This is a genomic window from Nonomuraea sp. 3-1Str (assembly GCF_031570565.1).
Taxonomy (GTDB): domain Bacteria; phylum Actinomycetota; class Actinomycetes; order Streptosporangiales; family Streptosporangiaceae; genus Nonomuraea.
This window is the reverse complement of the sequence record NZ_JALHBK010000008.1, coordinates 110,057-166,822: the sequence shown is the minus strand read 5'-3', so window position 1 is coordinate 166,822 and position 56,766 is coordinate 110,057. Positions and strand designations below refer to the sequence as shown.

The window sequence follows — 56,766 nt, the reverse complement described above, 5'->3', positions numbered from 1 at the left end:
CATGAGCGGATGAGGATCATCATCGCGGGCGGTCACGGGAAGATCGCGCTCCGGCTCGGGCGGCTGCTCGGGAGCGCCGCCACCGGCCTGGTGCGCAACCCCGCGCACGTGGCCGACGTCGAGGCCACCGGGGCGCGGGCCGTGGTCTGTGATCTGGAGAGCGCCGGAGTCGAGGAGTTGGCGGCGATCCTCGACGGCGCCGACGCGGCGGTCTTCGCCGCCGGGGCCGGGCCGGGCAGCGGCGTGGCCCGCAAGGACACCGTCGACCGGGCCGCGTCCGTGCTGCTCGCCGACGCGGCGGAGCGGGCGGGGGTGCGCCGGTTCCTGCAGGTCTCCTCGATGGGCGCGGGCAGGCCGCCCGCGCCGGGAAGCGACGAGGTCTGGACGGCGTACATCACGGCCAAGACCGCGGCCGAGGAGGACCTGCGCCGCCGCGGGCTCGACTGGACGATCGTCCGGCCGGGCGGGCTCACCGACGAGCCGGGCACGGGCCGGGTACGGCTCGCGCCGGAGGTGCCGCGCGGCACGGTGCCCCGCGACGACGTGGCCGCCGTGCTCGCCGAGCTGCTGCGCGAGCGGGCCGCGATCGGCCGGGTCCTGGAGCTGGTCTCCGGCGACACGCCGATCCCGGAGGCGATCGCCTCGGTGCGCTGAGCCGCTTCCCGCGCCGAGCCGCGGGTCCGGGGCCGTCAGGGTTTTGCCGTTCGGCGGCGCGGGGTTGGCTTTGGCTTGCGGCGTCCCCGGTTAAGGGTTCCCTCAGTGCGCGAGAAGGGACCCGTAATGTCGGATATGTCGCTCTTTGGGGGAGACCCGTTCAAGCGGTTCGAGGAGCTCACCGGACGGATGTTCGGCGACGCGTGGCCCCCTGCCCGGCCCAGTGTGCAGCGCGTCGACATCGGCAGGCTGCTCAGCGAGCCGGCCCGGCAGGTCCTCGCCGACGCCATGGAGACCGCCGGGCGGCGCGGCGCCGAGGATCTCGGCGTGCTCGACCTGCTCGACGCCCTGACCCGGGCCGACCGGACCAGCGCCCTGCTCCAGGCGGCCGGCGTCAACGTGGAGCGCCTGCGCGAACGCGCCGAGGCCGCCGCCACGCCCGGCGAGCCCGCCGGCGAGCCGCCCGCGACGCTGTCACCGGGCCTCAAGCGCACCCTCCTCGACGCCCAGCGCATCGCCCGCGCCCTCGCCTCCTCCTACATCGGCCCCGAGCACCTCCTGCTCGCCCTCGCCGCCAACCCCGGCTCCAGCGCCGCCCGGCTGCTCCAGGAGGAGGGCGTCTCCGTCCAGGAGCTCCAGCGCGCCATGGCGTACGGCGACGAGCCACGCCGGCCCGACCGGGCCCCCGCGAGCGACACGCCGTCGCTCGACCAGTTCGGCAGGGACCTGACCGAGGAGGCCCGCCAGGGCCGCATCGACCCGGTCGTCGGCCGCGAGGACGAGATCGAGCAGGCCCTGGAGGTGCTGTCGCGCCGTACCAAGAACAATCCGGCGCTCATCGGCGAGCCCGGCGTCGGCAAGACCGCCATCGTCGAGGGCATCGCGCAGCGCATCGTGAACGGCGACGTGCCCGACCCGCTGAAGGACCGCCGCGTCGTCGCGCTCGACCTGACCGGCATGGTGGCCGGGACGAAGTTCCGGGGCGAGTTCGAGGAGCGCGTCAAGAAGGTCGTGGACGAGGTGCGCGCCCAGGCCGACCGGACGATCGTGTTCATCGACGAGATGCACACGCTCGTCGGCGCCGGCTCGGCCGAGGGCGGCATGGACGCCGCCAACATCCTCAAGCCCGCCCTCGCGCGCGGCGAGCTGCACGTCATCGCCGCCACCACGATCGACGAGTACCGCAAGAACGTCGAGAAGGACGCCGCCCTCGAACGCCGCTTCCAGCCGATCCTCGTCCCCGAGCCGACCGTCGAGGAGACGATCGAGATCCTGCGCGGCCTGCGCGACGCCTACGAGGCCCACCACCAGGCGCGCATCACCGACGAGGCGCTGCACGCCGCCGCCATCCTGTCCGACCGGTACATCCCCGACCGGTTCCTGCCGGACAAGGCCATCGACCTCATGGACCAGGCCGCCGCCCGGGTACGGCTGCGTGCCCGTACTCCCGGCACCGACGTGCGGGACCTGGAGGAGCGCCTCGACGCGCTGCGCCGCGACAAGGACCAGGCCGTGGCCGCCGAGGACTTCGACCGGGCCAAGGAGCTGTCGTCGGAGATGGGCAAGCTGCGCCCCGAGCTGGAGCGCGCCCGGCAGGTACGCGACGAGGCGCCGCAGGTCATGGCCGAGGACGTCGCCGAGATCGTCTCCCGCCGGACCGGAATCCCGGTGCGCCAGCTCACCGAGCAGGAGCGCGAACGGCTGATGCGGCTGGAGGAGCACCTGCACCTGCGGGTCGTCGGCCAGGACGAGGCGGTCGTCGCGATCGCCGAGGCGGTCCGCCGCTCCCGCGCCGGGCTGTCCGACCCGCACCGGCCGATCGGCAGCTTCCTGTTCCTCGGGCCGACCGGCGTCGGCAAGACCGAGCTGGCCCGCGCGCTGGCGGCGGCCCTGTTCGGCGGCGAGGATCACATGGTCCGGCTGGACATGAGCGAGTACCAAGAGCGCCACACGGTCTCCCGGCTCGTCGGCGCCCCTCCCGGCTACGTCGGCTACGAGGAGGCCGGGCAGCTCACCGAGGCCGTCCGCCGCCGCCCGCACGGGGTGCTCCTGCTCGACGAGATCGAGAAGGCCCACCCCGACGTGACCAACATCCTGCTGCAGATGCTCGACGACGGCCGCCTGACCGACGGGCAGGGCCGCACCGTCGACTTCACCAACACGATCGTCATCATGACCAGCAACATCGGCGCCCAGCTCATCCTCGACTCGGGCGACGACCCCGCCCTGATCGGCTCCGCTCTGGAGGAGCGCCTCATGGACCTGCTGCGGCACTCCATGCGGCCCGAGCTGCTCAACCGCATCGACGAGACGATCATCTTCAAGCGGCTGGACCGCGAGGAGCTCCGGCAGATCGTCGAGCTGCTGCTGGAGCGCACCCGGCAGCGGCTGCGCGGCCAGGACATCGACCTCCAGGTCTCCACGGCGGCCGTGGACTGGCTGGCCGAGCGCGGTCACCAGCCCGAGTTCGGCGCCCGGCCGCTGCGCCGCACCATCCAGCGCGAGCTGGACAACCGGCTGTCGGCGATGCTGCTGACGGGCGAGGTCGCCGAGGGCGGCCGGGTGATGGTGGACGTGGAGAACGACCGGTTGTCCCTGCGCGCCCACAACCCGGAGCCGGTCGGCGCCTGACCGCGCCCTCCCGGGCGGAGCGGGTGGAGCGGGTGGAGCGGGTGGTCAGCGCCTGCGGGCCAGCGTGACGCCGTCGCGCACCGGCAGCATCACCGACTCCACCCGCTCGTCCCGGGCGATCAGCTCGTTCACCTGCCGGATCGCCACCTGGCTCGCCTCCTGGAACGCCGGGTCGAACACGCGGCCGCCCTGGAAGACGTTGTCGAGCACGATCAGCCCGCCCGGGCGCAGCCGGGAGACGATCTCCTCGTAGTAGGCCGGGTAGCTCGGCTTGTCGGCGTCGATGAACGCGAAGTCGTAGACCGGCTCGGCGGGCAGCGCGCGCAGCGTGTCGAGCGCCGGGCCGATCCGCAGCTCGACGCGGTCCGCCACGCCCGCGCGCTCCCAGTACTCGCGGGCGATGGACGTCCACTCCTCGCTCACGTCGCAGGCGAGCAGGTGGCCGTCCTTGGGCAGGGCGCGGGCGACGCAGAGGGAGGAGTAGCCGGTGAACACCCCGACCTCGATCGCCCGGCGGGCCCCCGTCATGCGGACGAGCAGGGACAGGAACGCGCCCTCGTCATGCGAGATCTGCATGCCGGCGGCGCCGCCGGTGGCCTCGCGGGTCCGCGCCACCAGCTCCCGGAGCAGCTCGTCCGGCTGGGTGCAGTGCGTGAGCAGGTAGTCGCCGGCGACGGGGGAAAGGATCTCCAGCTCGTCGCCCGCGACCGGCTCCGTCCACTCGGTGCGCAGCTCCTCCTGCGTGGCGAAGCACAGCAGGTGCCGCGTGACGACGTCCTGGACCCCGGCCAGCGCCTCCGCGTCCGCCGCGGTCGCGATCATCTCCAGGGCGCCCCCGGCCGGCGCCAGCACGCACTCCCCGTGGGAGAGGGCGATGGTCGCCCGGCCGTCGGTGGACAGGGTCGTGGTGGCCTTGCGCCCGAGGTGGGAGACGAGCTGCTTGATGTAGCGCTCCGGGCGGTCGGTGGGGACGTACGCCGTCGAGATGGGCATCAGGCTCCTTCGGTCAGAGGCGGCTCCCTGGCAACCTACCCCCGGGGGTCGGGGCTGAGCACCACCCCGGGCTCGGGCCCGGTGCCGGTCTCGCCCTCGGTGCCGGTTCCACCCTCGGTGCCGGTCTCGCCCTCGCTGCCGGGCCCGGCCGTGCCGCCCCCGGGCAGGTCCGCGATCTGGGTGTCGTCGATGACCCCGTCGTCGTCCGCGGGCTCCTGGTCGTCGTCCGGCGCCTGCTCGCGGACCGGCGCGCAGGAGGAGCCGCAGCCGCCGAAGCGGGCCGTGTCCACCGGCGTGAACGGCGTCGCCGGCGTCCCCTTCAGGGCCGCCATCATGGTGTCCTTCCAGATCGGGCCGGGCACGGAGGCGCCCTGGACCGAGCCGAAGTACTGGCCGCCGATGGTGATCCCGGTCAGCTTGTACCGCTGCGAGCCGCGCGGGTCGCCGATGCTCACCGCGCCCGCGAGGTCCGGCGTGAACCCGGCGAACCACGCGCTGGCGTACCCGTCGGTGGTGCCCGTCTTGCCGGCCGCGGGCCGGCCGATGCCGCCGACGCCGCGCATCGTGCCCTGGGTGAACACGCCGGACAGCACGTTCGCCGCCGCGTCGGCCACGCCCGCGTCCAGCGCCTGCCGGCACTGCGGCGCGTACGAGGTGGACCGGCCGGTGGCGACGTCGGTGACCTTGGTGATGGCCAGCGGCGCGCAGTACTTGCCCCGGGCGGCGATGCCCGCGTAGGCGGACGCCACCGTCACCGGGTCCATCTCGTTGATTCCGAGCGTGAACGTCTCGACCTCGTGCAGGTCCTTGCCGTCGGCCCGCCGGATGCCCAGCGACTTGGCCGTCTGCACGGTCTCGCACAGCCCGACCCGCTGCTCCAGCGCCATGAAGAACGTGTTCACCGACCCCCACGTGCCGGTGGCCAGCGTCTTGAACCCGCCCGAGCCCTCGTCGTTGGTGACCGTCCACGACGGGATGCCCATCGAGTTGCCCTTGCAGTTCTTGAAGGAGGACGCGGACGGCGCGGAGTAGCCGGCGCCGACGCTGATGCCGTCGCCGATCTTCATGCCCTGCTTGAGCGCCGTGAGGAGCGTGAACGTCTTGAACGTCGAGCCCGCCTGGAAGCCGACCAGCCCGCCGTGCCGCACGTCGGCCACCGGGTTGTACGAGATCTCGTCCTTCTTGGTGTCGCTGCCGAACGGCCTGCTGGCCGCCATGGCCCTGATCATGCCGGTGCCGGGCTGGACCAGCGCCTCCGAGGCCAGCGCCCGGTCGGAGGCGTGCACGTACTTCTTGACGGCCTTGTCCGCGGCGACCTGCGCCTTGGGGTCGAGGCTCGTGGTGATCCGCAGGCCGCCCCGGCGGAACGCCTCCTCGCGGGCGCGCTGCGTCTTGCCGAACGCCTTGTTCGTCAGCAGCTCGTACCGGACGTACTCGCAGAAGTACGGATACGAGCTGGCCTGGCAGCCGTTGGGCTGGCGGATGCCCTTGTAACCGAGCTTGGCCGTCTTGGCCTCCGCCGCCTGCTCGGGCGTGATCACGCCGAGCTCCGCCATCCGGCCGAGCACCGTGTTGCGCCGCTCCAGCAGCAGCTTGCGCGCCTTCGCACCGGTGGCCGGGTCGGTGAGGTTAGGGTTCTGGACGGCGCCGGCCAGGGTCGCCGCCTGCGACAGGTTCAGCCGGGCCGCGGACACGCCGAAGAAGCGCCGGGCCGCCGCCTCCACACCGTTCGCGCCCGCCCCGAAGTAGGCGATGTTGAGGTACTTGGCCAGGATCTCGTCCTTGGTGTACTTCTCCTCCACGCCCATGGCGTAGCGCAGCTCGTTGAGCTTGCGGGCGTAGCTGGCCTCCAGCGCCTTCTCCTTGCCCTCCTCGGTGTCGGCCGAGTTGAGCAGCACCTGCTTGACGTACTGCTGGGTGATGCTGGAGCCGCCCTGGCTCACGCCGCCGGAGCTGAGGTTCTTGGCCAGGGCACGCACGGTGCCCTCGATGTCGATCGCGCCGTGCTGGTAGAAGCGGTCGTCCTCGATGGCGACGATCGCCTTGCGCATGATCTCGGAGATCTGGTCCAGCCGCACCACCTTGCGGTCCTGGGCGAAGAACTGGGCGATCCGGCCGCCCTTGGCGTCGTACACCGTGGACGCCTGCGGCAGCGGCGGCTCCTCCAGCTCCATCGGCCGCAGGCCGAGCTCCTCGGCCGCCGAGACCACCACCGCGCCGGAGCCGCCCACGGCGGGCAGCGCGATGGCCGCGACCAGGACGCCTGCGGCCACCGCCGCACCGGTCAGGCGGACGAGGCCTGTCAGCCGGGCATGGCTCCGCGTGGTGTTCTCTTGGGGCATGGCGGTCATCCGACCACAACCGGCTCCGCCTGTCCAAGACTGCGCCACCGGCCGCGTCATACGGAACCTGATATCACCGCAGCTCGTGGGCCGCGATCTTCGGTGGTTGCGGCTGTTCTGGTAGGTATGGCGGATGCGCATCAAGCCGTGGGCCGCCGTGGCGGCGGCCGTCCCCCTCGCCGCGGGCTGCGTGTCGGCCCCGCCCGCCGCCGCCTCCGCCCTCCCCTCCGCGTCCGCCGCTGCGGCGGTCTCCCGCACGTCGGTGGTGCCGCCCGTGGTGCCGGCCGGGACCACGGCCGCCTGGGTGGTGTTCGACCGGAAGGCCGGTGGCACGGGGCGGATCGTGGCCACCAGGAACGCCCACCGGGCGTTCCGCTCGGCCTCGGTGGTGAAGATCCTGCTCGCCATCGACTACCTGGAGTCCCGCAGGACCGTCGCGCCGGCCGACGCCCGCCTGCTGAAGATCATGTTGCGCTCCAGCGACGACGACGCCGCCTCGACGCTGTGGGACCGGGCCGGCAAGGGCGCCGTCATCACGCGGCAGGCGCGCCGGCTCGGGCTGTCCGACACGGCTCCGCCGCCCGCCTCCAAGCCCGGCTTCTGGGGGTACACCTCGCTCAGCGCGTACGACGTGGTCCGCGTCTACCGTTACCTGCTCGACCGGGCCGCGCCGCGGGTCCGCGACACGATCCTCGGCCATCTGCGGGCCGCCACGCCGTGCGGCAGCGACGGCTTCGACCAGTACTTCGGCATCCCGCGCGCCGTGCCCCGGCCGTGGGCGGTCAAGCAGGGCTGGTCGGGCTTCGGGTCGGTGCCGCCCGTACGCTGCGCCGCCTCGTCAGCACCCCCGGCGACCCACGCCCCGTCGGCCTCGGCCGTGACCCTGGGCGGGCCGGACTCGGCCGTGGCGCAGGGGGCGCCGGCCTCGGTCCCGGCCGCGGCGCAGGGGGCCTCGGCCGTGGCGCGGGACGCTTCGACCTCAGCCGGGCCGCTGCGCGCCCGCGGCTCCGGGGTGCCGGACCTGGGACGGCCGGTCCTGCACACGACCGGCCTGGCGGGCAAGGACGACAGGTACGTGCTGGCGGTCCTGACGGCGCACCCGGCGGGCGGCACGTGGAGCTCCTCGGTGCGCCGCGTCACGCGCCTGACCGCGGACCTGTACCGCGGCCTGAGCTGAGGCCCTCCCCGCGGGCGGCCGTCACGGGGAGCGCGCGGGGTCAGCGGACGCCGGCTGCGTACGCGGCGTAGACCTTCTTCGGCACGACCATCCGCCACGCCTCGACGACCAGCTCCCGCATCTCGTCGAGGTCGATGGCCGCCATCCGGACGAGCACCCAGTGATACCGCAGGTCGCGCTCGTCCGGCATCAGGAACGTGTCCGGCTCGGCGGCCACCAGCGCCTCTCGCTCCTCCTTGGGGAACGCGAAGCCCATCACGGTCTCGTCACGCGAGAACGCGACGTAGACGATCGACCCCACCCGGAACTTCACCCGATCCCTGATGAGGTGCTCCGACGACCGGGGCAGGGTGGACGCGAGCCGCCGTACGTCCTCGACCGTCACCATGCCACCCACCCTAGCGACCCCCACCGACAATCCACCCGACAATCCACCCGACAATCCACCCGACGATCCGCCCGTCGATCCACCCGCCCCGACGCCGGCGGCCGCCGCGACGGCCGGACAGGACCGGAGGGGGCGGCCGGGGCGTCGCCTTCCTCTGATATCTCGTATGACGAGACGAATCTTCTCTCATCATGAGACAGCAGCTACGGTTGTCGCGTCGGGCCGGTCATGGGGCCGGACGGGGACGAAGGAGTTCTGATGGACGCCGTATACACGCACGGCCACCACGAGTCCGTGCTGCGCTCGCACCGGTGGCGCACCGCCGAGAACTCGGCGGCGTACCTGCTGCCGTGGCTGAAGCCGCACATGACGGTGCTCGACGTGGGCAGCGGGCCGGGAACCATCACCGCCGACCTGGCGTCCAGGGTGGGGCACGTGACCGCGTCCGAGGTGACCCCCGAGGCGCTGGAGATCACCAAGGCGGAGCTGGCCGCCCGCGGCGTCGCCAACGCCGGCTTCGCCGTGACCGACGTGCACGCGCTGGACTTCCCGGACGACACGTTCTGCGTCGTCCACGCCCACCAGGTGCTCCAGCACGTGGGCGACCCGGTGCGGGCGCTGCGCGAGATGCGGCGCGTGGCCAAGCCCACCGGGTTCGTGGCGGCGCGCGACAGTGACTACGCGGCCTTCACCTGGTACCCCCGGGTGCCGGCGCTCGACGACTGGATGGCCCTCTACCAGCGGGTCGCGCGGGGCAACGGCGGCGAGCCGGACGCCGGGCGGCGGCTGCTGTCGTGGGCGCGGGCGGCCGGGTTCGAGGACGTGACGGCCACCTCGTCCACCTGGTGCTTCGCCACGCCGGAGGACCGCGCGTGGTGGGGCGGCATGTGGGCGGAGCGCGTCCTCAGCTCCGCCTTGGCCGACCAGGCCCTGGCCACCGGCGCCGCCACCCGCGACGACCTGCGCCGCATGTCCGACGGGTGGCGCGAGTGGGCGGCGGCCGAGGACGGCTGGCTGTCCGTCCTGCACGGCGAGATCCTCTGCCGCGCCTGACCCCCCGCCACCCCCGGCTCGCCGCAGCTCCACCCGGTTCGAGCGCCGGGCGGGGTGGCGATTCGGGTGAGCTTCCAGATTTCGGAACGATGGTCTAATATCCGGAATATGTCCGACGTGGTGACCGGCCTTGCCGACGCGGCGAGCGACGCCGAGCCCCGGCTCGTCGGAGCCGATCGTGTGCTGGCGGTGCTGGCCGAGCTGGCCCGGCATCCCGACGGGATCGCCCTGGAGGAGATGGCGCGCGCCGTGGCCAGCCCCAAGCCGACCGTCCACCGTGCCCTGGCCTCGCTGCGCCGCGCCGGGTTCGCGTCCAGGAACAGCCACGGCCGCTACGTGCTCGGCGACGAGTTCCTGCGGATGGCCTTCGAGCACCACGAGGCCCGGCCGGACCACGTCAGGATCACCCCGGTCCTCCAGGCGCTGTGCGAGCGCTACGGCGAGACGGCGCACTACGCCGTGCTGGACGGCGCCTCGGTCGTCTACCGTTCCAAGCTCGACCCGCCCGCCGGCGCGGTGCGGCTGACCTCGGTCGTGGGGGGCCGCAACCCGGCGCACTGCACCGCCGTCGGCAAGATGCTGCTCGCCGACGCCCTGCGCGACGAGGACGCGGTACGCGGCTGGGTCGCCGGCCGGCGGCTGGAACGGCCCACCGAGCGCTCGATCGGCACGGTCGGAGAGCTGCACGCCGAGCTGGTCCGCATCCGCGAGCAGGGCTACGCCGTGGACGACCAGGAGAACGAGCCCGGCGTCAACTGCGTCGCGGTCCCGGCCTACCTGACCTCGCCCACGGTGCCCAGCGGCGCCGTCAGCGTCAGCGGCCTGGCCTACCGCACGCCGCTGCGGCGGCTCGTCGACGACCTGCCCGCCATCCAGGCCATCGTCTCCGGCAGGCGGGCCACATGACGCCCACCCCGGCGCACCGCACGACGCCCATCCCGGCGCCCATCCCGGCGCCCGTCCCGGTCCACCGCGCGCCGCCCGGCCAGGCGCGCCGCGTGACGCCGTCGTCCCGATCCTGAACCCACGGAGAGATCACCTTGTACCTCATGCGCATCGGCGCGCCCGGCGCCGAGAAGCCCGTCGTCCGCGTGGACGACGCCCGCTACGTCGACGTCTCCGACCTCACGCCCGACTTCGACGAGAAGTTCTTCGGCGCGGGCGGCGCCGCTCTGCTGGCCGGGCCGGTGGCCGAGCGGATCGCCGCGGGTCACACCCGTGAGTTCGCCGGCGAGCGCGTGGGCCCGCCCATCGCCCGCCCGCACCAGATCCTCTGCATCGGCCTCAACTACAGCGACCACGCCGCCGAGACCGGCCAGGCCGTGCCGGACGAGCCGATCCTGTTCACCAAGTCGCCCAACACGCTCGTCGGCCCGTACGACGACGTGCGCATCCCGCGCGGGTCCACCAAACCCGACTGGGAGGTCGAGCTGGGCATCGTGATCGGCAGGCGCACCTCGTACCTGGACTCGGTGGAGGAGGCCGCGGCCGCCATCGCCGGGTACTGCGTCGTCAACGACGTCAGCGAGCGGGCCTTCCAGATGGAGCGCGGCGGCCAGTGGTCCAAGGGCAAGTCCGCCGAGACCTTCAACCCGGCCGGCCCCTGGCTCGTCACCCCGGACGAGATCGCCGACGTCAAGAACCTCGGCATGTGGCTGGACGTCAACGGGGTCCGGCGGCAGACCGGCACCACCAAGACGATGATCTTCGATCCGTACGTCATCGTCCATCACCTGAGCCAGTTCATGGTGCTGGAGCCCGGCGACCTCATCAACACCGGCACCCCGCCGGGCGTCGGCATGGGCTTCAGGCCGCAGGTCTGGCTGCGGCCGGGCGACGTGATGGAGCTGGGCGTCGAGGGACTCGGCAGCCAGCGCCAGAACGTCGTGGGCCCGAGATAGGACCCCGGTCGACACGGCGACGAGAACCACCCCTGGAAATGAGCACGACTGTGACCGACCCTGAACCGCGGCGGCTGCGCGCCCCCGACCCCGCCGTCCTGGCGGCCGTGGAGAACGCCGTGCCGGCGATCACCCGGTCACGGGCGAGCGACCGGCTGGGCATGGCCCACGACGCCTCCCACTACCTGCTCACCCCGCAGGCCGTCCTGGTGCCCGAGAACGCGGGGCAGGTGGCCGCGCTGATGCGCACGGGCCTGCCCCTGACGTTCCGCTCCGGCGGCACCAGCCTCAGCGGGCAGGGGGTCAGCGAGCACCTGCTGGTCGACACCCGGCGGCACTTCCGCGACATCGAGGTGCTCGACGGCGGCGCCCGCGTGCGGGTGCAGCCGGGCGCCGTGCTGCGCCAGGTCAACGCCCGGCTCGCCCCGTACGGCCGCAAGCTGGGCCCCGACCCGGCCAGCGAGTCGGCGTGCACGATCGGCGGCGTCGTCGCCAACAACTCCAGCGGCATGACCTGCGGCACGCACGCCAACACGTACCAGACCCTGGAGTCGATGGTGCTGGTGCTGCCCAGCGGCACCGTCGTCGACACCGCCGCCCCCGACGCCGACGCCCGGCTGCGGGCGCTCGAACCCGAGCTGGCCGAGGGCCTGGAACGGCTGCGCGACCGCGTCCGCGGCGACGCCGGCTCGGTGCGCCGCATCACCGGGCAGTTCTCGTTGAAGAACACCATGGGGTACGGGCTCAACAGCTTCCTCGACCACACCTCGCCCGCGCAGATCCTCGCCCACCTGGTCATCGGCAGCGAGGGCACGCTCGCCTTCGTCGCCGAAGCGGTCCTGCGCACCGTCCCGGCGCACCGCCAGGCCGCCACCGGCCTGCTCATCCTGCCCACGCTGCGCGCCGCGACGGCGGCGCTGCCGCGGCTCGTCGCCGCCGGCCCCGCCGCCGTCGAGCTGCTGGACGCCGAGTCCCTGCGGGTGGCGCAGACCGACCCGCGGGCCGACGACGTCCTGCGCGCGCTGACCGTGGACCGGCACGCGGCGCTGCTCGTGGAGTGGCAGGAGTCGGACGTCGACGTGCTGGCCGAGCACGAGCGCGCGGCCGGGCAGGCGTTCGCCGAGCTGGAGCTCGCCGCCCCGGCGCGGCTGAGCAGGGACACCGGCGGCCGCGCCGCGCTGTGGCACATCCGCAAGGGGCTGTACGCCTCCGTCGCCGGGGCCCGCCCCAGCGGCACGACGGCCCTGCTGGAGGACGTCGCCGTCCCCGTGCCGGCCCTGGCCGACCTCTGCGACGACCTGACCGAGCTGTTCGCCAAGCACCACTACGAGCGCAGCGTCATCTTCGGCCACGCCAAAGACGGCAACCTGCACTTCATGCTCAACGAGCGCTTCGGCGCGGACCTGGAGCGCTACGCCGACTTCACCGAGGACATGGTCGCCGCCGTCCTCGACCGCGGCGGCACGCTCAAGGCCGAGCACGGCACCGGCCGCGTCATGGCGCCGTTCGTCCGCCGCCAGTACGGCGACGAGCTGTACGACGTGATGCGCGAGGTCAAACGGCTCTGCGACCCCGGCGGCACGCTCAACCCCGGCGTCGTCCTCACCGACGACCCGCGGGCCCACCTGCGTGACCTCAAGACCGTCGTCACCGTCGAGCCCGAGGTCGACCGGTGTGTCGAGTGCGGCTACTGCGAGCCCGTCTGCCCCAGCCGCGACCTCACCACCACCCCGCGCCAGCGCATCGTGCTGCGCCGCGAGCTCGCCGCCGCCCACGCCCGCGGGGACCACGCCCTCGCGCGGGAGCTGGAGGAGGAGTACGGCTACGACGCCGTCGACACCTGTGCCGTGGACGGCATGTGCGCAACGGCCTGCCCCGTCCTCATCAACACCGGAGACCTCACCAAGCGGCTGCGCGGCGAGCGGCACGGCCGCGCCGCGCAGGCGGGCTGGAAGGCCGCCGCCGATCACTGGGGCGCCGTGACGCGCACCCTCGACCTGGCGATGGACGTGGCCGGGGCCGCGCCGGCCGGGCTCGTCGAGGGCACCGCACGGGCCGCCCGCGCGGTCGCCGGGGCCGACGCCGTCCCCCAGTGGAGCCGCGACCTGCCCAAGGGCGGAACCCGGCGCAGGGCCGCACCCGCCGCCGGCGCCGACGCGGTCTACGTGCCGTCCTGCCTGAACACCCTGTTCGCCCCGGCGGACGGCGGGCCGGGCGTGATGGCCGCGCTGCTCAGGCTCGCCGAGCGGGCGGGCGTGCGGCTGCACGTGCCCACGGACATAGCGAGCCTGTGCTGCGGCACCCCGTGGTCGTCCAAGGGCTTCACCCGAGGCCACGACGTGATGGCCCGCCGCGTCCGCGACTCGCTCGCGGCGGCCACCGGCGGGGGAGGCATCCCGGTCGTCAGCGACGCCGCCTCCTGCACCGAGGGCTTCGAACGGCTCGCCGCCACGGCCTCGCCCGCCGCCCAGGTGCTCGACGCGGTGACGTTCGTGGCGGACCATGTGCTGCCGGGCCTGCCCGAAGGCCGCCGCCTGGCCTCGCTCGCCCTGCACCCCACCTGCTCCTCGACCCGGCTCGGCCTCGACGCGGCCATCCGCCGTGTCGCCGAGGCGGTCGCCGAGCAGGTCGTCGTCCCCGACGGCTGGCAGTGCTGCGCCTTCGCCGGCGACCGCGGCCTGCTCCACCCGGAGCTGACCGCCTCCGCCACCCGGGCCGAGGCCGCCTCGGTCACGAGCGGCGACTTCACCGCCCACGCCTCCGTCAACCGCACCTGCGAGCTGGGCCTGACCCGCGCCACCGGGAAGCCCTACCACCACCTCATCGAGCTTCTCGACCAGGTCACGGCATGACGCAGCCGCATGGTCACATTCCGAGGGTGCGGGCGCGCTGCCACCGGGGGTCGCGGTAGAGGACCACGTCGGTGCCGGCCAGCAGCTCGTCGGGGGCCGACAGCATGGTGATCTCGCCGTCGGCCTGGAGGGCCAGCAGCAGGTCGCGCACCCTCGGCCCCACCGGGAGGCGGCCCGCCTGGACGCCCAGCCCGGCGCGGACCGCGTCGGCCACCTCTGACAGGTGGAACGGCCCGTCGAAGCCCGCCACGACGTCCCGGACGACGCTCATCGTGATGAGCTGCTCGGCTTCGGTGTGGGCGAGCTGCCAGATGACCTGCTCGCGCCGCCGGCCGGTAGCGGCGCACGACGTGCAGCCCCGGGTCAGGCCCGGCGCGAACCCCGGCGCCACCTGCTCCTCCGCGGACCCCAGGCAGACGGTGCACTGCCCGGTCTCGGCGGCGTGCACCTCGGCGCTCATGCGGGTGGGCAGCTGCTCGCCGCAGTCGCAGACGTGGGCCTCACCCAGGATGGCGGCGGCGGGGGGAGTGATCGTGTGCTTCGTCATCGCCGCCGACTCTACCCGCGGCCCGCCCGGTCCGCGCCCGCCGTACGGCGCCTAGCCGCGGACGGAGGCCAGGCCGTGCAGGCGGCGGAGGGCCTTGCGGGCGGCGGCGGAGACGCGCTCGTCCGGGTGGTGGTCGATGAAGACCCGGAGCACCTGGGCCGTCCACGGATGGTCGCCCAGCGCGAACAGCGCGAGGGTCGCGGCCTGCTCCTCCGCGTCCATCCCCATCGCGATCGAGGCGATCACCTCGTCCGTCTCGCCGCCGAACTCCAGCAGCGTCGCCGCCATGTCCACCAGCGCCCACGCGATCTCCTCCGGCGGCGAGGGACGCTCGTCGCGGCCGAGCCGCGCGGCGATCACCGCGCCGAGCCGCGGCGTCTCCATCAGCCGGTCCAGCACCCGCCTTCCCTCGTCGCCGAAGTCCGTGGCCAGCAGCTCCACCCCGACGGCCCGGCTCAGCGGGCTGGCCGTGGCGAGCGCGGCGCCGACCTCCTCGGCCGCCTCGCCCCGGTCCTTGCCGGCCAGCCAGCCGGTGAGCTCCTCCAGCCGCTCCGGCTCCGGGTACGAGCGCAGGCCCAGCAGCAGCGCGGCGGCGTCCCGCGCCGCGAACGCTCCCATGACGGGAATGTCCTGCCCGGACGCCTCGCTGATCAGGCCCCTCGCCGCCCAGGACCCCAGGGGACTCAGCACGTACGGCTCCGCGTCGGCCGGGTCGCTCTCCGCCCTGCGTCCCCGCCTGCCGGTCACGGCGGGCTGCCCATCCTGTCCGGGCCGCCGGACCAGCCCCAGCGCGCCCAGGACGCCGGGCGGGCCGGCCAGCCGCTCGCGCCGCATGAACATGCGGACCAGCACCAGGAACACCTGCTCCTCGCGGGTGACGACGTCACGGCACACCTCGGCCCACGTCTGGAGCACCCGCCGGTCGTCCCCCTCCCGCAGCACCTCGGCCACCCGGGCCCCGGCAGCCTCGTCGAGCAGCGTCCCGGTCTCCGGGTCCCCGGCGGGAAGCGGCTCGTCGCCGGTACCGGTCCCGTCCGCCGGCTCCGCCGCGCGCAGCAGCGCAGCCGCCAGGGGAGTCGTCCGTACGGCCGCGGCCAGCTCGGTCTCGGAGGGCAGCCGGACCGGCGGCTGGAGGGGCAGCGTGTCGTCGTCGTTGGTGGCCACGGCACTCATCCTGACGGACCCGTGGCCCGCTGTGGCCACCGCCCCGCATCCGAACCGCCGGACGGGTGACGCCGTACCCGCCGGAAAGCGGCAGAGCGCCCACGCCGGCGCCGTCGTCGTGCTGTCGGACCGGCTCGCGAGGACCGGCTCGCGAGGACCGGCTCGCGAGGACCGGCTCGTGAGGACCGGCTCGTGAGGACCGGCTCGCGAGGACCGGCGTCCGCTGCCTCGGCACGGTCAGGGCCTCACGGGGACAGGCGGGCGCGCGCCTCCTCCACCTGGCGCAGCACGGCCCGGGCGCCGCTCTCCTCGGCGAGCGCGGCCGCCTCGCCGGCCAGCGCCGCGGCGTCCCCGAGCCGGCCCTCGTCCACGGCGACATGGACCAGGCCGACGAGGTTCGCGGCGACGCCGGCCAGGAACCCCGCCTCCCGGCGCAGCCGCGTCGACTCCTCCAGCCGCTCCCGCGCCTCGCCCAGGCGGCCCGCGACATGCGCGGCGATGCCCAGGTGACGCGCCGCGTAGGACGCGGTCAGCCCGTCGCCGGCGGCCACGGCCAGCTCGTACGAGCGCTCCAGCAGCGGAACCGCCGCGTCGTGGTCGCCCCGGACGACCTGGTGGTACGTACCGAGCCAGAACACCGCCTCGGCCTCGCCCCGCGCGTCGCCGAGCGAGCGGCGCAGCTCGGCGGCCCGCCGGAACAGCGGCAGCTCCTCAGGGTCCTCCTCACGGTCCCGCAGGTACCGGCCGTGCGCGGTCCGGCCGCGCGCCAGCGCGAGGTCCGCCTCGACCGCGTCGAGCTCCTGGTCCGCCTCGGCGAGGGCGCCGGCGTCGTCCCGGAAGACGGCGTCCTCGTAGAGCTCCCTCGCCCGCTCGATCCGGCTCTCCGCACCCATGACGCCGCCTTCCCTGCCATCGACCCTGTCATCGAACCTGTCGGACCCGGATTCGCACCGGGGTCATGGTAGATCCTCGCGCGGGCGGGTAGGCGGCGACCGTGAGCAGGGACGGATCAGAAGAGGCGACACTCGCGGCGCTGGCCGCGAACGTCGGGATAGCGGTGTCCAAGTTCGTGGCGTTCTTCTTCACGGGCTCGTCGGCGATGCTGGCGGAGGGCATCCACTCCACCGCGGACTCCGGCAACCAGTTGCTGCTGATGCTGGGCCGCAGGCAGTCGGCGCACAAACCCAGCCGGGCGCACCCGTTCGGCTACGGGGCCGTTCGTTACTTCTACGGCTTCCTGGTGTCCGTGGTGCTGTTCTTCGGCGGCGGCCTGTTCGCCCTGTACGAGGGGTACGAGAAGATCATCCACCCGCATCCGCTGGAGAGCTGGCCCTGGGCCATCGGCGTCCTGCTGGTGGCGATCGTCATGGAGGGACTGTCCCTGCGCACGGCCGTACGGCACTCCAACGAGGTGCGCGCCGGGCGGTCGTGGGCCCGGTTCGTCAAGGAGGCCAAGGCCCCCGAGCTGCCCGTGGTGCTGCTGGAGGACACCGCCGCGCTGGCCGGGCTGGCGTTCGCGCTCGCCGGCGTGACGCTGTCGCTCGTCACCGGCAACACCGCGTTCGACGGCATGGGGTCGGTGGCGATCGGCCTGCTCCTGGTCATCGTGTCGTTCACGCTGGCGCGGGAGACCAAGAGCATGATCATCGGCGAGGCCGCCTCGCCCGCGGTGCTGGGCGCGATCGAGGACGTCCTGCACAGCGACCCCTCGATCCGCTCGTTCACCGAGCTGCGGACGCTGCACCTCGGGCCCGACGACGTGCTCGTCGCCGCCCGCGTGATCATGCCCGCCGAGCAGGGCGTGAATGAGGCGTCGCGGGCCCTGGCCGACACCGAGCGGCGCATCCGCGACCGGGTCCCGCTCGCCACCACGATCTACCTGCAGCCGGCGGCCCCCTCCTGACCGCCGGCGCCCCGGCCGGGGGGTTGCGCCGGGCGTCCGCGCGCTGATCTGATCGAAGGGTGAGCGCTTACGACGCCGTCTACCGGCGCAGCATCGACGACCCCGAGGGCTTCTGGGCGGAGGCCGCCGCGGGCGTCGACTGGGACGTGCCGCCCGCGACCGTCTTCCGTGACGGCCGGTGGTTCCCCGACGGGCGGCTCAACACCTGCTTCAACGCCGTGGACCGGCACGTCCTGGCCGGCCACGGCGACCGCACGGCCCTGATCCACGACAGCCCCGTCACCGGCGCCGTGCGCGCCTACACCTACGCCGAGCTGCTCGACGAGGTGGCGCGGACCGCCGGGATGCTGCGCGACCTCGGCGTCGGCGCCGGCGACACCGTGGTCGTCTACATGCCGATGGTGCCCGAGGCCGTGATCGCGATGCTGGCCTGCGCGCGGCTCGGCGCCGTCCACTCCGTGGTGTTCGGCGGGTTCGCCGCCGCTGAGCTGGCCGTCCGCATCGACCACGCCCGCCCGGTCGTGGTGCTGTCGGCCTCGTGCGGCATCGAGCCGTCCCGCGTGGTCGCGTACAAGCCGCTGCTCGACGCCGCGCTGGAGCGGGCGGAGCACCGGCCGGCCCACTGCGTGATCCTGCGGCGTCCGCAGGAGCCCGCCACCCTGACCGAGGGCCGCGACCTCGACTGGGCCGCCACCGTGCGCGACTCCGAGCCCGCCGGCTGCGTGAGCGTCGCCGCGACCGACCCGCTGTACGTCCTCTACACCTCCGGCACCACCGGCGCCCCCAAGGGCGTCGTGCGCGACAACGGCGGCCATGCCGTCGCGCTGCACTGGAGCATGGGCAACGTGTTCGGCGCCGCGCCCGGCGAGGTGTTCTGGGCCGCCTCCGACGTCGGCTGGGTCGTGGGGCACTCCTACATCGTGTACGCGCCGCTGCTGGCGGGCTGCACGACTGTGCTGTACGAGGGCAAGCCGGTCGGCACGCCCGACCCGGGCGCGTTCTGGCGGGTGGTGGCCACGCACGCGGTGCGAACCCTGTTCACCGCGCCGACCGCGATCCGGGCCATCAAGAAGGAAGACCCCACCGGGGATTTCGCCAAAAAATGGGATTTGTCGAGTCTGCGGTATCTCTTCCTGGCCGGAGAGCGGCTCGACCCGAACACCTACCACTGGGCCTCCGGCCTGCTGGGCGTCCCCGTCATCGACCACTGGTGGCAGACCGAGACCGGCTGGCCCATCGCGGCCAACTGCGCGGGCCTCGGCCTGCTGCCCGTCAAGCCGGGCTCGCCGACCAAGCCCGTCCCCGGCTACGACGTGCGCATCCTCGACCCCGCCGGCGAGGAGTGCCCGCCCGGCGTGGAGGGCGCGGTCACCCTCCGCCTGCCGCTGCCGCCCGGCACGCTGCCGACCCTCTACCACGACGACGCCCGCTTCGCCGAGTCCTACCTGTCCCGCTACCCCGGCCACTACCTGACCGGCGACGGCGGCTACGTCGACGAGGACGGCTACCTGTTCGTCATGGGCCGCATCGACGACGTCATCAACGTCGCCGGCCACCGCCTGTCGACCGGGCAGATGGAGGAGGTCATCGCCTCCCACCCGGACGTGGCCGAGTGCGCGGTGATCGGCGTGGCCGACGACCTCAAGGGGGAGCTGCCGGTCGGGTTCGTGGTGCTCAAGGCGGGCGCGGACCGCGACCCGGCCGACGTCGAGCGAGAGGTCGCCGCCCTGGTGCGCGAGCGCATCGGCCCGGTCGCCGCCTTCCGCAGGACCGTGGTGGTCGGCCGCCTGCCCAAGACCCGCTCCGGCAAGATCCTGCGGGGCACCATGCGCGACATCGCGGCCGGGCGCCCCTACCGCGCGCCCTCCACGATCGAGGACCCGGCCGCGCTGGACGAGATCTCCGGCGCCCTCTGACCGGGCCCCCGGAAGGAACCGTCAGGGCTCCGACGGCAGCTCGACCGTGATGGTCAGGCCGCCCTCGTCGCGCGGCCGGGCCACCACCGTGCCCCGGTGCGCCTCCGAGATCACCCGCACGATCGACAGCCCCAGGCCGCTGCCCCGGTCCGAGCGCAGCCGGTCGCCGTGCAGCCGCCGGAACGGCTCGAAGATCGTCTCGATCTCGTACGACGGCACCTGCAGGCCCGTGTTGGCCACCACCAGCTCGACCCGCTCGGCCCGCTGCCGCGTCGTCACCCACACCTCGCCCTTGGGGTGGTTGTGCCGGATGGCGTTCTCCACGAGGTTCTGCACCAGCCGCTCCACCAGCACCGCCTCGCCCGTGGTCGGCGCGCTGTCGAGCAGCCGGTGGATCGTCACCTCGCGATCGGCCGCCTCGTCGGCCGCCAGGTCCAGCACGTGCTCGGCCACGTCCGTCAGGTCGAACGGCCGCCGGTCCAGCACCGCCTGCTCGCCCTCGGCCAGCGCCAGCAGCCCGTCGATGAGCCGCTCGTGGCGGGCGTTGACGAGCAGCAGCGACTCGCCGAGCCGCTTGACGTCGTCGGTGGCGTCGGGACGGCGCACCGCCACGTCCACCAGCGTCCGGTTGATGGTCAGCGGGGTGCGCAGCTCGTGGGAGGCGTTGGCGACGAAGCGCCGCTGGCCGTCGAAGGAGCGGGCCAGCCGGCCGAGCATGGTGTCGTAGGTGTCGGTCAGCTCCTTCAGCTCGTCGTGCGGGCCCTCGTACGCGATGCGCTCCGTCAGGTCGTGGTTCTGCGCGACCCGGCGCGCGTTCTCGGTGACCGCGGTCAACGGCCGCAGCACCCAGCCGGCGGCCCGCCAGCCACCGGCGAACGCGGCGCCCGCGGCGGCGAGCGCGGCCAGCGCGCCGATCGTGCGCACGTTGGCCAGGGTGTCGCGCTCGTAGACGGAGCGGACCTGCATGACCCGGTCACGGGCCACCTCGTAGTAGTCGTCGAACCGGTAGAACCCCCGGCCGCCCTGCACGTTGATGTACCTGGGCGTGATCAGGCCGTTGCGGTACTCCAGGCTCTGCCGCACGGTCAGGTAGAGGCCCGTCACCACGAGCGCGGACAGCAGGGCCGTGACCCCGGCGCAGGCCAGGGCGAAACGCAGGCGCATGCTCATGGGATGCGGTACCCCGCTCCCGGCACGGTCTCGATGACCTGGGGCTCGCCCAGCTTCTTGCGCAGCTTCATCATCGTCGTGCGGACGGTGTTGGTGAACGGGTCGATGTTCTCGTCCCACACCTTCTCCAGCAGCTCCTCGGCGGAGACGACGGCGCCCCCGGCGCGCAGCAGCTCGGCCAGCACCCCGAACTCCTTGCGCGCCAGCGGCACGTACCGGCCCCCGCGGAACACCTGCCGGTGCGCCCAGTCCAGCCGCACGCCGGCCCGCTCCAGCATCGGCGGGTCGGCCTTCCTGGCGCGGCGGCCGAGCGCGTGCACCCGCGCCACCAGCTCCTCGAACGCGAACGGCTTGGGCAGGTAGTCGTCGGCGCCCAGCGACAGCCCGGCCACGCGCGAGCGCACGTCGCCCGCGGCGGTGAGCATGAGCACCCGTACCAGCCAGCCCTCCTGGACCACGCGCGAGCACACGTCGTCGCCGTGCACCAGCGGCAGGTCCCGGTCGAGGATGAGCACGTCGTAGTCGTGCACGCCCAGCCGCTCCAGCGCGGCGTCACCGTCGTAGGCGACGTCCACCGCCAGCGCCTCCCCGCGTAACCCCTCCGCGATCGAGTCGGCGAGCATCCGCTCGTCCTCGGCGATCAGAACACGCACCTGTTGCCCCCATGTGACGCGAAAACCCCGGAAGTATCGCCCAACGGGCGTAACGCGGGCATAACCGAATTCGGTGATCCTCACGTTAGCGCTCGCCCGCTGGACTGCCTTCCCTATGGCCGGATCCGCCCGGTCCGTCCACGGGGAGGACACCCATGGCGACCGCGTTGGCGGCGTCCCTTCGCTCGCGCGTGCCCGGAGCGCCCGTCAGCGGGCGGCACCAGGGACATCTCCTCTTCTGCCTCGCCCTCATGCCGGCCGCCGCGCTCCGGGTGCTCGTCATGCTGGGGTACGACACCGCGCAGCTGTACTGGTACGACTCGTTCACCTACCTGGACACGGCCGTGCACATGCGCCCGCAGGGCGCCTTCCATCCGGCCGGGTACCCGTGGTTCCTGTGGCTGCTGCGGCCCTTCCACAGCGTGGAGCTGATCGCCGGCGTGCAGCACGCGATGGGTCTCGGCGTGGGCGTGATGATCTACGCGCTGCTGCGCCGCCGGTCGGTCCCCGGGTGGGGCGCCACCCTGGCGGCCGCCCCGGTGCTGTTCGACCCGTCGTTCCTGCGGCTGGAGCACGCGATCCTGTCCGACCTGCAGGTGATTTTCCTGCTGGTGGCGGCGCTGCTCGCGGTGATGTGGCGCGAGGAGGTCTCCACGCGCGCCGCCGCCCTCGCCGGCCTGCTCATCGCCCTGGCCGGCCTCACCCGCACGGCCGCGGCCCCGCTGCTCGGCGTCGTCGTCCTCCACCTCCTCCTCCGGCGGGCGGGCTGGAGGAGGGTCGCCGCGGCGGCCGTCGCCGGGACCCTGCCGCTGGTCGCGTACGCCGGCTGGTACGCCCAGCACCACGGCCGGTTCGCGCTCAGCGGCTCCGACGGCGTCGCGCTGTGGGCCCGCACGATGACGTTCGCCGACTGCTCGCTGATCCAGCCGCCGCCGGAGGAAGCCGTGCTCTGCCCGAACGGCACCGTGGCCGACGCCGCCTCCGAGTACGTGTGGGCCCCCGGCGCGTCGCTGAACCGGCTGCCCGGCGACCGGTTCTCCCACAACGACCTGGCCCGCTCCTTCGCGCTGCGCGCCATCGCCGCCCAGCCGCTCGACTACCTGCGGGAGGTGGCCCGCGACACGGCGCTCGCCTTCACCTGGGAGCCCGTGCGCCATCCCCGGCGGATGAACCCGACGACGTCCTTCCCGCGCGGCTCCTGGCCGCTGCCGGAGCGGCAGCCGCTGGTCGGCCAGGTCCGCCGGGAGTACGACACGGACATCCACGGCATGAGCTCCGTCGAGCCGTACGCCTCCGTCTTGGCCGCCTACCGCTATCCGTGGTTCCTGCACGGCACGGTCTTCGGCGTCGTCCTGCTGGCGGGCGGCCTCGGGGCGGCCGGCCTGGGGGAGGGCCGCCTCAGGCGGACCGCTCCCGGTGCGGCCGGTCGGGGAGAGGCGGAGCGCCGCCCGGCGGTCCTGCCCTGGGCGTTCGCGGTGTTCCTGCTGGTCGCCCCGGTGGCCGCGCTCGACTTCGACCACCGCTATGTGCTGCCCGCCGTCCCGGTGGCCTGCGTCGCCGCCGCGCTGGCGGTGACCCGGGCGGCCCGGACCCTCCGGACGAGGCGGAGGCGGCGGCTCAGCGGGGGCCGGTGAGGCGGACGTCGCCCTTGGCGGACAGCACGAACACCTGCCAGTTGTAGTACGCGTAGAAGCTGCGCGGATCGCGCCGCATCTGCCGGGCGTGCGCGAGGACCGCGTCCACGTAGTTGCCGGAGTGGTTGTAGGCGAACAGCGCGCGCCGGTAGTCGCCCGGAGCGCCCGACGCCTTCAGGTAGTTGGCCGCGCCGAGCACCGCGTCGCGCGCGTCGTGCACGTCGCCGCCCAGCCCGTACTGCCCCCACGTGGCCGGCATGAACTGCATCGGCCCCTGGGCCCCGGCCGAGCTGGACGAGGTGACCCGGCCGAACTTCGTCTCCACGAGCATGACCGCCGCCAGCACCTCCCACTCGACGCCGAACCGCTTCTCGGCCCGCGTCATGTAGCCGCGCAGCCGCTCGGCGGGCAGCGGCTCGGTCAGGCGCATCTGCTTGCGGCGGGCGGCGCTGATGGGGCGGGCCAGGGACAGGAGGCTGCCGACGGCCTTGGCGTTGTCGCGCGCCTCGGCGGCCAGCCGCGCCGGCAGCCGCTCGGCCGTGCGCCGGGCCAGCGCGGCGTCGCGGGCCAGCACCCGGTAGACGCGCTGCTGGTGCAGGGAGAGCAGCACGACGTCCTGGGGCGGGCGCTCCTGGCCGGCGCGGGTCCAGCGGTCGATCGCGGCGTACAGGGCGGTGCTGGTCTTCTCCAGGGCGGCGGCCAGCTCGGCCGGGTCGGTGGGGATGCTCGCGTCGGGTGCGGGCACGTCGGCGCCCGCCGCGGCGGGCGGGTCGTCCCCCCGCTCCTGGCCGGTGCCCGGCGCCGCCGGCTCGGGGGTGGCGCCCGGGGGAGCCTGCCGGGTGGCGCTCTGGGCCGGCGGACGGGGCGCCGCCGCCCCGTCCGCCACGCCGGCGCAACCGGCGAGGACGACGACGAGAGGTGCCGCGATCATGACGTGGGCGGATCTCATAACGTCCTACGGTAGCGCCCGGATGATCGCCGCGGCGTGACGCGACGCCGGGCGGGAGAAGCGCGGGGGTTCGCTTGGACTGTCCTTCGCGAGGCTGACATTCGGGCGGATTGTTCCGTAGTATCCGGACATCACGAGCGTTGGGGGCGCCAGGGTGCCAAGGCTGAGCGTGGGTGTGGTCGTCGAGCCGGGAGTACCCCCGGAGATCGCCGGAATGCTGCGCGCCAACGCCCCTCTGCTGACCCGCATCAGGTCGGGCTGGGTTCCGCCCGTCTCCGCGCCCGCGCCGCGCCGCCGCAGCCCCTCCAGCGTGGCGCTGCTCGCCACCACCCCCGTGGTGCTCGGGCTGATGGCCTGGCTGCTGGACACCCCGGCCGCGCCCGCCGGTTTCGTGCTGCTCGGCGCGTTCATGCTGGTCGTCCTCATCAAGACCACGACCATGGGCGAGCTGCCGGAGTACGACCGGCCGTACGAACGCGGCGTGTACGAGCAGGCGCGCCTGCACCACGGCCGGTTCCTGCTGCCCGTCGACTTCGACGAGGAGGCCCGCGCGGTGCTGGGCCGCGCCCAGCAGGCCATCGGCGGCGTGCTGCGCTCCCACGTCAACGCCGAGGGGCTGCTCGACGGCGCGCGCAACGGGGTGCTGCTGCCCGAGCAGGAGTGGGAGATCGCCCGGCTGCTCGCCAAGCTGTCGGCGCTGCGCTCCGAGCACCGGGAGCTGCTGGGCCGGGGTGTCGCCCCCGAGGTCGCGGCCGTGGTGGAGCCGCTGGAGCGGGCGCTCGCCACCAGCGAGGCGGCGGTGGTCGCGCGCGTCGAGGCGCTGGAACGCTACGCCCGTCACGTCGCCGACGCCGAGCGCGCCTACCACGCGCGCGAGCAGATCGAGGAGCTGCGGGCGCGCCTGCCGCGCTACGAGGAGCTGCTGGCCGAGTCGGGCGCCGACGCGTTGTCCGTCCCGGAGATCGAGCGTCTCGCCCAGGACGCCGACCAGCTCGAAAGCGTCTTACGCCGCAGCGTCAGCTCCGCCCACGAGGCCTTCCGCTACCTGGAAGGCTGACCCGACCCCCATACCCCGACCCCCCACGCCCGGCCCCCACACCCCGGCCCCCGACCCCCGGACCCGTGGTGAGACCCGCACCCCCGGGACACGGCCTGTCAGGCCGGCGGCGTCAGGCGTGCCAGTGGGCCGTCTCCAGCAGCACGTCGCACAGCGCGTCCGCCGCGTCCACGCGGCCCAGCTTGCGCGACGCCTCGGCCATGCCCGCGCGCAGCCCGGGGTCGGCCAGCAGCGGCATGAGCTCCGCCAGCAGCATGTCGGCCGTCGGGTGCGGCTCCAGCAGTGCCCGCGCCGCGCCGGCCGACATCAGGTAGCCGGCGTTCTTGCGCTGCTCGTCGCCGCCCGTCGGGATGAGCGGGACCAGGACCGACGGCTTGCCGATGGCCGTCAGCTCCGACACCGTCCCGGCGCCGCTGCGCGAGATCACCACGTCGGCCGCGGCGAACAGGTCGGCCAGCTCCGAGCCCACGTACGGCACCGGGTGGTAGCGCTCGGCCAGCTCCGGCGGCAGCTCGACGGCCCGCATCTCCTCGATCCAGGCCGGCCCGCACTGGTGCACCACCTGCGCGTGCGGCAGCAGCCGGGGCAGGATCTCGGCGAGCAGCGTGTTGATCTGCCTGCTGCCCTGCGCGCCGCCCGTCACGTAGATCATCGGCACCTCGAACGTCAGCCCGAACAGGTCGTACGCGGCGGCCCGCTTGCCCTGCAGCAGCTCCGGCCGGATTGGGTTGCCGGTCACCACGGCCCTGCCTCGCGCGGAGGCCGGCAGGTACTCCAGCGACGACTCGTGCGACAGCGCGATCCGCGTCGCCAGCCGGGCCAGGATCCGGTTGGCCAGGCCCACGACGGTGGTCTGCTCGTGCATGACCAGCGGCCGGCGGATCAGCTTGGCCGCCACGCCGATCGGCACCGCCACGTACCCGCCGGTCGAGAGCACCACGTCGGGCAGGTAGCGGGCCGCGTGCCCGATCGCCTGGGCCACGCCGACCGGGATGCGGAACACGTCGGCGATGTTGGTGCCGAGCTCACGCAGGTTGGGCCGGCGGCGCAGCTTTCCCGTGGTGATCGCCTTGAACGGGATGCCGTGCTCGGCGGTGATCCTGGCTTCCAGCCCGTTGGCGGTGCCCACCCAGAGCACGTCGTGCGGCACCTGGCGGCGCTGCACGGCCGTCAGGGTCGTCAGGGCGGGATAGGTGTGACCTCCGGTGCCGCCGCCGGTGATCAACAGTCGCAGGGTTCGTGACATGCGATCAGCGTATGGCCGTCCGGGCGGAACCCGTACTTTCACCCCCGCGTCCACGCGGGGGCGGCGTCGCTCCGCGCGCCGCAGGCCGGTAGCGTCATGCACATGCGACTCGGCGTGCTGGACATCGGCTCGAACACCGTCCATTTACTCGTCGTCGACGCCCACCGAGGCGCCCGGCCCATCCCCGCCTACTCCCACAAGGAGGAGCTGCGCCTGACCGAGCACCTCGACGAGCGCAACGAGCTGTCGGCCGAGGGCATCGAGCTGCTCGGCGCGTTCGTGGAGGAGGCCCTGCAACTGGCGGAGGACAAGGGCGTCGAGGACTTCGTGGCGTTCGCGACGTCGGCGGTGCGCGAGGCCGCGAACGGCGAGCAGGTGCTGGCCCGCATCGACGAGCGCTGCGGGGTGGACATCGAGGTGCTGTCCGGCCGCGACGAGGCCCGGCTGACGTTCCTGGCGGTGCGGCGCTGGTTCGGCTGGTCGTCGGGGCGGCTGCTGGCCTTCGACATCGGCGGCGGCTCGCTGGAGATCGCCGCGGGCGTGGACGAGGAGCCGGACGTGGCCGTGTCGCTGCCGCTGGGCGCCGGCCGGCTGACGCGCGACTGGTTCACCGCCGACCCGCCGCCGCCGGAGGAGGTGCGCGCGCTGCGCCGGCACGTCCGCGCGGAGATCGCCCGCACGGTCCGCGACGTGGTCCGGCACGGGGAGTCCACCTGCGCGGTGGCGACCTCCAAGACCTTCAAGCAGCTCGCCAGGGTGGCGGGGACGGCCCCGTCCAGCGAGGGGCCTTACGTCTCGCGCTCGCTGTCGCGCCAGGACCTGGCCCACTGGGCGGGCAAGCTGACGACCATGGACACGGCCTCGCGGGCCGCGCTGCCGGGCGTGTCGCCGGGCCGCGCCGCTCAGCTGGCCGCCGGGGCGCTGGTCGCCGACGCGGCGATGGACCTGTTCGAGGTCGAGCGCCTGGAAGTCTGCCCGTGGGCGCTGCGCGAGGGGGTCATCCTGCGCCGCCTGGACCATCTCCCCAGCCGCCGGGAGCTCCCGCCCTCCTGACCTGCGGCGTTCCCGAGGCCGGACGAGAGGGAGCAGGACGCCGTCGCCTCGCGGAAAGCCCGATCTATCCGGAACCGAAGGCTTAGAGCCCATTCAGCGGGGAAAGTTTGGCCGAATGTTGGCACTACTCGGCGCGATCGCCTCTCTGGCGATCACCTGCTCCCTCGTGTTCCTGGCGGTCCTGCTCATCTCGGTCGTGGTCCTGGTGACCCTCGGCCTCATGGCCGGGCTGACGGCCAGACGGTGGCCGGCGCCGGCCACCGGAGCGTCATAGCGAGTTGTCCGTGCCCCGCACGGCCTGGTGGGCGTGGTGGGCGGCGAGTCCCGAGTCGGGCATGAACGGCCGGGCCGCCGCCCCTGGCGCGAAGCGCAGCCGCTTCTCCAGGCACACCACGGCGCCCTTCTCGCGCCGGTTGGTGAAGCGGACGTCGTCGGCGAGCGCCCGCATGATCTGCAGGCCGCGGCCGCTCTCGGCGCTGTCGGACGCCTGGCTCACCTTGCGGGGATCGAATCCGCCGCCGGTGTCGATGACCTTGATCGTGCACAGGTCGTCGCGGACTCCTGCGCTCACCGTGTAGTCGTCGCTGGGCCCGGCGTGCCTGATCACGTTGGAGCACGCCTCGCTGAGCATGAGCTCGATGTCGTCGCGGATCTGCGGCTCCACGCCCAGAGTCTTGAGGCTGGCCTCGAGAATCTGTCTGATCAGGGGGACGCTCGCCGCATCCCTGGGCAAACGGAGCGCGATGGTTGCCTCCACTGTCTACCTCCCCGTCTGGATGCGTGCCTGGAGACCTGCCCGGGATCGTGGACCCCAATCGTCCCTATGGCTTCAGGAGATCCTTCCTATGGCTCCAGGAGCCTGAGCGCGACCTCCAGGGACGCCGCGTTGATCTCCTCCTCCGACACCGACTCCTCCTGGGGCATCCACTTGCCCGCGTGCAGCGCGAACAGCGCCATGGAGTGGGCGATCCGCACCGCGAGCGGGTCGTCCGGGTCGCTCAGCTCGTTGACCAGCTCCAGCATCGTGTCGCGCAGGCGCAGCAGCTTCGGGTGGTCGCGCAGCGCCGTCTGGTTGCGCTCCATGAAGCGGGCGACCTCCAGGTAGCGGGGCTTGCGCAGCGCCTCGGCGTAGCGCGTCACGATCTCGCGCCGCGCCTCCAGTGTCCTCGGCTGGCTCCTGGCCCACGCCAGGACCTCCTCGACCTCGGCCACGCGCAGGTCGGCCAGGCTGGCGACGATGTCGTCCTTGGTCTTGAAGTGGTAGTAGAGCGCCGCCTTGGTCACGCCGAGCTCCTCGGCGATCTCGCGCAGGGAGGTCGCCTCGTAGCCCTGCTCCGTGAACAGCCTGAGAGCGATCTCCTGGATACGCGTCCGGGTGTCTTCCCGCAAAGTGCACCTATTTCGACTTGACGACCGGCAAGTAAGTATCTACCTTAATGCAGGCTTGCCGGTCGGCAAGTAAGGAAGATCTTTTACTCCGGGGGTGTGCTTATGGAAGAAGCAGGAGGGCGCCGCCGAGAGGTCATGGTGGTCCTGCCGGGACTGATGCTGGCGATGATCCTCGCCATGCTCGACAACATGATCGTCGGTACGGCGATGCCCCGGATCGTGGGTGAGCTGGGCGGACTCCAGCACCTCTCCTGGGTCGTCACAGCGTATGTGCTCGGCACCACCGTCTCCACTCCCATCTGGGGGAAGATCGGCGACCTTTACGGACGCAAGACCATCTTCCTCGTCTCCATCGTCATCTTCATGATCGGGTCGGCCCTGTGCGGCATGGCCGGCTCGTCCGTCCTCGGCGGCCCCGACGGGGGCATGGCGGAGCTGATCGCGTTCCGAGCGCTCCAGGGCCTCGGCGCGGGCGGTCTCATGGTCAACGTCATGGCCATCATCGGCGACCTGGTGCCGCCCCGCGAGCGCGGCCAGTACCAGGGCATCATGGCCGGCGCCATGTCGCTCGCCATGATCGCCGGCCCGCTCGTCGGCGGCTTCATCACCGACCACCTCGACTGGCGCTGGGCCTTCTACGTCAACCTGCCCGTCGGCGCGATCGCGCTCGCCGTGCTGGCCGTCAAGCTCCACCTGCCCAAGCACCGCAACAAGGTGCGCATCGACTGGATCGGCGCGATCCTGCTGTCCATCAGCATCACCGCCATGGTCCTCGTCACGACCTGGGGCGGCAACGAGTACGACTGGGGCTCCTGGCAGATCCTCGGCCTCATCGGCGTCGCCGTCGTCACGCTCGCCATCTTCATCCCGGTCGAGCGCGCCGTCGCCGAGCCGATCATGCCGCTGCAGCTGTTCCGCAACCGCAACTTCACGCTGATCTCGGGCATCGGCTTCCTGCTCGGCTTCGCCATGTTCGGCGCGATCAACTTCCTGCCGCTGTTCCAGCAGATGGTCCAGGGCGCCACGGCCACCAACTCCGGCCTGCTCCTGCTGCCCATGATGGCCGCGGCCATGGTGGTGTCGCTGTTCGTCGGCCGGGCCATCACCGCCACCGGCAGGTACAAGATCTACCCGCTGATCGGCGGCGTCGGCATGGCGCTCGGCATGTGGCTGCTGTCCACCATGGACATGGACACGCCGGGCTGGCAGACCGGCGTCTACATCGCCGTGCTCGGCCTCGGCATGGGCTTCCTCATGCAGACCACCATGCTCATCGCGCAGAACAGCGTCGAGCAGAAGGACCTCGGCGTCTCCAGCAGCGCCACCACGTTCTTCCGCTCGATCGGCGGCTCGTTCGGCGTCTCGCTGTTCGGCGCCGTCTTCAACAACGGCTTCCAGAACGAGCTGACGGACAAGTTCGGCGCCCAGGCCGCCGAGAAGATCGCCAAGGGCGGCGGCCGGATGGACCCGGCCGCGCTGTCCCAGATGCAGCCGCAGATGCGGACCGGCCTGATCGAGGCGCTGGCCGGCTCCATCTCCAACGTGTTCTGGTGGGCCATCCTGTTCGCCGTCGTCGTGCCCGTGCTGGCGGCGTTCGTCAAGGAGATCCCGCTGCGCGGCGGCCCGGCCACCCCGGCGGAGCAGCCCGAGCCCGCCGTCGGCTGACCGCCGTCGTCCGGGAGCGGCCCGCCGGGCCGCTCCCGGACGCGTGGGCGGGCTCACGCGGGCGGCAGGCTGAAGATCCGGTCCAGCGCCGTCATCCGCAGCACATTGCGCAGGTACGGCGTCACGGCCACCACCCGCAGCACGGCGTCGGCCCGCTCGGCCTGGTGGTAGAGGCGGATGAGCGCCGCCAGGCCGGAGGAGTCGATGAAGGAGACCCCCGACAGGTCGATCTCCAGGCGGCGGAAGTCATCGGCCAGGGGCAGTGCCGCCAGCTCCGAGACGGTGCCGTAGTCTAGATCGCCACTGAGCGCGAGCCGCACCGTCATCGGGTCGGGTGTGGCGACCTCGATGCGCAACGGCTTCTTGTCCAGCACCCGTCCAGCTTATCGACGGAGGGAAAATGGGAGGCGAGAGCCCCGCCCGTTTCGGCACAATCCCCCCCATGGATTCCATCAGGCGCCCCCGGCCGGAGGACGCTTCCGCCATCCACGAGCTCCTGACGGCCGCCGACACGGCGGTCATCGGCCACGCCGACTGGACCCTCGACGACGTCAAGGCGGACCTCGCCGCGCCCGGCGCCGACCTCGACCGCGACGGCTGGCTGCGCCACGACGCCGAGGGCCGCCTGGTGGCCTGGGCCTGGGCGTACGCCAAGGGCCGCAGCGACCTCGTCGAGGTCGACGTCATCGTCCGCCCCGGCCGGGAGGACGTGGCGGGGCCCCTGTGGGGCACCGTGCTCGACCGGGCCCGGGAGCTGGCCAAGGAGCGCGGCCACGACGGCGTCACGGTCGACGCCGGCATCCACCGGGCCGACGAGGTCAAGCGCGCCCTCGCCGAGCGCCACGGCCTGCGGCCCGCGACCAGCTTCCACCGGCTGCGCATCGACCACGCGGGGCCGCTCGACCCGCCCGCGCCCCCGGCCGGCCTCACCCTGCACAGCGGCGAGAGCGAGGAGGCGCGCCGCGAGGCGCACCTGGTCCACCAGGGGGCCTTCTCCGAGCACTTCGGCTTCGTCAAGGTCGACTACGACACCTGGTACTCCCGTCGCTCCGCGCACCGCGCCACCGACTGGAGCCAGCTCACGGTCGCCCGGCTCGACGGCCGCCCCGCCGCGACCGTGATCGGCAACGACCAGTTCCTGTCCGACGAGGGATGCGGCTACGTCGCGCTGCTCGCCGTGCTCCCGGAGTGCCGGGGGAGGGGCCTCGGGCGCTTCCTGCTGAGGCACGCGTTCGCCGCCGACGCCGCCCGTGGCCGCCGGGGCACGATCCTGCACGTCGACTCCAACAACACCACGCCCGCCCTCGACCTCTACCTGTCGGCGGGCATGCGCACGGTCATGGTCATCGACGTCTGGCGCGCCCGCCTCTGACCCGCCTCCCCACGCGGGGGACCCGGGGACTCGGGGACCCGCGAGGGAGAGCGGGATTCGGGGGAGGAGCCGTCAGACGCGGTGGGCCGCCAGATGGTCCAGGACCGACTGGTTGGCCTCCCAGCCGTCCGGGAACTTCACCGGCACCCCGAGCTGCACCGGCTCGGCCGACGGGTGCGCGTCCAGCAGCTCCGCGATGCCCGCCCGCGCCACCACCACGCACGCGTGCCGGTGCCGCGACGCCAGCACGCACAGCCGCCCCGACTCCAGGTGGAACGCCGTCGCGTCGCGCCGCCCCGACAGCGGGTGCAGCACGATCGTCACGTCGTACTCCCGGCCCTGCAGCCGGTTGGCCGTGTCCACGGTGATCTCCGGCGGCACCCCGGCGGCCCTGATCGCCGCCACCTGGTCCCGGTGCGCCGCCCCGACCGCGATCCGCTCGGCCGTCACGGGCCGCTCGCCCTGCTCCGAGCCCGCCACCGCGCCCCGCTGGAGCAGCCGGGCCGCCAGCAGCGCCACGGCCTCCACCGCCTCGCCGTCGGTGCGGACGGTGTGCCGGTTCGGCAGCTCCAGCAGCGCCCACCCCGACCGCGCCGCCTCCTCCAGCGCCCGGTCGTGCACGGTGCCCATGCCGCCCGTGGACAGCTCCAGCCGCCGCTCGTGCGGCTCCGTGCCCGCCCGGAACCCGGTGAACGGGTAGAACGCCCGCGACACCACCGGCGCGGCCGAGGCGGGCAGCCGCCACGACACCGGCAGCCGGTGGACCGGCAGGTCCGAGTTGTGCCGCAGCAGCACCGACACGGCGCTCTGCAGCGGGTCCCACGACAGCCCCGACCAGCGGTCGCCGTCCACGATCGAGAACGGGTCGAGCTGCCCCGGGTCGCCCACGAACAGCGCCCGCTCGAACAGCCCCGCGATGCGCAGCAGCTTGTCCGAGCGCATCTGGTACGCCTCGTCCACGATCGCCCACGGCCACGTCCGGCCGGAGATCCACGCCCACTTGTCGGCGGTCGCGATCACGATGTCGGGGTCGCCGAGGTCCTGCACACGGGTGCCCACCGTGACGCCGGGCAGCTCCAGCAGCCGCAGCGGCGGGACGTAGCCGCCCGCCGACAGCCGCCCGACGGTCAGGTCCGGGTGCCGCTCGCAGATGCGCGTCACCAGGTCGTCCACCTGCTCGTTGGTCTGGGCGACGATCATCAGCGGCTCGCCGGTCGCGGCGATGTGCGCCGCCGCCCGTACGACGAGGGTGGACTTGCCCGCGCCCGGCGGCGAGTCGACGACCACGCCGCGATGCCGCGGCAGGTCGGCGAGCACGGCCCGGATGACCTGCTCGGGGCTCGGCTCGGAACTCGGCGCGGGACCCGGACCGGGCGCCTCCTGCCGGACCGGCGGGGGACTCGTCACGACCACTCCTCCAGGGCGTCCTCGTCGCTCGGCGTGTACTCCCGCGGCGGGCCGCCGTGCGTCCACGGGGTCGCCTCCGGCTCCGGCAGGGCAGGCGAGCCCTGGAAGTCGTCGGTCAGCGAGGTGTAGCAGACCCGCTCGCCCACCTCCGGAACGGACCCGGGCGCGGGCGTCTTCCCCCGCCCCATCCCCTTGGTGATCTTCACGGTGACCAGGCCGTCGCCGGCCGACACGAGCTGGGCGCCCTGGGTGCGGCGCTGCGGGGTGCCGAGCGCGGTGCCGGGCGTCAGCCGGACGGGATCGTCGGTCTTGACCACCACGATCGGGCGCAGCTTACGTGAGCGGCCCTCGCCCTCGGCGTGCTCGGGGTCGGTCTCGACGACCTCGCCCGCGAACGCCTCGCCGGTCAGCCGGTGCTCGGCCATGACCAGCGGATCGTCGTAGGCGCGCTGCACCTCGTAGGCGGCCTGGGCGCGCTCCATGCGGGCCAGGCGGGAGGCGGCGGCGACCGCGCCGTCGCGCCGGGCCTGCGGCGGCGCGCCCTCGGCGATCTGCGCGGCCATGCCGCTGAACGAGCCGCGGTCCTGCTCCCACCGCTGCGCCACGCTCGCCCCCTCCGGCAGGCCCCGCAGCAGGTCGATCGCCTGCCACATGAGCCGCCAGGTGGGTTCGAGCTGGGTGCGCAGCGCCTCGGTGATGCGCTCGGCCGAGCCGGCCTCGATGGCCGGGGCCAGCACCTCGGCGTCGAACCCCGGATCGGTCGCCGGTCCCGCGGGCGGCCACACGAGCGGGTCCTCGGCGTCGTCGCTCGGCCCGGTGGTGATCCACGCCATCAGCGCGGCCAGGTTGGCGTCCTCCAGACCGCTCTGCCCGCTCGCCCAGTGCCGCCCCAGCTCCTCGGTCGCGGCCGTCATCAGCGACGAGCCGGGGTAGGCGGCCCGCTCGCCGAAGTACGTCAGCCAGCGGCCGAGCAGCGGCACCCGCTCCGGCACCGGGTACGGCCCGTCGACCCGCCGGAAACGGGTGGAGCGGCCGAGCAGGCGGGTGAACCCGACGCCCGCCTGGTTCGGCACGACGAGCTGCGGCGCGTCGAGCACGCGCTCGTACGGGTCGGCGTTCTTGCGCTCCACCGTCTCGGTGCCGCCGAGGAAGCCCTCGATGTACGGCAGCAACTCGGCGGCCAGGTCGGCCGCCCAGGCGAAGCGCAGGTCGCGGTTGCGGGGCTGCGTCACCACGAGCAGGCGCGGCTCGTCGCGGCGGGTGCCGAGCATGGCGGCCAGCGGCGCGGCGGCCTCGCCGGACAGCTTGAGCGGGATGAACACCATGGGCCGCTCGGACAGGTGGCAGTGCCGCACGGTCGCGATGGGCTGCGCGACGCCCTCGTCGAGCGCCCGCAGCCGCGCGAGCGACGTCAGCAGGCTCACGCCGTCCACCTCCGCCGGGCCTCACGGACGGGGCTCACGCGAGGCACTCCCGGCGCAGGCGCTCGGCGTTGCGCAGCAGCCGGGCGATCTCCTCCTGCCCCTCGGCCGGGTCGCGGGTGCCGTCGGCCAGGCCCAGCGCCTCGCCGACGGAGGCCACCCCGCCCAGCTCGTCGCGCACCTGACGGCCCAGCAGGTCGCAGGCGCCCTCCTGCCGGGCCTCGTCGCGGCAGAAGAAGCACAGGTCGCACGTGGACAGGCAGTCGGGCGCGTACCGGGCGGTGGTGCGGCGCAGCGCGTCGGACAGCTCGGCCGCCGAGCGGGTGGGCAGCCCGTCCTCGCCCGGCACCAGGTCGAACGTCAGGTCCTCCGGCAGTCCCTCCACCAGCCGGTCGAGCCCCGTCATACGGGAGAGCTGCCGCTCCAGCACGGCGAGCTGCCGGCGCACGTCGACGAGCGTGGCCACGGGCCGGTTGGCGAAGTTCTCGGGGCAGACGAGGACCACGTCGTGCGCCACGCGCCGAGGGTCGTGGCCGAGCTCCCCGAGCAGCCGGCGCAGCGCCAGCACGTACACGGCCGCCTGCCGAGCCGCCGCCGCCACCGCCGACGGGTCGGCCTGGCCGTCGATCACCGAGAACGACTTGATCTCCACGATGTGGAACCGGCCGCCGAGCTGGAACGCCACCACGTCCGGCTCCAGGAACGCGGTGTGCCCGGCGATCTCCAGGCCGAGCAGCGGATGGTCGTAGAGCGTGCCGGAGTCGTGGCCGTCGCGCGCCGCCCGGTCGAACAGCGCCCGCGTGTGGGCGTGGCGCAGGTGGGCTCCGACGTTCTCGACGTCGTGGTAGCCCACCTCGGCGACCGGCAGCTCCAGCAGCTCGCGCAGCATCCGCAGCAGCTCGGCGCACCCGTCGGCCTTCACCAGCGCCTCGAACGCGTTGCCCCGGGTGATCGCGAACGGCGACTGCCCGAACGGTGCCGGGAAGCCCAGGTGGCGAGCGGTGGCGTCCTTGTCGATGCCCGCGCCGTCCAGCAGCGCCCGCCGCGCGCAGCCGGGGTTGGCGGCGAGCGCGGCGATGGCGCGCGCGTCGTGCGGCTTCTGCGGCGTCGTGCCCCGCAGCGCGTCAAGCCGGTTCATCGGCTGCCCTTCATGTGCTCATCTGCCTGGTGCTCGTGTCGCTCTGTACTCATGTCGCTGTGTGCTCATGTCGCTGTGGCTGGTGTCGCTGTGTGCTCGTGTCGCTCTGTGCTCAGGTGGCCGCGCGGCCTGTCGCGGCCCGGGCGACGGTGCTCAGCGTAGCGGCGCCGAACAGTCGCGCCCGGTCACCGAGCTGAGCGGCCGCGCGTTTCGCCAGCTCGGCCCGGTCCCGCGTGTCGCGCCCGGCGTGTACGGCCAGCTCGGCTCGCGCCGCCTCGATCACCCGGAGCGGGTCGGGCGGGCCGAGGTCGTGGGCGGCGCCGCCCGGGATGTTGCGCGCCATCCGCGCGAGCAGGCGCTCCACCTGAGGATCCGGCTCCATCTCCGTGCCCGTGCCTGCCTCCGAGCCCGGGTCCGGGCACAGCCGCCGGGCCACCGCGACGGCGCAGGTCAGGAAGTGGACGCGGGGGCTGAGCGGGCCCACCATCCGCCGCTCCAGCGGCCACGCGCTCACCGCGAGCAGGCCGCGGGCGGGGGAGAGGCGGTCGGTCAGCGCGGCGCACAGGTAGTACGGGCGCCCGAACGGGGAGGAGGCGAACGAGCGCTCCTCGTCGCGGCGCAGGCTGGTGAGCTGGGCGCCGCGCAGGGAGCCGCCGAAGAACGCCTCGTTCACGGCCGCGATCAGCCGGGGCTGGGCCGGCACGCCGAGCAGGTCGAGCGCCTGGTGCGCCTGCTCCCGCACGGTGACGAGCCGCAACCCGCCCCCGCCGCTCCCGGAACCAGCGCCGCTCCTGGAACCACCGCGGCTCCTGGAACCCGTGACCTTCCTGGAATCAGCGCCCTTCCCGGAACCAGCGATCTCTCTCGAATCGTCGGCGGCGGGTGCCGGGTCGAGGTCGCCGGAGACCAGGGCGTCCCAGGTGCGCTCGGCGGCGCGCAGGTCGGCCCGGAGCGTCCGGGCGGCGGCCGGGTCGCGGGCGCGCATGGCCCGGCGCACCCCGGCGCGCAGCTCGTCGATCCGCCGTTCCAGATCGTCCAGCCGATCACCCATGATCGTCCAGCCGGTCACCCATGGCGCGAGCGTAACAGTAGTTCCAGTATTTCCCAGTAATTTCCCGCTATAAGCGGAAATCTAGGTCGTAAGGGCTCCGGCGGCCACCCAGGTCCGGTCCTCCGTCAGGAACCGCAGCATCCGCAGCCCCGCCTTCTCCAACGCCCGCGCCAGGTCCTCGTCCGACAGCCGCCACGACGAGGACGACTGCGTCCACACGCGCCCGTCCACCTCGTACCGCATGGTCGCGGTGAACCGCCCCGGCTCCGGCTGCTCCAGCGCGGCCAGCTCGACGGTGACGCCGTCCTCGGTCCTGCCCTGGCCCACCTCCCAGGCGTCGAGCCGCTCCGGCGGCATCCACTGGAGGAGCACGTGCCCGTCCGCCGCCACGTGGCGGGCGCACGCCTCCAGCAGCGCGCGCCGCCCTTCCGCGTCCGCGGTCTGCACGAGCTGCGAGGCCAGCACGACGGTGTCGAAGCGCCGCTCCAGCCGCAGCTCGCCGATGCGCGCCCGCACGGTGGTCGCGCCGCGCACGTGCGCGAGCATCTCCGCCGACTCGTCCACGGCCACGACCTCGAAGCCCAGCCCGACCAGCGGGTGGGTCATGCGGCCGGTGCCGCAGCCCAGCTCCAGGATCGTGCCGCCCGCCGGCGTCACGGCGGCGATGATCTCGGGCTCGCCGCGGGAGCGCTGCGTCGCGTAGAACTCCACGGGCGAGCCGTCGGGGGTGATGGGGCCCGACCCGGTGCCGCTGTTCGGTGCGATCGTCATGATGGCGACTCTAACCACCGCCGGAACCACCGCCAAGGGTACGGGGGCTTGCCGGAAACGGCCCCGCGCGTGACCCGGGAGCGCGACCATGGTGCGCGTGCCGCTACGTGGAGTGATCGGGATCGTGATCGGGACGGTGGCGGGGCTGGCCGCCCTGCCGGTCGTGTACTACCTGACCGAGGCGGGCGCCCGCGCGCTGCGGACCGCCTACACCTCCTTCGCGCCCGGGCCCGCCGGGCTCGGGCTGCTCGCGGGCGCGGCGGTCCTCGCCGCGCTGCTGCGCGGGCTGTCGCGGTCCGCCGCGCTGGCCTGCGGGGCGCCGCTGGCCGCCGTGGGCGTGCTCTTCGCGCTGCGGCTGGACCTCGCGGTGGAGCTGGCCGGTCGGCTGCCCCGCCTCCTGGCGCCCACCGGCGAGCCGCCGGGGGCGCTGGCCGGCGCGACGGGCCTGTACGCGCTGCTCGGCCTCGTGCTGGCCGCCTCGGCGGCCCTGCCGGTCCGGCCGTCCGGCCGCCTCGACCGCCTGAGCCGTCTCAGTCGCCGAAGCGCGACAGCTTCCCCTGCCGGCGGGCGTAGCCGAGAGCCCACGCGTACAGAGCGAGGGTGAACGCCAGGTAGACGACGTCGAGCGCGCCCGCCCAGGCCAGCCGGTCCCAGGGCACGGCCCCGCCGGCCAGCACCGTGCGCATGCCCTCGAAGACGTGCGAGGCGGGCAGGAACCACGACACGGTCTGGAGCGGCGCGGGCAGCACCGACACCGGGTAGAAGATCCCGGCCAGCGGCTGCACCACGAACACCAGCGACCAGGCGATCACCTGCGCGTTCTCGCCGAAGCGCAGCACGGCGGCGATGCCGACCAGCCCCAGCGACCAGCCGAGGACGAGCAACACCCCCATGAACGGCACCAGCCCCACGCCGATGGCCGTCACCCCGAACCCGTAGAGGGCGTAGGCGAGCCCGGCCATCACCGTGACCGCGACCGCCACCTTCCCGAGCGAGAACAGCACCAGCCCGGCCAGGTACTCGGCGCTGGACAGCGGGCTGACCTGCACGTTGAGCAGGTTGCGCGACCAGATGTCCTCCAGGAAGGCGATGGAGATCTCGTTGCTGCCCTTCTGCAGCACCTGCCAGAGCAGCACCGCGCCGAGGAGGAAGGTCACCACGAACGGCACCTGCTGGGTGCGCAGGAACAGCGTGACGAACCCCCACAGCAGCAGCTCCACCGTCGGCCAGAAGAAGATCTCGAAGACGCGGACCGGACTGCGGCGCAGCGCGGCGAAGTCGCGCAGCACCACGCCCAGGACGCGGCTGCGCCGGGCGGCGAGACCCAGCGGCGGCAGGCCCAGGGGAAGAGCAGGCGGCAGGGCAGGCGGAGGAGCCGGTGGGAGGGCGGGTCGTGGTGTCGTCATCCGCGGGCCACCTTCAGGAACACCTCTTCCAGGTCCTCGGCCCCGTAGCGGCCGGCCAGGTCGGCGGCGCTGCCGGAGGCCACGACGCGGCCCTCGGCCATGAAGTGGATCCGGTCGCACATCCGCTCGACCTCGCGCATGTTGTGGGAGGTGATGAGCATCGCGGCGCCGCTCTCGCGGGCCACGCCGGACAGCAGGCCGCGGATCCGGTCGCCGGCGTCGGGGTCGAGGTTGGCGGTCGGCTCGTCGAGCACGAGCAGGCGGGGCGCGTTGACCAGCGCCTTGGCGAGCTGGACGCGGGTGCGCTGCCCCGAGGACAGGTCCATCACCCGCCGCCGCCTCAGCGGGCCCAGCTCCAGCAGCTCGATCATCTCCGCCACCCGTCGCTTCGGGCGACGTACGGCGTAGAAGCGGGCGAAGACGTCGAGCACCTCCTGCACCAGCAGCGGGCCGGGCAGGTCCACGTAGCTGGCGGCGAAGTTGACCCGGCTCAGCGCCTCGATCCGGTGCCGGGCCAGCTCCATGCCGAACATCGTGATCGTCCCGGCGTCGGGCGTGATGAGCCCGAGCAGCATGTGCAGGGTCGTCGACTTGCCGGCGCCGTTGGGGCCGAGCAGCGCGGCCACCTCGCCCTCGGCCACGGTGATGCTCACGTCGTGGACGGCCGTGACCGGTCCGAACCTCTTCGCCAGGCGAGTCGCCTCCAGGATGGCCACCACTCCAGCCTGCGGCCGGTGCTCGCCCGCCCGCAACGGGTTTTCCCCGGGTCCGCAGACGGCGGGGGCCCGCCTCCACGAGGGAGACGGGCCCGGGCCGGGTCGGAGAACGGGTCAGTGCGAGGCGGAGAGGTCGAGCTCCTTGACCCGCGGGTCGCCCTCGTCGGCGAAGTAGTCGCCGCGCGAGGTGGCGTCCTCGCCGTCGGCCACCTTGGCGGCCCGGAAGGCCAGCGTGGCCAGCACCGACACCACGAGGTTGACCGCGAGGGCGAGGAAGCCCGCGTACACGGTCATCGGGGTGTCGAGGCCGAGCTTCTCCAGCGCGAACGCGGACCCGCCGAAGTGCGCCTTGCCCTTGGCCGGGTTCGGGATGAGGTACAGCATCCACACGCCCGCCGCCAGGCCGGCCGCCCAGCCGGTGATGAGGCCGCCCCGGTGGAACCAGCGGGTGTAGAGGCCGAGCGCCACCGAGGGCAGCGTCTGCAGGATGATCACGCCGCCGATGAGCTGCAGGTCGATGGAGAACTGCGGGTCGAGCAGCAGGATGCACAGCACCGCGCCGACCTTGACGACCAGCGACACCAGCTTGGACACCTTGGCCTCCTGGGCGTCGGTGGCCTGCTTGTTGAGATACTCGCGGTAGATGTTGCGGGTGAAGAGGTTGGCCGCCGCGATCGACATGATCGCGGCCGGCACCAGCGCGCCGATGCCCACGGCCGCGTACGCGACGCCGGTGAACCAGTCGGGGAACATCTGGTCGAACAGCCGCGGGATGATCGTGTTGGTGTCGGTGCCGATCGGCTTGGTGCCCGCGGCGATGGCCATGAAGCCGAGCAGCGCGATGAGGCCGAGCAGGAAGCTGTAGGCGGGCAGGGCCGCCATGTTCCGCTTGATCACGCCCCGGTTCTTGGAGGCCAGCACGCCGGTGAGGCTGTGCGGGTAGAGGAACAGCGCCAGCGCCGAGCCGAAGGCGAGGGTGATGTACTGGAGCTGGTTGGCCGCGTTGAGCGTGATGCCGTCGGTCTTGACCGGGGTCGCGTCGAACTTGGCCTGGGCCGCGTCGAAGATGGACCCCCAGCCGCCGAGCTTGGCCGGGATGTAGATGACCGCGGCGAGGATCACGATGTAGATGAGCGTGTCCTTGACGAACGCGATCAGCGCCGGCGCCCGCAGGCCCGACTGGTAGGTGTACGCGGCCAGGATGGCGAACGCGATGATGATCGGCAGGTGGCCGGTGATGCCCATGGACTTGAGCACGGCCTCGATGCCGACGAGCTGCAGGGCGATGTACGGCATGGTCGCCACCAGCCCGGTCAGGGCGATGACCAGCGCGAGCGTGGGCGAGCCGAAGCGGGCCCGGACGAAGTCGGCAGGGGTGACGAACCCGTGGACGTGCGAGACCGACCACATCCGGGCCAGCACCAGGAACACCAGCGGGTAGACGACCACCGTGTACGGCAGCGCGTAGAAGCCGATGGCGCCGGCCCCGAAGACCAGGGCCGGCACGGCCACGAACGTGTAGGCCGTGTAGAGGTCGCCGCCGACGAGGAACCAGGTGATCCAGGAGCCGAAGTTGCGTCCGCCCAGGCCCCACTCGTGCAGGCTCTCGATGTTCTGGGGCCGCCGCCAGCGGGCGGCCACGAAGCCCATGCCGCTCACGACGAGGAAGAGCACCGCGAAGACGACCAGCTCGGTCGTGTGCCCGCTCATCGCGTCATCCGGTAGACGATCGTGGTGCAGGCGACGCCGACGAGGATGAAGGCGATCTGCAGCCAGTAGAAGACCGGGAAGCCCATGAGGCGCGGCTCGTCGGCGTTGAACAGGAACGTCATCAGGGGCAGCGCGATGGGCAGGACGAGCAGCCAGTTCCAGGGGCTGCGGTCGCTGCTGGGCTGCCCGGGTTCCCGGGTTGTCACTCGACCCCTCCGTTAAGCCGTATCCGTGGGAACGGATGCATGAGCCGGTCGTCTGACCGGCTCATGACTTGGTGGTCAACGGAAGGAGATTAGCTTTACGGAGGTATTAAGCCCAATGTCGATGGGATTACGGTTTGGCCTAAATAGTGACCAAACGTCCCGGAATGTGAGACGCCGGGCGGTTCACGTCGAGCCGGCGAGGTCCACTTCCTTGACCGCGGGGTCGCCCTCGTCGGCCGTGTAGTCGGCGGGCCGGGTCCCGTCGGGCCCGTCGGCGGCCTTGGCCGCGCGCGCGATCACCGTGCCCAGGACGGCCACGACCAGGTTGACCAGCAGCGCCAGGAAGCCCGCGTAGACGGTGATCTTCGTGTCGAGGCCGAGGTTCGCCAGCGGGAAAGCCGAGCCGCCGAAGTGCGCGTGCTTGGTGGCCGGGTTGGCGATGCCGTAGAGCATCAGCAGCCCGCCGCCCATCCCGGCGACCCAGCCGGCGATGAGCCCGGCCCGGTGGAACCACCGCGTGAACAGGCCGAGCGCCACCGACGGCAGCGTCTGCAGGATCATCACGCCGCCGATGAGCTGCAGGTCGATCGAGAACTGCGGGTCGATGAGCAGGATGAACAGCACCGCCCCGACCTTCACCACCAGCGAGGTGACCTTGCTGACGCTCGCCTCCTGGGCGTCGGTCGGGTTGCGGTTGACGTACTCGCGGTAGATGTTGCGGGTGAACAGGTTGGCCGCCGCGATCGACATGATGGCCGCGGGCACCAGCGCGCCGATGCCGACCGCCGCGAACGCGACCCCGGTGAACCAGTCGGGGAACATCCTGTCGAACAGCTGCGGCACCACCGTGTTGACGTCGGTGCCGATCGGCTTGATCCCCGCGCTGATCGCCATGTAGCCGAGCAGCGCGATGAGCGCCAGCAGCAGGCTGTACGCGGGCAGCGCCGACATGTTCCGCTTGATGACGTCCCGGTTGCGGGAGGCCAGCACCCCGGTGACGCTGTGCGGGTAGAGGAACAGCGCCAGCGCCGAGCCCAGCGCGAGCGTCACGTACTGGAGCTGGTTGTTCGGGTTGAGCAGGTGTCCGTCGCCGGGCGCCGGCGTGGCCTCGAACTTGGCCTTCGCCCCGTCGAAGATCGCCCCCCAGCCGCCCAGCCGGGCCGGGATGTAGATGATCGCCACGAGGATGACCAGGTAGATGAGGACGTCCTTGACGAACGCGATCAGCGCCGGCGCCCGCAGCCCCGACTGGTAGGTGTAGGCGGCCAGGATGACGAACGCCACGATCAGCGGCAGGTCGCTCAGGAACCCGCTGCCCGCCACGCCCATCGTCTTCAGCACGGCCTCGATGCCGATGAGCTGGAGCGCGATGTACGGCATGGTCGCCACGATGCCGGTGATCGCCACCAGCAGCGCCAGCGTGGGCGAGCCGAACCGCAGCCGCACGAAGTCGGCCGGCGTGACCAGCCGGTGCACGTGCGACACCGACCACAGCCGGATCATGATGAGGAACACGATCGGATAGGTGATCACCGTGTACGGCACGGCGAAGAACCCGGCCGCGCCCGCGCCGAACAGCAGGGCGGGCACCGCCACGAACGTGTACGCGGTGTAGAGGTCGCCGCCGATGAGGAACCAGGTGATCCACGAGCCGAAGTTGCGGCCGCCCAGCCCCCACTCGTGCAGGCTGGCCAGGTCGGTGGGGCGGCGCCACCGGGCGGCCACGAAGCCCATCCCGCTGACCAGCAGGAACAGCACCGAGAAGACGACGATCTCGGTCGTGTGCGCGCTCACGGCCGCCTCCTCGTCATCCGGTAGACGATCGTGGTCGTCGCCACGCCGAGGGCGATGAAGGCGATCTGCAGCCAGTAGAACAGCGGAAAGCCGAGCAGCCGCGGCTCGTCGGCGTTGTAGAGGAGCGTCAGCAGGGGGATGACGACGGGCACGAGCAGCAGCCAGTACCAGGGGCTGCGGTCACTCTTGTCACCGGGCAAGGCGGTCTCCTTGGGCGTGAGGAGAAGCAGCTCTCGACCCCGCACCTTAGACAGGCCGGGGTTCCGGTCAGGTCACGGATCGCCGAGTGGTCGTAGCGCCGCGCCGAACGGTCGATCTCCCGGGGCCTCGTCCTGGTGCTCGTACAGCCGGGCCATGCGGGCGGCCGCCCCGGCGAGCAGGGCACGCAGCTCCGGCGGCCCGAGCACCTCCGCCTCCGGGCCGAGGCGCAGCACCTGACTGTAGGCCACGGCGACGGACTCGACGCCCAGCCGCAGGGTGCCGTCCGGCTGGAGCGAGGCCAGCGCGTCGTCCAGCGCGGCCGGGTCGGCGACGTGCCGCAGCATCCGCACCCCCGCCTCCGTCAGCCGCAGCGTCACCGTCTCGCGCAGCAGGGAGCGGGCGAAGGCCGCCGCGTGCTCCGCCCAGAACGCCGCCAGGTCGAAGCCCGGGTCCCGCTCGAACACGCCCTCGTGCGGCTCGACCTCGCCGAACCGGTCCACCCGGAAGACCAGGAACCGGGACCGGACCCGGCCGGCGAGGTACCACGCCCCCGCCTTCAGCACGAGCCCGTACGGCTCCAGGGTGCGGCGGCGCTCGCGGTAGGCGGCGGTGACCGGCCGGTCGCTCCACACGGCCCGGGCCAGCGGCGCCAGGGCGGCGGGAGGCGGGTCGTCCGGGGCGAACCAGCCGGGCGCGTCCAGGTGGAAGCGCTGCGCCGCGGTCGCGGGCGCGTCGCGCAGGCCGGGCGACAGGGCCGCCGCGGCCTTCAGCCGGGCCGTCGCCGCCACGCCCTGCAGGCCCATCTCCCGCAGCGCGGCCGGCACCCCCGACAGGAACAGCGCCTCCGCCTCGGCCCGGTCCAGGCCGGTCAGCCGGGTCCGGTAGCCGTCGAGCAGCCGGTAGCCGCCGCCGCGGCCCCGGTCGGCGTACACCGGCACGCCCGAGCCCGACAGGGCCAGCACGTCGCGGTGGACGGTCCGCTCCGACACCTCCAGCTCGCGCGCCAGCTCCGCCGCCGTCATCCTGCCGCGCGCCTGGAGGAGCAGGACGAGCGACATCAGCCGCCCGGCGCGCACAGCCGTGCCTCCCGTCCGGTCATGGGACCGCCACGCGGGGGAGCACCACCGCGGAGGGCAGCTCCGGGGTGTGGAAGACCTCGACGTCGGCCGCGACCATCGGGCCGCCGAGCCCGATCGGCCGCCCGGTGCCGGTGTTGCGGGCGATCGTCGGGTACGCGCCGGCGGCCACGTGCACGCGGATGCGGTGCCCGGCCCGGAAGCGGTGCCCGAGCGGCCACAGCTCCACCACCACCCGCCGCACGTCCCCGTCAGGGGAGTCCGGGTCTCCGGGGGAGGCCGGGCTCATGCGCCGCACGCCCTCGCACAGGTTGAGCGACCTGCCGTCCGGGCGCACGTCGCACACCCGCACCACCACGTCCACGTACGGCGTGCTGGAGCGCACGAACAGCTCGGCGGTGACGGGCCCGATCATCTCGACGTCCCGCGGCAGCGCCGGCGAGCTGTAGACCAGCACGTCGCGCCGCGCCTCCAGGCGACGCTGGTCGCGCGGCCGGGAGTCCGACAGCAGCACCGGCCCGCCGAGCACGGGGGTGGGGTGCGCGGGGTCGTAGCGGAACCGGTCCGGACCGGCCGCCCGCGGCGCCTCGGGATCCAGCCCGAAGCCCCGCTGGAGGTGCCACCGCTGCGGTGTCATGCCCGGCACCGGCCAGTCGGGGTAGTCGCGCCACTCGCCGGCCCCCGTCACGTGCACCCGCACCGGGTCGGCGCGCAGCCCGGACGCGTCGCCCATGAGGTGCGCGCGGAACCAGGCGAGGCCCTCGGCCATCGAGGTCCGCCCGTGCCGGGCGTCCACGTGGTACCACGGCCCGATCGTCAGGTACGGCCGGCGCCCCGCCCGCCGCATCGCCAGATAGTCCTTGAGCTGCCACGGCAGGAACACGTCGTACCAGCCGCTGAGCATCGTGACCGCCGCCTCCACCTGCCCGACCTTAGGGGAGAAATCGCGCTTGTCCCAGTACGGCACGGCGGGATCGGCGTGGTGCTCCAGCAGATCCTGGTAGAAGCGCAGCGGACGCCCCGAAGCGGCCACGTCCAGCTCCGCCACCGGCCGCCCCGACAGCACGGCCCGCCGCGTCAGCCGGGGCGCGGTCAGCGCCGCCGCGCCGCCGAAGGGACGCGCCATGGCGTCCGTCAGCGCCGTCCAGCTCAGTGCCGACTCCAGCGCGAACGCCCCGCCCACGTAGGCGGCGTCGCGGAACTGCGACGCGGTGATCTGGGCCGCCATGGCCTTCAGCTCCGGCCCCGCGTCGGCCGCGATGGCCCACTGCGCGTAGCCCAGGTACGACGGGCCGAACATCGCGAACGACCCGCCGTACCAGGGCTGGGCCCGCATCCACGCCAGCGTCGCCAGGCCGTCGTCGTGCTCGTCGGCCATCGGGTCGAGCAGGCCACCGGAGCCGAAGCCGCCCCGGCAGCTCTGGATCACCACGTGGAAGCCGTTGCGGGCGAAGCCCCGCCCGTACATCCAGCCGAACAGGCCCCGCCGGCCGTACGGGGAGCGGATGAGCACCACCGGCGCCCGGCCGCCACCGGCGGGCGCGTAGTGGTCGGCCATCAGGGTCACACCGTCCGGCATGGGGACGGGAAGGTCACGCTGGAGCCGCACGCGTCGCATTACCTACCAGTAACAGATGCCGCCCGGCAGGTGGAAGCCCGCGCCGCTGCCCGCGTCCGTGGTCAGCAGGGGACCTCCGAGAAGTCCTTGTAGATCGTGCGGACGCCCCAGGAGCCGCCGCCGCCTTCGCATTCCTCCACCATCTGCCCGACCACGGTGGTCCGGGAGGAGTCGGAGTAGTAGGTCGTGACGCAGTAGTTGCCGAGGCCGCAGGGCCGGGCCTGGGCGGGCGCGCTGGTGACGGCCGCGCCGGCCAGGGCCAGCACGACCGCCACGGGGAGGGACAGGAGGGAACGGCGCATGGCGAAGCCCTTCGCTGGGGGGAACCGTTGACCGGATCATGAGCCCGCCAGGCCCGGAGATCAAGGCCCGCGCCGCGGTTCGTGGTCCCGCTAGCTGTAGTGCTGGTAGAGCGGCCAGGCGGCTCGCCAGGAGCCCTTCAGTCCCCGGCACAGGAACACCGGCATCCCCTGCAGCTCGTTCTCCACGCCGACCCGGTTGTCCACCACGGCGCGCTGCTCGCACGTGGTGTACTGCCGGTACATGCCGCGCCGGCCGATGTTCACCGCCACCGCGACGGTGCCGGTCTCGGGCGGCGGGCCGTACAGGTGGAGCTGGTTCTGCCCGCTGTAGACGCGCGGGATCCCGGCCTGCGCCAGCGCGCCCTGCTCGCCGTAGCTGCCGGTCAGCACGATCGCGCGGGCCCGCTCCTCGGGCGGCAGCGTGTCCAGGATGCCCCGCACGGCGGCGGCGAACTGCGGCCAGCCGACGGACTCGCGCACCACCTCGTCGATGTCCGGGATCGGGGTGGCGGCCAGCCGGTCGGCGGGCAGCAGCGGCAGCGCGATCACCGCGCAGACCAGCCCGTTGACCACCAGCGACGCCACCGCCAGCCGCACCCGGCCGGCGCCCGCCGCCTCCACGCTCACGCAGCCCGCCGTGAACAGCAGCAGGACCAGCCCTGCCGTGTAGTCGAACCGGCCGCCGCTGAGCACGGTCAGCACCGCCGCGGCCGGGAACGCGACCGCCACCGCCCGCACCCGCCGGTCCTTCCACAGCCGCCACCAGCCGAACCCGCCGATGACCGCCACGACCGGCCCGAACAGCCCGAACTGCATCGGCACGAATATCAGCCGCTGCTCGTCGCCCTCGCCCTCGCTGAGCGCCGCGGCCATCTTGAGCTGCGGCCAGTCGTGGGTCGCCTGGTAGATCAGGTTGGGGGCGGCCAGGACGAGGGCGATCGCCGCGCCCGCCCACAGCCACGGGCTGGCCAGCACCCGGCGCGGCCCCGCGAGCAGCAGCCCGGCCGCGAGGCCCAGCGCCAGCATCGCGATCAGCAGCTTGTTGTACGTCGCCAGCCCGGCCACCACGCCGAACGCGACCCACCAGCGCGGCTCCTCCCGGCGCAGCGCCTTGATCGCGAACAGCCCGGCCGCCGCCCAGAACGGCAGGTCGAAGCTGAGCGTCAGCATCGTGTGCCCGGCCACCAGCGTGTACGCGCCGGTCGCGACGCCGAGCGCGGCCACGGCCTGGGCGACGCGCCCGCCGCCCAGCTCGCGCGTGATCAGCGTGGCCAGCACCACCAGCAGCGCCGCCGCCACGGCCGGGAAGATCTTCAGCGCGAACAGCGTGTCGCCGAACAGCGCGATCGACAGGCGGGCGATCAGCGGGGTGAGCGGGGGCTGGTCGACGTAGCCCCAGGCGGGATACTCGGACAGCACCCTGAAGTAGAGCTCGTCACGGTGGTAGCCGTACCGGTCGCCGAGCAGGAGCAGCACCGCGACCAGGCACGCCACGACGACCGTTGTCGACCGCCAGGCTAACGGGGGGCGTTCCATGATTGTCAAGCTAGCCGTTCCCCCCGCCGCGCGGACCCCTACGCCCCCCGCTATTTCACGCGGCCTTCCGGCGGGCGCCCGTCTGTCACGCCACCGGAGCGGGCGCCGAGGGGGCACGGAGGGGGGCACGGAATGCCGGAGCCCCCGCTGCGCGCCGCGTTGCATGATCTTGGGCTCGGCGGCTACCCTGGGGACATGCGAAACCGCGTCGAGCTTCAGTGGTGGCGCCGCTTCTAGGCGGCGCGAGTTTCGCACATCTTCGACGGACGGCCGCCCCGGTAGGCGGCCTTTCTCGTGTCCGCCCCCGGGTTCGGCGTTGTGGCAGTGCACTTCGACGGTCAACATCAACGGCAACATCAACAAGGGGCAAGCAACTGTGGAGACGAGCGGATATACCAGCGGTTACGTCACGGCCGGCGGCATCGGCGTCGAGCGCGAGACGCGCGAGGTGTCCGAGGACGCGCTCGAGGAGATCGTGACCGCCCTCGACGTACGGCGCGGGGGCGCCTTCTCCTCCGGCATGGACTATCCCGGCCGCTACAGCAGGTGGGCGTTCGGCTACGTCGACCCCTGCGTCGAGCTCGTCGCCAAGGGCCGCACGATCTCCGCCCGGGCCCTCAACGCCCGTGGCCGGGTCGTGCTGCCCGCCGTGACGTCGTGCCTGCTGGCCGCCGGCAAGCCGGTCGAGGAGCCGACCGCCGACCGGGTCGAGGTGTTCGTCCCCGAGTCGGAGGACCTGCTGCCCGAGGAGATGCGCAGCCGCCGGCCCACCGTGTTCAGCGCGATCCGCGAGGTCATCGCCGCCTTCCGCGGCGACGACCCGCACCTCGGCCTGTACGGCGCCTTCGGCTACGACCTGGCCTTCCAGTTCGAGCCGATCAGGCAGGAGCTCGCCCGCCCCGCCGACCAGCGCGACCTCGTGCTGCACCTGCCCGACCGGCTCGTCGTGATCGACCGGCAGCGGGAGACCTGCGTCGAGCACCGCTACGAGTTCACCGTCGACGGGGCGAGCACCCGCGGACTGGAGCGCACCGGCGACTCCACGCCCATCGCCACGCCCGCCGAGATCCCCTCCGACCCGCCGAAGGGCGAGTACGCCAAGGTCGTCGCCGCGGCCAAGGAGAAGTTCAGGCGCGGCGACCTGTTCGAGGTCGTGCCCGGCCAGCTGTTCCACGCCGTGTGCACCGAGCCGGCCGCCTTCTACCGCAGCCTGCGGCACAGCAACCCGGCGCCGTACGAGTTCATCATCAGCCTCGGCGAGGGCGAGCACCTCGTCGGCGCCTCGCCCGAGATGTACGTCCGGGTCACCGGCGAGCGCGTCGAGACCTGCCCCATCTCCGGCACCATCGCCCGCGGCAGCAACCCCGTCGAGGACGCCGAGGCCATCCGCACCCTCCTGACCAGCGTGAAGGAGGAGTCGGAGCTGACCATGTGCACCGACGTGGACCGCAACGACAAGTCCCGCATCTGCGTCCCGGGCTCGGTCCAGGTCATCGGCCGCCGCCAGATCGAGCTGTACTCCCGGCTCATCCACACCGTCGACCACATCGAGGGCCGCCTGCGCCCCGAGTTCGACGCCCTCGACGCCTTCCTCACCCACATGTGGGCCGTCACCGTCACCGGAGCGCCCAAGACGTGGGCCATGCAGTTCATCGAGGACCACGAGGCCACCACCCGCCGCTGGTACGGCGGCGCCATCGGCTTCATCGGCTTCGACGGCTCCATGAACACCGGCCTGACGCTGCGCACCGCGCAGATCAAGGACGGCCTCGCCACCGTGCGGGCCGGGGCGACCCTGCTGTTCGACTCCGACCCGGAGGCCGAGGAGCGCGAGACCGAGCTCAAGGCCAGCGCCCTGCTCGGCGCCCTGGCCGCCGTCAACCAGCCGCACGCCGTGGCCGCCGCGCCGGTCCGCGAGCAGCCGGGCCAGGGCATGAAGGTGCTGCTCGTCGACCACGAGGACTCCTTCGTCAACACCCTGGCCGACTACTTCCGGCAGGAGGGGGCCGATGTGGTGACGCTGCGCCACGGGTTCCCGCCGGCGACGCTCGACGAGGTCGCCCCCGACCTGGTGGTGCTCTCGCCCGGCCCCGGCTGGCCGTCCGACTTCGGCATGACCGCGCTGATCGGTGAGATCTACGCCCGCGAGCTGCCGGTCTTCGGCGTGTGCCTCGGCCTGCAGGCGATGGTGGAGCAGGCGGGCGGCTCGCTGGAGCTGCTCGACTACCCCGAGCACGGCAAGCGGGGGCAGGTGACGCGGCTCGGCGGCAGCGCGCTGCTGGAGGGGCTGCCCGCCGAGTTCACCGCCGCGCGCTACCACTCGCTGCACGCCAAGCGGCCCGGCGTGGTCGGCTTCGAGGCCACCGCGGTGACGTCGGACGGCAACGTCATGGCCATCGAGGACACCCGCAACCGGCGGTTCGGGGTGCAGTTCCACCCCGAGTCGATCCTGACGGCCGAGGGCGGCGCCGGCGCCAAGATCATCGCCAACGTCCTGCGCCTCTCCCGCCGCTGACCCTGCCGCCCTCCACGCGGCCCGGGCGTCCGCGACGTCCGGGCCCGCGTGGGGAACGCCGTACGGTCGGGTGGGGCAGAGGTGTGCGGAAAGCGGCGCGGCGGCCCGGCCGTACGCCCTAGAGTCTCCGCATGCTCCCCCCCGGCCTGCCCGACACGGTGCGTGAAGCGCTGCTCGCCCCGCTGGTCGACCACCACTGCGACGCCGTGCGCCGCGACGACCTGTCCCGGGCCCAGTACGAGCTGCTGATCGGCGGCGGCGTGCCCGCGCCGCCCGGCACCACGCACTTCGACACCCCGGTCGGCGTCGCCGTGCGCCGCTGGTGCGCCCCCGTCCTCGATCTGGCGCCGCACGCCCCGCCCGCCGTCTACCTGGCCCGGCGCGCCGAGCTGGGCGCCGGTGAGGTCAACCGGCGGCTGCTGGGGGCCGCCGGGGTGGCGGCGTTCCTCGTGGACACCGGCACGGAGAGCGGCGACCTGCTGCCGGCCGCCGAGATGGGGCGGCACGGCTCCGCCGCGGCCGACGAGATCGTCCGCGTCGAGCAGGTCGAGCACGACGTGGCCGAGATGGCGGGCACGGCCTCCGACTACCTGGACGGCCTGGCCGAGGAGCTGTCCGCCCGCGCCGCCAGGGCCGTGGGCCTGAGCACGGTCACCGCGCACCGCCACGGCCTCGACTTCGACCCGGCCCGTCCCAGCCGCGGGTCGGTGATCGCCGCCGCGAACCGGCGGCTCGCCGACCCCAAGGATCCGCTGACGGACCCGGTGGCGCTGCGGCACCTGCTGTGGACGTCCGTCGACGTGGCCCGCGAGCGGGGGCTGCCCCTCCAGCTACACACGGGCGCGGGTCCCGACTCCGGGCACGCGCCGCCGCACCGGACCGACCCCGCGCTGCTGACCGGCTTCCTCCAGGCGCTCCAGCCCGCCGGCGTGACCGTCATCCTGCTCCACTGCTACCCGTTCCACCGCCAGGCCGCCTACCTGGCCGCCACGTACCCGCACGTCCACGTGGACGTCGGGCGGGCGCTCACCCGCACCGGCGCCGCGTCGTGGCGGGTCGTGGAGGAGCTGCTGGAGCTGGCGCCCTTCCACAAGCAGCTCTTCGGCTCCGGCTGCTCCGGCGTGGCCGAGACCGCCCACCTCGGGGCCGTGTCGTTCCGGCGCGCCCTGGGCCGGGCGCTGAAGGAGCGGCTCGACGCGGGGGAGTGGAGCGCCCCCGACGCCGCCCGCGTCGCGTACATGATCGGCTCGGGCAACGCCCGCCGCGTCTACCGCCTCTGACGTCGGCCGGAACGACGCGCGCGGCGGTGGACGGGTGGGGCACCCCGGAGTTCGCGCCCGGCCGCCCGACCTGGTTTGCTTGGCCCGTCACATCGCCTAACCGAGCGGGGGCTCGCCATGCGCACCGTCGAACCCGAGGTCTTCATCGTCGCCCGTCCGCAGCTCGACTACGACGAGCTGGCCCGCTACCTGGGCGAGGTCGGCGGCGAGCGGTGGCTGGAGCGGCTGGATCGCGGCGACCTCGACGCGCAGAACCTCGCCGAGTTCGCCGGGCGGCTCTGCTACCGCTCGTTCGAGCCCGGCCTGAACCCCAACGTGGTCCGCATCCGCGACAACCAGGACGAGTACCTCCGCAACATCCTGGCCAGCGCCCACGGCTCGGTCCTGGAGCACGTCAGCTTCAGCTTCGTGCTGCACAACGTCAGCCGCGTCCTGACGCATGAGCTGGTCCGCCACCGGCCGGGCGTGGCCATCTCCCAGGAGTCGCTGCGCTTCGTCCGCCTGGACGAGCTGCCGTTCTGGTTCCCCGACTGGGCACGCGAGGACTCCGAGCTGATGGAGCGGGCCACGGCGGTGCTGGAGGAGCTGGAGCGCTTCCAACTGTGGATGGCCGACCACTTCGAGCTGGACGAGGAGGGCAAGCCGTTCTCCGAGAAGAAGCACCGCACCTCGTTCATGCGCCGCTTCGCCCCCGAGGGCCTGGCCACCGGCCTGGTCTGGACGGCCAACGTCCGCACGCTGCGGCACACCATCGAGGCGCGCACGGCCGTCGGGGCCGAGGAGGAGATCCGGCTGCTGTTCCAGCGCATCGGTGAGCTCATGCTGAAGGAGGCTCCGGCCCTGTTCGGCGACTACGTCGTGGAGGACGGCGCCTGGGTCCCCGGCTGGCGCAAGGTCTGAGCCCGCGTCAGGCCAGGGTGGGCAGCACGTACACCTCGGCGCCCGGTGGCAGCGCGCAGTCGAGGCTGCCGAGCCCCCGCGCGTCCTCCCCGGAGACGATCATGCTGATGTGGCGGCGGATCCGCCCGTAGTCGTCACGCAGCCGCTCCTCCAGCAGCGGGTGCGTACGGCGCAGCATGTCCAGCGCCGACCCCAGCGTGGGCGAGGTGTCGGAGTCGGCCGCGACGGCGAACACCTTCACCTCGCTCCTGCCGCTCACCCAGCGCCGCAGCGAGCTGGGGAGCACGAACACGACCATGGTCACGGGTCTGGCCCGTCGGGTGCCCATGTGCTAGAGCACCGCCGCGCGCACCGTGAGGACGTCGGGCAGGTGCCTGGCCACCAGGCTCCAGCTCTCGCCGCCGTCGGTGGAGGCGTGCACCTCGCCGTCGCGGGTGCCGAAGAACAGCCCCGCCTCCGAGGCGGTCATCGCGTCGCGCAGCACGGTCACGTGCACCGGCGGCTCCGGCAGCCCTCGGTCGAGGGGACGCCAGGTGTCGCCGGCGTCGTCGGAGCGGTAGACGCGCAGGCGGTGCTCCACCGGGGTGCGGTCGACGTCCGCCTGGAGCGGCAGCACGTACACCGTGTCGGGGCGGTGCGGGTCGACCACGACGGGGAAGCCGAAGTCGGACGGCAGGGACCCGCCCACGCCGTGCCAGGCGCCGCCGAAGTCGTCGCTGCGGTAGACGCCAAAGTGGTGCTGCAGGAACAGCCGGTGGGGCCGTGCGGGGTGCAGCGCCACCTTGTGCACGCACTGGCCGAACTCCGGGTACTGCCGCCCCTCCGGCAGGAACGGCGCCCGGATGCCCTGGTTGGCCGCCTCCCACGACAGGCCGCCGTCGGCGGTGCGGTAGAACCCGGCCGCCGACACCGCCACGCCCATCACCCGCGGGTCGCTGGGATGCGGGACGATCGTGTGCAGGCACAGCCCGCCGCCGCCCGGCTGCCAGTGCGGCCGGTGCGGATGCTCCCACAGCCCCTCGACCAGCTCGTAGGTGACGCCGCGGTCCTCCGAGCGGAACAGCGCGGCCGGCTCCGCCCCGGCCCACACAACGTCCGGCTCCGACGGCGACGGCTGGAGCTGCCAGACGCGGGCCAGCGTCGCGCCGGTCTTGTCGGGGAACGCGACCGGCGGCCGGGACGCCTCCTGCCAGGACTCGCCTAGATCGTCGGAGTACATCACCGAGGGACCGAAATGGCCGTACTCGATGCCGGCGAGCAGCCGGGGCGAGGGGCCGCGCGTGTCGATCGCCACCGAGGGGACGCCGACCGTGGAGAACCGGATCGGCTGGACCTCGAACGGGCCGCCGCCGGTAGAGCGGGCGAGGAACAGCCCTTTGCGGGTGCCGATCGCGAGCATCGCGTCACTCATTGCAGACTCCCATCGCCGCCGCCATCGCTGCGCCGTCTTCCGTGCCGTCTTCCGGCCGATCGTCCTGTGGCCTTCGCCTTTTGGGCCTGTTTTGTCGTTTTTGGTCGTCCTCTGTGCCGTCTTCCGGCCATGGTGTCACGCCGCACCCGGGGCCGCCCGGCAGTGCGGGATTCGCGTCCGGACCGTTCCCGGGGCGTGATGTGATCGCGCTGAGCAGCGGCTTTGCGCAACCCGTCACCGGCGGGGGGCTACGCGACGGCGCGGGCCGGGTACGTCCACGGGACCGGCGAGGCGCGCCCGGCGGGGGAGTCCCGGCGTGCCGACAGGGGGGAGTGTCCTGTGAGGGTGGTCATCGACCTGACGCGCTGCCAGGGGTACGGCCAGTGCGCCTACCTCGCGCCGGAGGTCTTCACGATGCACGGCGAGGAGGCCGTCGCCTACGACCCCGAGCCTGACGACGCGCAGCGCGAGCACGTCCTGCGGGCCGCGGCGGCCTGCCCGGTCCAGGCGCTGCACGTCGACCGGATGGCGATGCGGCACTGGACGGCGCCCGTCCGGCGGCTCGGCGGCGGCTCCGGAAGCGTCCGGCGCGACGGGCACATCGTGATCGTCGGCGGCTCGCTGGCCGGCGGCCGGGCGGCCGGGGTGCTGCGCCGCGAGGGGTTCACCGGCCGGCTGACCGTGATCGGCGAGGAGACGCACGAGCCGTACGACCGGCCGCCGCTGTCCAAGCAGATCCTCACCGGCCGCGCGCCCGCCGAGCACGCCCGCCTGCCCCGGCTGCGGGAGGTGGAGGCCGAGTGGATCCCCGGCAACCCGGCCACCGGCCTGGACCTGGCCGCCAAGAGCGTGCGCCTGGCCGACGGCCGCGACGTGCCGTTCGACCGGGTGCTGATCGCGACGGGCACCCGCGCCCGCCCCTGGCCGGACGAGGCCGAGGCCGCCCTTGACGGCGTCCACGTGCTGCGCACCCTGGAGGACGCCGCCCGCCTGCGCGAGGCGCTGGCGGCGGGCCCGGAGCGGGTGCTGGTCATCGGCGGCGGGTTCACCGGGTCGGAGGTCGCCTCGGCCTGCCGCGAGCTGGGCCTGCCCGTGACGCTCGTCGAGCGCGGCCCCGCGCCGCTCCTGGGCGCCCTGGGCGGCGTGATCGGCCGCATCGCCGGCGAGATCCAGCGCGAGCACGGCGTGGACCTGCGCTGCGGCCTGACCGTCACCGCCCTGGAGGGCGACGACGCCGGCCGGCTGCGCCGGGCCCGCCTGTCGGACGGGAGCACGGTGGACGCCCAGGTGGCGATCGTCGCGCTCGGCGCGGTGCGCAACGTCGAGTGGCTGCGCGGCTCGGGGCTGGCCGCCGGCGTGTGGGGCGTGGCCTGCGACGCGGGCTGCCGCGCGGTGGACGCCAACGGGCTGGTCACCGACGACGTGTTCGTGGCCGGCGACATCGCGCGCTTCCCGCACCCGGTCTTCCACTACGAGTTCATGTCGCTGGAGCACTGGGGCAACGCCGTCTCGCAGGCCGAGATCGCCGCGCACAACATGGTCAGCGACCAGGCCCACCGCTGGCCGCACCTGGCGCTGCCGGTGTTCTGGTCCAGCCAGTTCGGCGTGAACGTCAAGTCGGTGGGCGTGCCCACGCTCGCCGACCAGATCGTCGTCACGCAGGGCTCGGTGGCCGAGCGCCGCTTCGTCGCCGTCTACGGCTACCGCGGCCGGATCACCGCCGCGGTCACCTTCGACCAGGCGATCTGGCTGGAGTTCTACCAGCGGCTCATCGAGCGGGCCGCGCCGTTCCCGCCGGACTTCCCTCATGTGGACATGAGAGGCGACATGGGGCCGATGCCGGCGGAGGTCGCCGAGCGCGCGGTCGCCAGCGAGGGCGCCACCGTCGTGGTGACCGGCCATGACCCCGCCGAGCGCCGCGCCTCGCTCGTGTACGGCGAGCAGTGACCATGTCCGCGCCCGCACGCCACCGTCCCGGGAGGAACCCAAATGCCGGCAGACAGGACGTCGGACGACGTCTTCGAGCAGATCCTCGACTTCTCCAGCCGCGCCGACCCGTACCCGCTGTACGCCGCGCTCCGCGAGACCCCGGTGACACGGCGCGAGGACGGCACGTGGGTGGTCAGCACGTACCGGGAGATCGTGGAGCTGCTGCACGACCCGCGGCTCAGCTCCGATCGCCGCAACCTCGCCCACCGGCCCGAGGGTGACGCGGCCGGCGGGGCGGGCGGCGTGTCGTTCATCGGGCAGGACCCGCCCGAGCACGACCGGCTGCGGCGGCTGGCGATGCGCCACTTCGGGCCTCCGCACACGCCCGGCCGGATCGAGGCGCTGCGCCCCGAGATGCTGGCGATCACCACGGAGCTGATCGACGGCCTGGCCGGCCGCACCCGCGCCGACGTGGTCGACGACGTCGCCTACCCGCTGCCCGTCACGGTGATCTGCCGGGTGCTCGGCGTGCCGCGCGAGGACGAGTCGCGCTTCCACGCCTGGGCCGACGCGATCGTCGAGACGCTCGGCCCGGGGGAGTCGGACCGCGCCGAGCGGGAACGGGCACGGGCCGATGCGACCTCGAAGCTCCAGACGTACCTCGCCGGC

Annotated in this window: 51 protein-coding genes (1 of these 51 running past the window's edge); 21 read left to right on the top strand and 30 right to left on the bottom strand. The window is 73.4% G+C overall.

The window, feature by feature from the left end; translation table 11 throughout:
* Positions 1 to 9: 9 nt before the first annotated feature.
* Both MTP10_RS15775 and MTP10_RS15770 read left to right on the top strand, forming a co-directional pair.
* Positions 10 to 654, top strand: a complete 645-nt coding sequence (locus MTP10_RS15775) for an SDR family oxidoreductase (protein ID WP_310710010.1) — start codon at positions 10 to 12, stop codon at positions 652 to 654.
* Positions 655 to 780: 126 nt separating this feature from the next.
* Complete coding sequence (locus tag MTP10_RS15770; RefSeq protein WP_310710008.1) at positions 781 to 3,285, top strand: ATP-dependent Clp protease ATP-binding subunit; 2,505 nt, start codon at positions 781 to 783, stop codon at positions 3,283 to 3,285.
* A 45-nt stretch (positions 3,286 to 3,330) separates the two neighbouring features.
* Here the strand turns inward: MTP10_RS15770 and MTP10_RS15765 are convergent, their stop codons facing one another.
* Positions 3,331 to 4,278, bottom strand: a complete 948-nt coding sequence (locus MTP10_RS15765; RefSeq protein WP_310710006.1) for a DUF2218 domain-containing protein — start codon at positions 4,276 to 4,278, stop codon at positions 3,331 to 3,333.
* 35 nt (positions 4,279 to 4,313) lie between these two features.
* Positions 4,314 to 6,620: a transglycosylase domain-containing protein gene (locus MTP10_RS15760; protein ID WP_310710004.1), complete on the bottom strand. Its 2,307-nt coding sequence runs from the start codon at positions 6,618 to 6,620 to the stop codon at positions 4,314 to 4,316.
* Positions 6,621 to 6,753: 133 nt separating this feature from the next.
* Here MTP10_RS15760 and MTP10_RS15755 point away from each other — a divergent pair, with 133 nt between their 5' ends.
* A complete protein-coding gene (locus MTP10_RS15755; RefSeq protein ID WP_310710002.1) occupies positions 6,754 to 7,797 on the top strand; it encodes a hypothetical protein in 1,044 nt (347 codons plus the stop codon).
* 40 nt (positions 7,798 to 7,837) lie between these two features.
* Here the strand turns inward: MTP10_RS15755 and MTP10_RS15750 are convergent, their stop codons facing one another.
* On the bottom strand, positions 7,838 to 8,185 hold the full coding sequence (locus MTP10_RS15750) for an MmcQ/YjbR family DNA-binding protein (protein ID WP_310710000.1): 348 nt from the start codon (positions 8,183 to 8,185) through the stop codon (positions 7,838 to 7,840).
* A gap of 258 nt (positions 8,186 to 8,443) precedes the next feature.
* Here MTP10_RS15750 and MTP10_RS15745 point away from each other — a divergent pair, with 258 nt between their 5' ends.
* From MTP10_RS15745 to MTP10_RS15730, 4 genes are all read left to right on the top strand, one after another.
* Complete coding sequence (locus MTP10_RS15745) at positions 8,444 to 9,238, top strand: methyltransferase domain-containing protein (RefSeq protein ID WP_310709998.1); 795 nt, start codon at positions 8,444 to 8,446, stop codon at positions 9,236 to 9,238.
* A 108-nt stretch (positions 9,239 to 9,346) separates the two neighbouring features.
* Positions 9,347 to 10,144, top strand: coding sequence for an IclR family transcriptional regulator (locus MTP10_RS15740; protein WP_310709996.1), 798 nt, complete (start codon positions 9,347 to 9,349; stop codon positions 10,142 to 10,144).
* Between the two features lie 134 nt (positions 10,145 to 10,278).
* Positions 10,279 to 11,139, top strand: coding sequence for a fumarylacetoacetate hydrolase family protein (locus MTP10_RS15735; protein ID WP_310709994.1), 861 nt, complete (start codon positions 10,279 to 10,281; stop codon positions 11,137 to 11,139).
* 50 nt (positions 11,140 to 11,189) lie between these two features.
* Entirely contained in the window at positions 11,190 to 13,991 is a 2,802-nt protein-coding gene (locus tag MTP10_RS15730; RefSeq protein ID WP_310709993.1) for an FAD-binding and (Fe-S)-binding domain-containing protein, read from the top strand.
* 13 nt (positions 13,992 to 14,004) lie between these two features.
* On the opposite strand, the gene MTP10_RS15725 is transcribed toward MTP10_RS15730, so the two are convergent.
* The 3 genes from MTP10_RS15725 to MTP10_RS15715 form a co-directional block, all read right to left on the bottom strand.
* Complete coding sequence (locus tag MTP10_RS15725) at positions 14,005 to 14,538, bottom strand: hypothetical protein (RefSeq protein WP_310709990.1); 534 nt, start codon at positions 14,536 to 14,538, stop codon at positions 14,005 to 14,007.
* A 51-nt stretch (positions 14,539 to 14,589) separates the two neighbouring features.
* Positions 14,590 to 15,702, bottom strand: coding sequence for a hypothetical protein (locus tag MTP10_RS15720; RefSeq protein ID WP_310709989.1), 1,113 nt, complete (start codon positions 15,700 to 15,702; stop codon positions 14,590 to 14,592).
* A 245-nt stretch (positions 15,703 to 15,947) separates the two neighbouring features.
* Entirely contained in the window at positions 15,948 to 16,595 is a 648-nt protein-coding gene (locus MTP10_RS15715) for a tetratricopeptide repeat protein (RefSeq protein WP_310709987.1), read from the bottom strand.
* 101 nt (positions 16,596 to 16,696) lie between these two features.
* Between MTP10_RS15715 and MTP10_RS15710 the strand changes: the two genes are divergently transcribed.
* Together MTP10_RS15710 and MTP10_RS15705 are read left to right on the top strand one after the other, a co-directional pair.
* A complete protein-coding gene (locus MTP10_RS15710; RefSeq protein ID WP_310709985.1) occupies positions 16,697 to 17,605 on the top strand; it encodes a cation diffusion facilitator family transporter in 909 nt (302 codons plus the stop codon).
* Positions 17,606 to 17,664: 59 nt separating this feature from the next.
* Positions 17,665 to 19,521 (top strand): propionyl-CoA synthetase, encoded by a 1,857-nt coding sequence (locus MTP10_RS15705; RefSeq protein WP_310709983.1) that lies wholly within the window; start codon positions 17,665 to 17,667, stop codon positions 19,519 to 19,521.
* Positions 19,522 to 19,542: 21 nt separating this feature from the next.
* Here MTP10_RS15705 and MTP10_RS15700 read toward each other — a convergent pair whose 3' ends face one another.
* Entirely contained in the window at positions 19,543 to 20,685 is a 1,143-nt protein-coding gene (locus MTP10_RS15700; RefSeq protein WP_310709981.1) for a HAMP domain-containing sensor histidine kinase, read from the bottom strand.
* 2 nt (positions 20,686 to 20,687) lie between these two features.
* The gene (locus tag MTP10_RS15695) at positions 20,688 to 21,344 is read right to left on the bottom strand and encodes a response regulator transcription factor (RefSeq protein ID WP_310709980.1); all 657 of its coding nucleotides are present in this window, start codon (positions 21,342 to 21,344) and stop codon (positions 20,688 to 20,690) included.
* Between the two features lie 155 nt (positions 21,345 to 21,499).
* Here MTP10_RS15695 and MTP10_RS15690 point away from each other — a divergent pair, with 155 nt between their 5' ends.
* On the top strand, positions 21,500 to 22,978 hold the full coding sequence (locus MTP10_RS15690) for a hypothetical protein (protein WP_310709978.1): 1,479 nt from the start codon (positions 21,500 to 21,502) through the stop codon (positions 22,976 to 22,978).
* On the opposite strand, the gene MTP10_RS15685 is transcribed toward MTP10_RS15690, so the two are convergent.
* Positions 22,962 to 23,927 (bottom strand): transglycosylase SLT domain-containing protein, encoded by a 966-nt coding sequence (locus tag MTP10_RS15685; RefSeq protein WP_310709976.1) that lies wholly within the window; start codon positions 23,925 to 23,927, stop codon positions 22,962 to 22,964. The two genes, MTP10_RS15690 and MTP10_RS15685, sit on opposite strands and share 17 nt — an antisense overlap.
* A 169-nt stretch (positions 23,928 to 24,096) precedes the next feature.
* Here MTP10_RS15685 and MTP10_RS15680 point away from each other — a divergent pair, with 169 nt between their 5' ends.
* The gene (locus MTP10_RS15680) at positions 24,097 to 24,984 is read left to right on the top strand and encodes a hypothetical protein (protein WP_310709975.1); all 888 of its coding nucleotides are present in this window, start codon (positions 24,097 to 24,099) and stop codon (positions 24,982 to 24,984) included.
* Positions 24,985 to 25,096: 112 nt separating this feature from the next.
* Here the strand turns inward: MTP10_RS15680 and MTP10_RS15675 are convergent, their stop codons facing one another.
* Positions 25,097 to 26,230, bottom strand: coding sequence for a UDP-N-acetylglucosamine--N-acetylmuramyl-(pentapeptide) pyrophosphoryl-undecaprenol N-acetylglucosamine transferase (locus MTP10_RS15675; RefSeq protein WP_310709973.1), 1,134 nt, complete (start codon positions 26,228 to 26,230; stop codon positions 25,097 to 25,099).
* 102 nt (positions 26,231 to 26,332) lie between these two features.
* Between MTP10_RS15675 and MTP10_RS15670 the strand changes: the two genes are divergently transcribed.
* Positions 26,333 to 27,283, top strand: coding sequence for a Ppx/GppA phosphatase family protein (locus MTP10_RS15670; RefSeq protein WP_310709972.1), 951 nt, complete (start codon positions 26,333 to 26,335; stop codon positions 27,281 to 27,283).
* 115 nt (positions 27,284 to 27,398) lie between these two features.
* A complete protein-coding gene (locus MTP10_RS15665) occupies positions 27,399 to 27,557 on the top strand; it encodes a hypothetical protein (protein WP_310709970.1) in 159 nt (52 codons plus the stop codon).
* On the opposite strand, the gene MTP10_RS15660 is transcribed toward MTP10_RS15665, so the two are convergent.
* A complete protein-coding gene (locus tag MTP10_RS15660; protein ID WP_310709968.1) occupies positions 27,552 to 28,040 on the bottom strand; it encodes an ATP-binding protein in 489 nt (162 codons plus the stop codon). The genes MTP10_RS15665 and MTP10_RS15660 overlap by 6 nt on opposite strands.
* An 86-nt stretch (positions 28,041 to 28,126) precedes the next feature.
* On the bottom strand, positions 28,127 to 28,672 hold the full coding sequence (locus MTP10_RS15655) for a helix-turn-helix domain-containing protein (protein ID WP_310709966.1): 546 nt from the start codon (positions 28,670 to 28,672) through the stop codon (positions 28,127 to 28,129).
* A gap of 102 nt (positions 28,673 to 28,774) precedes the next feature.
* Between MTP10_RS15655 and MTP10_RS15650 the strand changes: the two genes are divergently transcribed.
* Positions 28,775 to 30,337: an MDR family MFS transporter gene (locus MTP10_RS15650; protein WP_310709964.1), complete on the top strand. Its 1,563-nt coding sequence runs from the start codon at positions 28,775 to 28,777 to the stop codon at positions 30,335 to 30,337.
* 53 nt (positions 30,338 to 30,390) lie between these two features.
* On the opposite strand, the gene MTP10_RS15645 is transcribed toward MTP10_RS15650, so the two are convergent.
* Positions 30,391 to 30,711, bottom strand: coding sequence for an STAS domain-containing protein (locus tag MTP10_RS15645; RefSeq protein ID WP_310709962.1), 321 nt, complete (start codon positions 30,709 to 30,711; stop codon positions 30,391 to 30,393).
* A 68-nt stretch (positions 30,712 to 30,779) separates the two neighbouring features.
* Here MTP10_RS15645 and MTP10_RS15640 point away from each other — a divergent pair, with 68 nt between their 5' ends.
* Entirely contained in the window at positions 30,780 to 31,709 is a 930-nt protein-coding gene (locus MTP10_RS15640; protein ID WP_310709960.1) for a GNAT family N-acetyltransferase, read from the top strand.
* A 72-nt stretch (positions 31,710 to 31,781) separates the two neighbouring features.
* Here the strand turns inward: MTP10_RS15640 and MTP10_RS15635 are convergent, their stop codons facing one another.
* The 5 genes from MTP10_RS15635 to MTP10_RS15615 form a co-directional block, all read right to left on the bottom strand.
* Positions 31,782 to 33,116, bottom strand: coding sequence for an AAA family ATPase (locus MTP10_RS15635; protein ID WP_310709958.1), 1,335 nt, complete (start codon positions 33,114 to 33,116; stop codon positions 31,782 to 31,784).
* A complete protein-coding gene (locus MTP10_RS15630) occupies positions 33,113 to 34,540 on the bottom strand; it encodes a hypothetical protein (RefSeq protein ID WP_310709957.1) in 1,428 nt (475 codons plus the stop codon). The genes MTP10_RS15635 and MTP10_RS15630 overlap by 4 nt, the downstream gene beginning before the upstream one ends.
* A 34-nt stretch (positions 34,541 to 34,574) precedes the next feature.
* Positions 34,575 to 35,675, bottom strand: coding sequence for a hypothetical protein (locus MTP10_RS15625; protein WP_310709955.1), 1,101 nt, complete (start codon positions 35,673 to 35,675; stop codon positions 34,575 to 34,577).
* A gap of 112 nt (positions 35,676 to 35,787) precedes the next feature.
* Complete coding sequence (locus MTP10_RS15620; RefSeq protein WP_310709954.1) at positions 35,788 to 36,744, bottom strand: hypothetical protein; 957 nt, start codon at positions 36,742 to 36,744, stop codon at positions 35,788 to 35,790.
* A 63-nt stretch (positions 36,745 to 36,807) separates the two neighbouring features.
* Positions 36,808 to 37,497 carry a class I SAM-dependent methyltransferase gene (locus MTP10_RS15615; protein ID WP_310709951.1) on the bottom strand — a complete coding sequence of 230 codons (690 nt, stop codon included), beginning with the start codon at positions 37,495 to 37,497 and terminating at the stop codon, positions 36,808 to 36,810.
* Positions 37,498 to 37,594: 97 nt separating this feature from the next.
* Here MTP10_RS15615 and MTP10_RS15610 point away from each other — a divergent pair, with 97 nt between their 5' ends.
* Positions 37,595 to 38,101, top strand: a complete 507-nt coding sequence (locus tag MTP10_RS15610; protein ID WP_310709950.1) for a hypothetical protein — start codon at positions 37,595 to 37,597, stop codon at positions 38,099 to 38,101.
* On the opposite strand, the gene MTP10_RS15605 is transcribed toward MTP10_RS15610, so the two are convergent.
* The 10 genes from MTP10_RS15605 to MTP10_RS15560 all read right to left on the bottom strand — a co-directional run bounded on the left by MTP10_RS15605 (position 38,028) and on the right by MTP10_RS15560 (position 48,062).
* Entirely contained in the window at positions 38,028 to 38,903 is an 876-nt protein-coding gene (locus MTP10_RS15605) for an ABC transporter permease (protein WP_310709948.1), read from the bottom strand. The two genes, MTP10_RS15610 and MTP10_RS15605, sit on opposite strands and share 74 nt — an antisense overlap.
* Positions 38,900 to 39,619: an ABC transporter ATP-binding protein gene (locus MTP10_RS15600; protein WP_310709947.1), complete on the bottom strand. Its 720-nt coding sequence runs from the start codon at positions 39,617 to 39,619 to the stop codon at positions 38,900 to 38,902. Before MTP10_RS15600 ends, MTP10_RS15605 begins: the two co-directional genes overlap by 4 nt.
* A gap of 114 nt (positions 39,620 to 39,733) precedes the next feature.
* Positions 39,734 to 41,329 carry a monocarboxylate uptake permease MctP gene (gene mctP / locus MTP10_RS15595; protein ID WP_310709945.1) on the bottom strand — a complete coding sequence of 532 codons (1,596 nt, stop codon included), beginning with the start codon at positions 41,327 to 41,329 and terminating at the stop codon, positions 39,734 to 39,736.
* Positions 41,326 to 41,535: a DUF3311 domain-containing protein gene (locus MTP10_RS15590; protein WP_310709943.1), complete on the bottom strand. Its 210-nt coding sequence runs from the start codon at positions 41,533 to 41,535 to the stop codon at positions 41,326 to 41,328. The genes mctP (MTP10_RS15595) and MTP10_RS15590 overlap by 4 nt, the downstream gene beginning before the upstream one ends.
* Before the next feature lie 183 nt (positions 41,536 to 41,718).
* Positions 41,719 to 43,329, bottom strand: coding sequence for a monocarboxylate uptake permease MctP (mctP, locus tag MTP10_RS15585; RefSeq protein WP_310709941.1), 1,611 nt, complete (start codon positions 43,327 to 43,329; stop codon positions 41,719 to 41,721).
* Positions 43,326 to 43,529, bottom strand: a complete 204-nt coding sequence (locus MTP10_RS15580) for a DUF3311 domain-containing protein (RefSeq protein ID WP_310709939.1) — start codon at positions 43,527 to 43,529, stop codon at positions 43,326 to 43,328. The genes mctP (MTP10_RS15585) and MTP10_RS15580 overlap by 4 nt, the downstream gene beginning before the upstream one ends.
* Positions 43,530 to 43,601: 72 nt before the next feature.
* Positions 43,602 to 44,606: a WYL domain-containing protein gene (locus MTP10_RS15575; protein ID WP_310709937.1), complete on the bottom strand. Its 1,005-nt coding sequence runs from the start codon at positions 44,604 to 44,606 to the stop codon at positions 43,602 to 43,604.
* 19 nt (positions 44,607 to 44,625) lie between these two features.
* A complete protein-coding gene (locus MTP10_RS15570; RefSeq protein WP_310709935.1) occupies positions 44,626 to 46,224 on the bottom strand; it encodes a CocE/NonD family hydrolase in 1,599 nt (532 codons plus the stop codon).
* 62 nt (positions 46,225 to 46,286) lie between these two features.
* On the bottom strand, positions 46,287 to 46,526 hold the full coding sequence (locus MTP10_RS15565; RefSeq protein ID WP_310709933.1) for a DUF6289 family protein: 240 nt from the start codon (positions 46,524 to 46,526) through the stop codon (positions 46,287 to 46,289).
* A gap of 90 nt (positions 46,527 to 46,616) precedes the next feature.
* Positions 46,617 to 48,062 carry a glycosyltransferase family 39 protein gene (locus tag MTP10_RS15560; RefSeq protein ID WP_310709932.1) on the bottom strand — a complete coding sequence of 482 codons (1,446 nt, stop codon included), beginning with the start codon at positions 48,060 to 48,062 and terminating at the stop codon, positions 46,617 to 46,619.
* Positions 48,063 to 48,438: 376 nt separating this feature from the next.
* Here MTP10_RS15560 and MTP10_RS15555 point away from each other — a divergent pair, with 376 nt between their 5' ends.
* From MTP10_RS15555 to thyX, 3 genes are all read left to right on the top strand, one after another.
* The gene (locus MTP10_RS15555) at positions 48,439 to 50,577 is read left to right on the top strand and encodes an anthranilate synthase component I (RefSeq protein ID WP_310710205.1); all 2,139 of its coding nucleotides are present in this window, start codon (positions 48,439 to 48,441) and stop codon (positions 50,575 to 50,577) included.
* 131 nt (positions 50,578 to 50,708) lie between these two features.
* Complete coding sequence (locus tag MTP10_RS15550; protein ID WP_310709931.1) at positions 50,709 to 51,857, top strand: amidohydrolase family protein; 1,149 nt, start codon at positions 50,709 to 50,711, stop codon at positions 51,855 to 51,857.
* 117 nt (positions 51,858 to 51,974) lie between these two features.
* Positions 51,975 to 52,757: an FAD-dependent thymidylate synthase gene (gene thyX, locus MTP10_RS15545; RefSeq protein WP_310709929.1), complete on the top strand. Its 783-nt coding sequence runs from the start codon at positions 51,975 to 51,977 to the stop codon at positions 52,755 to 52,757.
* Between the two features lie 7 nt (positions 52,758 to 52,764).
* On the opposite strand, the gene MTP10_RS15540 is transcribed toward thyX, so the two are convergent.
* Both MTP10_RS15540 and MTP10_RS15535 read right to left on the bottom strand, forming a co-directional pair.
* Entirely contained in the window at positions 52,765 to 53,085 is a 321-nt protein-coding gene (locus tag MTP10_RS15540) for a hypothetical protein (RefSeq protein ID WP_310709927.1), read from the bottom strand.
* A gap of 3 nt (positions 53,086 to 53,088) precedes the next feature.
* Positions 53,089 to 54,168 (bottom strand): exo-alpha-sialidase, encoded by a 1,080-nt coding sequence (locus tag MTP10_RS15535; RefSeq protein WP_310709925.1) that lies wholly within the window; start codon positions 54,166 to 54,168, stop codon positions 53,089 to 53,091.
* Between the two features lie 339 nt (positions 54,169 to 54,507).
* On the opposite strand from MTP10_RS15535, the gene MTP10_RS15530 reads away from it, so the two are divergent.
* On the top strand, positions 54,508 to 56,115 hold the full coding sequence (locus MTP10_RS15530; protein WP_310709923.1) for an FAD-dependent oxidoreductase: 1,608 nt from the start codon (positions 54,508 to 54,510) through the stop codon (positions 56,113 to 56,115).
* A 42-nt stretch (positions 56,116 to 56,157) separates the two neighbouring features.
* Positions 56,158 to 56,766: the 5' portion of a cytochrome P450 gene (locus tag MTP10_RS15525; protein ID WP_310709921.1), read on the top strand. Its footprint extends 633 nt past the window's final position; 609 of the gene's 1,242 nt are visible here — the first part of the coding sequence; the start codon lies at positions 56,158 to 56,160; the stop codon falls past the right edge of the window.

Coding starts and splice junctions, on each gene's coding strand:
- MTP10_RS15775 (WP_310710010.1), top strand. CDS start 10: ATGAGGATCATCATCGCGGGCGGTCACGGGAAGATCGCGCTCCGGCTC.
- MTP10_RS15770 (WP_310710008.1), top strand. CDS start 781: ATGTCGGATATGTCGCTCTTTGGGGGAGACCCGTTCAAGCGGTTCGAG.
- MTP10_RS15765 (WP_310710006.1), bottom strand. CDS start 4,278: ATGCCCATCTCGACGGCGTACGTCCCCACCGACCGCCCGGAGCGCTAC.
- MTP10_RS15760 (WP_310710004.1), bottom strand. CDS start 6,620: ATGCCCCAAGAGAACACCACGCGGAGCCATGCCCGGCTGACAGGCCTC.
- MTP10_RS15755 (WP_310710002.1), top strand. CDS start 6,754: ATGCGCATCAAGCCGTGGGCCGCCGTGGCGGCGGCCGTCCCCCTCGCC.
- MTP10_RS15750 (WP_310710000.1), bottom strand. CDS start 8,185: ATGGTGACGGTCGAGGACGTACGGCGGCTCGCGTCCACCCTGCCCCGG.
- MTP10_RS15745 (WP_310709998.1), top strand. CDS start 8,444: ATGGACGCCGTATACACGCACGGCCACCACGAGTCCGTGCTGCGCTCG.
- MTP10_RS15740 (WP_310709996.1), top strand. CDS start 9,347: ATGTCCGACGTGGTGACCGGCCTTGCCGACGCGGCGAGCGACGCCGAG.
- MTP10_RS15725 (WP_310709990.1), bottom strand. CDS start 14,538: ATGACGAAGCACACGATCACTCCCCCCGCCGCCGCCATCCTGGGTGAG.
- MTP10_RS15715 (WP_310709987.1), bottom strand. CDS start 16,595: ATGGGTGCGGAGAGCCGGATCGAGCGGGCGAGGGAGCTCTACGAGGAC.
- MTP10_RS15700 (WP_310709981.1), bottom strand. CDS start 20,685: ATGCGCCTGCGTTTCGCCCTGGCCTGCGCCGGGGTCACGGCCCTGCTG.
- MTP10_RS15690 (WP_310709978.1), top strand. CDS start 21,500: ATGGCGACCGCGTTGGCGGCGTCCCTTCGCTCGCGCGTGCCCGGAGCG.
- MTP10_RS15685 (WP_310709976.1), bottom strand. CDS start 23,927: ATGAGATCCGCCCACGTCATGATCGCGGCACCTCTCGTCGTCGTCCTC.
- MTP10_RS15675 (WP_310709973.1), bottom strand. CDS start 26,230: ATGTCACGAACCCTGCGACTGTTGATCACCGGCGGCGGCACCGGAGGT.
- MTP10_RS15670 (WP_310709972.1), top strand. CDS start 26,333: ATGCGACTCGGCGTGCTGGACATCGGCTCGAACACCGTCCATTTACTC.
- MTP10_RS15665 (WP_310709970.1), top strand. CDS start 27,399: ATGTTGGCACTACTCGGCGCGATCGCCTCTCTGGCGATCACCTGCTCC.
- MTP10_RS15650 (WP_310709964.1), top strand. CDS start 28,775: ATGGAAGAAGCAGGAGGGCGCCGCCGAGAGGTCATGGTGGTCCTGCCG.
- MTP10_RS15640 (WP_310709960.1), top strand. CDS start 30,780: ATGGATTCCATCAGGCGCCCCCGGCCGGAGGACGCTTCCGCCATCCAC.
- MTP10_RS15625 (WP_310709955.1), bottom strand. CDS start 35,675: ATGAACCGGCTTGACGCGCTGCGGGGCACGACGCCGCAGAAGCCGCAC.
- MTP10_RS15615 (WP_310709951.1), bottom strand. CDS start 37,497: ATGACGATCGCACCGAACAGCGGCACCGGGTCGGGCCCCATCACCCCC.
- MTP10_RS15605 (WP_310709948.1), bottom strand. CDS start 38,903: ATGACGACACCACGACCCGCCCTCCCACCGGCTCCTCCGCCTGCCCTG.
- mctP (WP_310709945.1), bottom strand. CDS start 41,329: ATGAGCGGGCACACGACCGAGCTGGTCGTCTTCGCGGTGCTCTTCCTC.
- MTP10_RS15570 (WP_310709935.1), bottom strand. CDS start 46,224: ATGCGACGCGTGCGGCTCCAGCGTGACCTTCCCGTCCCCATGCCGGAC.
- MTP10_RS15565 (WP_310709933.1), bottom strand. CDS start 46,526: ATGCGCCGTTCCCTCCTGTCCCTCCCCGTGGCGGTCGTGCTGGCCCTG.
- MTP10_RS15560 (WP_310709932.1), bottom strand. CDS start 48,062: ATGGAACGCCCCCCGTTAGCCTGGCGGTCGACAACGGTCGTCGTGGCG.
- MTP10_RS15550 (WP_310709931.1), top strand. CDS start 50,709: ATGCTCCCCCCCGGCCTGCCCGACACGGTGCGTGAAGCGCTGCTCGCC.
- thyX (WP_310709929.1), top strand. CDS start 51,975: ATGCGCACCGTCGAACCCGAGGTCTTCATCGTCGCCCGTCCGCAGCTC.
- MTP10_RS15540 (WP_310709927.1), bottom strand. CDS start 53,085: ATGGGCACCCGACGGGCCAGACCCGTGACCATGGTCGTGTTCGTGCTC.
- MTP10_RS15535 (WP_310709925.1), bottom strand. CDS start 54,168: ATGAGTGACGCGATGCTCGCGATCGGCACCCGCAAAGGGCTGTTCCTC.